Consider the following 57671-nt stretch of genomic DNA (forward strand, 5'->3'; position numbering starts at 1 on the left):
CATCGATCGACCCGTTCCATCCATTGCAACGTTTAGTCGTGTGTTTGCTCAAATCGTCAAGAAAGACCTTGCCGAAAAGCTGTTTTACGATTTGGTCAAACAGTGTCGTGCAGAAGGAATCATTACGGGAACGACCATTGCTATCGACAGTACAGCGATTGATGCATACGAGCGAAAGCAACCGAAATCTCGCTGCCAAGAAACAGGAAACGCCACCTGGGGAGCCAAGTTCGATTCCTTTGGCAATAAAATCACGTGGTTCGGTTACAAAATTCACCTGGCTGTAGACGCAGACAGCGAATTGCCTGTCGCTTTGGAAGTCATCCCTGCTCACGTCAACGATGGAGACATGGCTCCTTCTCTCATGACACAAGTGAACAACCAAGCCAAGGAAGTGTGTAAGAATTACCTTATGGATGGCGGATATGATCATCTCAAGAACTACGAAACCGCTCATCAATACAAGGCACAAGCCATTATTCCTTTAAATCTCCGAAATGAAAAAGAGCCACCTGCGGGCTACACAGCAAACGGTACGCCTCGATGCAGCATGGGATTTGAAATGGTGTACGCAGGTGCTGACGGAAACTATCTCAAATTTCGGTGCCCTCATGTGATGGGAAAAGTAGAGTGTCCACACGGCTCAGCTTGGTGCTCCTCATCCAACTACGGAATGGTAGTAAAAGTGAACGTCAACGATGATCTCCGCAGATTTTCTTTACCACATCGGGACACAAAGAATTGGAAGAAGATGTATAACAAACGGACGAGTGTAGAGCGATGCAATGGCCGTTTAAAGGAAAACCTGACAGCAAATGATCTTCATGTCGGTGGCATTCAAAAAGTGAAAACGTATGTGTATTTCAATGCAATTGTATTATTGGTATCGGCTCTGGCAGGAAAGAAAGCAAAGCCATCTAAAAAAGCGGTATAACACTCTTTTAAAAAAGGAACCAGGAAAATTCTGCCCTTATGCCCATCTCGCTTTTTGGCTTTACCTTGTAAAAGTAGAATTTCCAACCTTACGTATCATTAACTTCATTTTTTTAACGAAAACCTAATTTTGCAAAAGGCTCAAATATGAAACCCAACTCCACTTCCAGGAAAAGATGAAGTCATATGAGTTGGGTTTTTCAACGGTTTCTTCAAAGTGATCCTTGTGAAGCCTTGCTGTTCCTTCTGGCTCGTTTCGTCAACGCTGCGGGCACGCGGGAACAGCTCAGTATGTACGTATAGCGTCGTCAACGGCCACATGAAGGCGCTTCGCACGGAAAAGACGGGGGAATCCGCGCCCTTTTACCTGGGTGTCGTAGGAGCCATTGGCAGTGTCGGCCGTCTGTTGGGTCCTCTGATCATGGGCAGCATGTTTGACCTGGGAGGAGCGGTTCCCGCCATCCTGCTGGCAATCGTGATGTCAGTTGTATCTGTAATCCTTTGTCTCATCCACGCTTCGTTTCTTCGGAAGGAGTCACGTTTAGCGGCTCTCGTCTGATTTTCCCCGACTTAATAGCATACGAGCTACCCTTTGCATAGGGTGGAAGAAAGTGCGCCTTTTTGGGAGGGAGAAGATGTGGCAACGAGTGGCACTACGCGGGTGGCATACAGTGAACCGGAACCCCTGTCCATAGCGGTAAGTCAACTGGTTTATCCTAGTGTGAAAGTCAGTTGGCGGCCAAACGCGATAATCGTGTTCACCGGAACCGACTACCGGCCGGTTCTTCCGGCTGTCTCTCTTGTCCACACCCCCATCAATGCGGCCATTCTCTATTCGGCATCGAAATCGCTCTCACAGGAGATCATGCAAGAGATCTGGCGGCTTCAGCCGACGGGTAGAAATACCCCGGCTCAGGTGTTTGCCGTCGGTCCGTTCGAACCAGAGGCGATAAACCGTCTTCATCAGCTCGGTTTAACCACGCTTTTCTTCGAGAACAAAGACCCTGTTCTGCAGTCCCTGCACATTGCCGAATGGCGGAGACGGGTTCTTCCTCAAGCCAACCGGCAGATGATACTCACCAACACGTTCCTGGTATCCCTCGAAACCATGGAAGAAGCACTGCCGGTTCTGGGTTTCTCCGCTCATATGGGTACCCCCATCCTGTATACCCACAGAAATATGCTGCCGGAATTGACCAGCCGGTTTCTACAGCGGGAGAGCAGTCGCAACGTGAGCATCATCGGCTCTGATCGGACGATTTCCGCCAGCGTGGAGGAAACGTGCAGACGAATCGTCAAAGGAACAGTCGAACGCTTTTCCGGGGACTCACCAAGCGACCTTGCCGTCCTTTTTGCCAGACTGCAGAGCCCGAAGACGGGAATCGGATGGGGAAGAAACCAGCCGATGAAGGGAGACGCCTTTACCTTTTTTCCGGACCAATGGGAATTTGGCATGATTGCTTCTACCCTGTCACATATGGGGAAGCATACGCCGCTTCTGCCTCTGCAGGGGGACAGTCTGCCGCAATCGTACGCCCATTACCTCAACTACCTGCGCCCGCGGGCAAGGGAGCCGAAGCCTCCATTCATGCACGCGTTCCTGCTCGGGGACATGTCGCAAATCTCCTATGCCACGCAAGTGCAAATCGAAGATCAGATCATGTTCAAGGAAAAGTGAACAAAAGATGCGACAGGCAGCCGACCTTGCAAATGGGGCGGCTCTTTATTGTTCGCCTGTTACTTATGAACCAAAACTCCTTCTCTCGAGGGGGGCGCCGGCGCATCGCGACCTGCACAAGTCAAAATAGGTGAAATTGTAGAAAAACACCTCCGTAAAATCGTTCTTTTACGATTCGGAGAGGTGTTTTTCCTTGTCTCTTTCGCTTGTGTACAGGACTAACATTATTGGATGGTTACGTCGTTGAGCATCATGATTCCGGATGGATGCATCCAGAAGCCTTTCACTTTTTTGCTGGAAGCGACCAGATCTTGGTCGTTGCGGATCAACACGATTGGTGCATCCTGCAACTCGATTTCCTGTGCTTTCGCATAGATTTGTTTTCGTTTTTCCGGATCTGATTCCCGGCGGCCTTCATCGATCAGTTTGTCCACTTCCGGATTGCTGTAGAAAGAACGGTTACCCGGGTTTCCTTGCGCTTCCGTGTGGAACAGGAAGTATTGGTTGTAGTCCGCGTCACCTGTCATGTTGGACCAGCCTAGGATGAACATATCATGTTCGCCTTTTGCAGTTCCTTCCAGGTAAGCACCCCATTCGACCACTTTAATTTCCACGTTGATACCAATGCCTTTCAGCTGAGACTGTACAACTTCTGCGAGATTTTGGCGTTCTTTGCTGTCGTTTGTCCAGATCGTCGTGCTGAATCCATTTGCATAACCTGCCTCGGCGAGCAGCTCTTTTGCTTTATTGATGTTGTATTCATAGCCTTTCAAATTCGGGTTGTGACCCCAAACAGCGGGACCCATCGGCGCGGTTGCCTTGGATCCAACGTTGTTGTACACGCCTTTTAGAATGGCATCGGTGTCAATTGCGTAACTGATCGCTTGGCGAACTCGAACGTCGTCGAACGGTTTTTTCTTCAGGTTGAAGCCGATGTAGTCGATTCCGAGTGCATCACTACGGTGCAGCGTTGCATTGGCTGACGATTGCACGCGCTCTACGTCGTTAACGGGAACCGGCTCCGCCAGATGGGCTTCGCCTGCTTCAATCATCGCCATGCGTGTTGTGTCTTCCGGAATCACCTTGAACACAACCTTGTCTACCTTCGCTTTGTCACCCCAGTAGTTTTCGTTTTTCACCAGCGTGATTTCCTGTCCAGGAGTCCATGATTCAAATTTAAACGGTCCGGTTCCAGCAGGATTTTGCCCCAGTTTGTCGCCTTGTTCGTCAATGGCTTTCGGGCTGATAATGCCACCAGCGTAATGGGCCAAGGTGGAGAGAAGCGGAGCGAACGGATACTCCGTGATCAACTGCACGGTATGATCGTCGATAACTTTTACTTCCTTGATCATTTTAAACAACGAAGCACGCGGAGACGCCGTTTTTTTATCAAGGACACGCGCGATGGTTTTTTTGACTGCATCTGCCGTAAATGGTGTACCGTCATGGAACGTGACGTTTTGACGAAGCTTGAATTCCCACGTCAGCTCGTCAACGCGTTTCCACTCAGTCGCGAGAGCTGGCTGAATTTCCATGTTTTTGTCCTGTTTAACCAGGCCTTCAAAAATTTTACCGTGGTATACATTGGCAGACGGGATGTCCGTCCCTTTGTGCGGGTCAAGCTGTGTCGCGTCAGAGAGTTCGGCGATGACGAGCGTTCCGCCAACGGTGGAAGCAGCAGGCGCACTGGTGTTTCCACCGGTTTGCTCAGGCGAAGAAGAACAGCCGACCAGTGCAAGTGAGCACGACAAGGATAAGGCAAGGAGAGACTGGAAGATACGATTCTTTTTCATGATGGTTAAACCCCTTCGTATTTGTGTATGGCTGCATTTTTTCGTCATACTTCTAAGATTTGCAGCTCTTTGGTTGCGGTTGTCAGATTGTCAAACCCGTCTTCGGTAATGACGACGAGATCTTCGATGCGTACGCCGCCAAATCCCTTGATGTAAATTCCCGGTTCTACGGTAATCACCATGCCAGGTTTCAATACCGAATGGTCGGTGCTTCGCATCACCGGTTTTTCGTGTACGGCAAGTCCAATCGAATGGCCGAGACTATGTCCGAAACAGTCCCCGTAACCTGCTTCGCGGATAATGGAGCGCGCAACTTCATCCAGTTCTGAACAGACCTTGTCCGGTCCGATGGCACCGAGGGCAGCTTCCTGAGCTTTCTTGACGATATTGTAGATCTCCACTTGTTTCGGGGAAGCTTGACCGACGATGACCGTTCTGGTGAAGTCGGAGTAGTACCCATTAACACGCGCGCCGATGTCCATTTTAACGAAGTCGCCAATTTGCACGACTCGATCGGTTGCTTGTCCGTGCGGCAGAGACGCTCGCTCGCCTGATGCGATAACGTGATTGGCTTTTATTCCTTCCGCACCGCTCTGCCGCATGAAAAACTCAAGCTCAAGCCCGATTTGTTTTTCAGTCATGCCAGGACGGATATAGCTGAGAATGTGCTCAAAAGCCCTATCGCAAATGGCAACACCTTGACGCAGGTACTCGATTTCCTCTGCGTCCTTGTACATGCGGATCTCATCGAGCAACGGTTCTACATTGGTTAGTGACAAGTGCGGGCTGCTCTCCCGAATGTCAAGGTATTGAGCCACAGGCATTTTCTCCAGTTCAATACCTGCATGTCTCGCCGAGACGTCTGCAAGCAATCGGCAAATCGTACCGACCAATTGTTGTTGATGGTTTACAACCTCGAACAGGGGAGCCTCGCTTACAGCTTGGTCGACATAGCGGAAGTCCGTCAGCAGAACCTGATGTTCCTTCGTAACGACGAGAGCCCCGGCACTGCCGCGAAAACCGGAGAGATAGTAACGATTTTCCGGCGAGACAATGATCGCAGCATCGAGCCCTTCCGCTTCCATTCTCATCCTCAGCAGAGCCAAGCGGTTTTGTCTGCTCATATAATAACTCCTTTCAATAAAAATAAAAAAAATTAAAAATTATGAAACTGTATGCGTCACTACGGTTATTATAGAAAACTTTCGGAAGATTTTGTTTACAGGATCTTTACCTGTTTTTTTAGTATTTTTACTATTCGGTCTTGTTGTCTTTACTTTGTTTCCGTTTCTTATTACGTTTAAGAACAACGAGGCAACAACCTATTCTATGAGGAGAAGGGAGATTCATATGAAGCTGGAAGTTACGGAAGCACGTCATCCTTTACCTGTCAAAACAGCTTCACCACGAGCAAAAAAGTGGTTGTCCTTTTATAGGAAGCTAAAGCGGAATCGCGCAGCCATGGTGGGTGGAGCCATCGTTCTTTTTTATATCGTCATTGCCATACTGGCCCCCATGATTGCTCCCTTCGATCCGTTGGAGATCGATTTAGGGAAAAAACTGATTCCTCCATCGGGCGAGCACTGGATGGGTACGGACGACAAGGGCAGGGACATCATGAGCCGACTGCTGTACGGAACCCGTATTTCATTGACTGTCGGATTTGTATCTGTATGTATTGGAGCAGCCATTGGCATCATTCTAGGGCTTGTCTCAGGTTATTACGGTAAGTGGATTGACACTGTGATCATGCGCATTATTGATGTGCTTTTGGCATTCCCGGGGATTCTGTTGGCACTTGCGATCATCAGCGCACTGGGGCCCAGCCTTGGCAATGTGATGATATCCGTAGGGGTGTTCTCCATTCCAACGTTTGCGCGTATTGTTCGAGGATCTACACTTGCGGCGAAGAAGCTGGAATATGTAGATGCAGTACGCTCGCTTGGAGCAAACGATTTTGTCATTATTTTTCGGCATATTTTGCCAAATATCATGTCGCCGATTATCGTCCAGGGCACGCTTCGAATTGCGACTGCGATTTTGACTGCTGCCGGATTGTCCTTCTTGGGACTGGGAGCACAGCCGCCTACTCCCGAATGGGGCGCCATGCTCAGCAACGGTCGTGACTTTCTCTTTACCGCTCCGCACATCGCCATGTTTCCCGGCATCGCGATTTCCACATTGGTCTTAGGCTTTAACTTGTTTGGCGATGGATTGCGGGATGCGCTTGATCCACGAATGAAAAAATAGGAGGCGAATGAGATGTTGGTTTTTATCATTCGGCGTACCATACAGATGATTCCCGTGCTGCTAGGGGTGACATTGGTCGTCTTTTTGATTATGCAAATGGTACCGGGAGACCCAGCTGTACTGCTTGCCGGTGAAGGGGCGACGGAAGAAAAGATTCAGGAAGTCCGCCACCAGCTTGGTTTGGACAAACCGTTGGCAATCCAATATTTCAACTACGTCAAGGACGTGGTTCAAGGGGATTTCGGCGACTCAATCCGCACCAATCGGCCGGTCATCAACGAAATCATGACACGTCTGCCGATTACGATAGAGCTCGCTTTTGCAAGTATCGTCGTGACGATTGTACTTGGGTTGATCGCTGGGGTTGTCTCAGCTACGAAGCAGTACTCTGTTTCCGACATTACGCTGATGATTGTCGCCCTTCTCGGGGTGTCGTTACCGAATTTTTGGCTTGGCTTGATGCTAATCCTGTACTTCTCGGTGAAATTACACATCTTCCCGGTAGCTGGTTGGGGTACTTTTATGCATGTGGTACTTCCGGCGCTTACGCTGGGGACCGCCGGTGCAGCCATCGTGGCTCGAATGACCCGTTCCACCATGCTTGATGTTGTGCGTCAGGATTACATTCGCACCGCACGAGCAAAAGGCGTCAAGGAGCGAGTAATTGTTTACAAGCATGCACTTAAAAACGCAATGATCCCGGTTGTTACGGTTGTCGGACTGCAGTTTGGCGCTCTGCTGGGAGGGACGGTTCTGACGGAGTCGGTCTTTGCCATCAACGGTTTGGGGCGCCTGATCGTCGACGCGATCCGGATGCGCGACCTGCCGCTTGTTCAGGGTTCAGTACTCGTCGTTTCCATTATCTTCGTGCTGGTTAACCTTGGCGTCGATATCCTCTATCGCCTGCTCAACAAACGCATCGAATTAAATTAGGGAAGGTGAAAATACGTGGGACAGACAAAAGAAAAGGTTCTCGAGGTGCGGCAGCTGCAAACCCACTTCTTCACCGATGAGGGTGTGGTAAAGGCGGTTGACGGCATCGACTTTACAGTTCATAAAGGGGAGACATTGGGAATCGTTGGAGAGTCGGGGTGCGGAAAAAGCATAACCTCCTTGTCCATTCTTCGACTGATTGCCAATCCGCCTGGTAAAATTGTAGGCGGCGAGATTATCTTTAAAGGCCAGGATCTGCTGAAAAAATCGGAAGAAGAGATGCGCAAGATCAGAGGAAACGAAATTTCCATGATTTTCCAAGAACCCATGACCTCTTTAAATCCGGTATATTCCGTCGGGGAGCAAATTGCCGAAGCCTTTCGTCTGCATCAAGGAGCGAACCGCAAGCAGGCATGGGAAAAAGCTGTGGAAATGCTGCGGCTGGTTGGCATCCCCTCTCCGGAAAAAAGGGCCACCCAGGAACCGCATGAATTGAGCGGAGGCATGCGGCAGCGCGTGATGATCGCCATGGCGCTCGCCTGTCACCCTGAGCTGTTGATTGCCGACGAGCCGACCACTGCCCTTGACGTGACGATTCAAGCGCAAATTCTTGAGTTGATGAAAGGATTGCAGAAGCAGCTTGGCATGGCAATCATCATGATTACGCATGATCTTGGAGTTGTAGCCGAGACGTGTGATCGTGTAGCGGTCATGTATGCGGGCAAAATCGTAGAATACACGGACTGTGATCTCCTGTTTGAGGATCCTAAGCATCCGTACACGATCGGTTTGCTAAACTCTCTGCCGCGCTTTGACCAGGACCAGGAGGAGCTGGAAGCGATTCGGGGCAGTGTGCCCAGCCCGTATGACTTGCCGCCGGGTTGCCGGTTTGCACCGCGCTGTCCCTACGCCACGGAGATGTGCAACCAGGCGATTCCGGAACTGACGCAAACCCCCGACGGTGCTCTGGTACGGTGCTTCGCATACACGCCAGGGTGGAATGGAGTCTTGCCTGGGGGGCAATCAAAAAGCTGCGGATCAAAGGGAGGTGACATCGGGTGAAAACGCAAGCTAACGAATCGAAACAGAAAAATGTTCTGTTGGAAGTAACAGGATTGAAGCAGCATTTTCCCATTAAAGGCGGAATTTTCGGGCGTGTTGTTAACCAGGTGAAGGCCGTAGATGACGTCAGCTTCACCATCTATGAAGGGGAAACAGTAAGCATCGTAGGTGAATCGGGCTGCGGCAAATCGACGACAGGTCGGGCGATCCTGCGGCTTGACGAGCCAACCGACGGACAAATCCGATTTCAGGGAAAGGATTTGTTGTCTCTTGGTCCCAACGAAATGCGTAAAATGCGCAAAGACCTGCAAGTGATTTTTCAAGACCCTTTTGCATCGCTTAATCCCCGTCAAACCGTAGGAGAAATTTTGCGCGAAGCACTCTCCATTCAAAAGGTGGTGCCGAAACAAAAGTACCGGGAACGAATCATTGAACTGTTGGAGAACGTTGGCTTGCGTGCCGACAGCATGGATCGTTATCCGCACGAGTTCAGCGGCGGCCAGCGGCAACGTATCGGAATTGCGCGTGCGCTCGCAGTGGAACCCAAGCTGATCATCTGCGACGAGGCTGTCTCTGCTTTGGATGTCTCCATTCAAGCCCAGGTGCTGAACTTGTTAAAGGAACTCCAACGCAAATTCAAGCTCACGTACTTGTTTATCTCCCACGATCTTGGCGTTGTTCGTCATATTTCAGATCGGGTAATTGTGATGTATCTGGGCAAGATCGTTGAAATTGCCGACAAGAAGTCCTTGTTTGACAATCCGCAGCATCCTTATACAAAGGCACTGCTGTCTGCGATTCCGCTGCCGGAAAGGAAGGAAAAGCGCGAACGGATTTTACTGAAAGGCGATGTGCCGTCTCCAATAAACCCGCCCACAGGATGTCGGTTTCACACGCGCTGTCCGTTTGCGGCGGACATATGCAAGGAACGAGAGCCAGAGCTTCAGGCAGTGGATGCAACTCATCAGGCTGCGTGTCATTTTGTGTAAATAACAGAATAGGTGCTTTTCTGGGTCTGTTTACGTTCCCCCTCCTGTGCTAAGCTTTTTGTAAAATGATGAATGTATATCGAGGAACGCCATGATAGGTATGGAAGGATTTACCGTTGTCATTATGTTCTTCATCCTGGCTCCGATTATAGGAGTGATCGCTCTACTGTTCATGTTTGTGTTTGAAAAGAGAATTGATCTTTTGGAGAATAAAGCAACAAAGATTCAACTGGAAAAAGAGCTGCAACAGAGTTTGTTTATCCAGCTAAACCAGCGGATTCAGCCTCACTTTTTATTCAATACCTTAAACGTGATCCTCAGTTTGGCCCGTCTGAAGCGGACGGAGGAACTGGTTAAGGCACTGGAACATCTCTCAGCGGTGTTGAAGTACAAATACAAGACCATCGGTCAGTTGGTTTCGTTGACCGACGAACTTGAGTACACCCACCACTATCTTGAGATCCAGAAACTGCGTTTCGGTTCCCGTCTGACCGTTTCTATTGAATGTGAGAGACAGATGAGCAGCGCTCTTATCCTTCCTTTTATGCTGCAAACGCTGGTAGAAAACTCGTTTAAGCACGGATTGGAGAAAAAGATGGGAGAAGCCATCCTGAACATCAGGCTGTTCGTAAAAGCAGAACACGCTGTACTGCAGGTGGTTGATAACGGGTTGCCGGTTCATTTCTCCATGGGACAGACTGGAGCAGAAGATGGCCATGGATTGGACAACATCCGCCGTCGTTTGCATCTGCTTTTTGAGCGGAGAGCCGGTCTGCAGATTGGGATAAGTGAGCTGGGGGGAACAATCGTTGAGGTTCACTGGCCGCTGATGTATTCATAGGGGAGGGGGACAGACGATGAATGTGTTGCTGGTAGACGACGAGCCGTTGGAGCTGGAGCAGTTGGAGTATCTGATTAAACAGGTCTTCCCTGCGTGGAACATTTATAAGGCGCAAGACAGCAGCCAAGCGATGGCGATTTACCACAACGTAAAGCTTCAGCTGGCCTTTCTTGATATTCACCTGCCTGGAAAATCGGGTCTTGAATTGGCTGCCGATATGAAGGCGAACGGAGGCGAACTGGATATCGTCATCGTTACAGCATTCCAGGAGTTCCACTACGCAAAACAGTCGATTAAACTTGGGGTGATCGAATATATTACCAAGCCGATCATTCAGAGCGAACTGGTTGTTCTCCTAAACCGGTATCAGGCAAAGGGATCATCGACGGGGTATTCCCGGATTATTCACGACGCCATCAACCTGATTAAGGAAAAGTATCACGAAAAAATCAATCTGGCTGATATTGCTTCCGACATTCACGTCAACCCATCCTATTTGAGCCGACGGTTTCATGAGGAGGTAGGGATTGCCTTCTCGGAATATTTGATGAATTACCGAATTGAGATGGCGAAAAAGCTGATCATCAACAATCAGGACTGGAGCATTTCGCAGGTGGCTGAACGTACAGGATTCAACAGCCAGCATTACTTCAGTACGATTTTCCGTAAAATGGTCGGTGCTACTCCGAAAGAATTCCGTGAGAGGGAGAAGCAACGTGCTGTTTAGTAGTCTCCGTCATTATCTTTCGGGATCGGTAAAACTGGGAATCGGGATGGGCATCGTGACGATTCTCGCGCGCTGGCTTACCGGCAATATGCTGATGACATCACCGCAGATACTGGTTAAGTATGGGATTCTCGGTGCAGTCGGGTACAGTTTCATTACCGGTATGGCATTTGTAATCTTTGCTTTTCTGGCCAAGCGCATACGCACAGAATTGATTGACGCGCAAACGATTGGCGATTATCTGCATTACAAACTTCAACCGTTTGGCTATAAGCTGATGGTGGGCATTATGACGTTGACCATCCTAAACAGTTTCTTCCTGCAGGGTGTAGCGGCGGGCATGCTGTTCGAGCAGTTAACGGATATGCCAGTTTGGATTGGATTGTTTCTGTTTTTTGCGGTCTGTGTTTTGTACGCTGGTCTGGGAGGAGCACCGTTACTGAACAGTGTCGCCCTGTTTCAGGTAATCTCCGTGTTTGCAGCTCTAATTTTGCTGTCGGTCTACTTTTTCGTTCGGGAAGGGATCACTCCCATTTACGATGGTATGCGTCTCTATCATCCTTATCTGCTGGTAGTCAACAACCCAGACAGCTGGACGTTTCTCACCGCCGGGGTTTTTATCGGGATCGGACACGTAATCACAGATCGAACCACGTGGCAGCGTCTTTTCGCGCTGGAAGACAAAAAAATCGTTTCCACCCTTGTCCTCTCCGGTCTGATTTGGTCTACCCTTCCGCTGGCTCTGTCTGCTATCGTAATGATCGCCATTTTTTCGGGCAGCTTTCACAACGTCTACTCGTTGCTGTTTGAACTGATTGACCAAATCAACTCACCGCTCCTGCTGCTGTTGTTTTTGATGAGTCTGGTCAGTGCGTACACCGCTTCGTTCGGAGCGGAGCTTCATTCGCTGGTAAGTCTTTTGGTGCGTAACGTACTTCAGCAGGCGAATCCGCAGATGAACGAGAACCAGCTGCTGCAAGCCGCTTACGGATGCGCTGTGGGAATCGGACTGATTGGGTTTATGATAACTGCGATATTCAACCCGTCGCCTTTTACCTTATTTGTTTGTTTTGGAATTCTCTATTCCTCGTTCCTGCTGCCGATGATCATCATGGTGATGAGCCGGCGTAAGGTGGGCAACTTGATTCCTCTAAGCGGATGCATCGCCATGGTTATCGCTTTTTTGAGTATTCCTTCAATCGGCATGCTGAACAGTATCTTTGTTGCGTTTGCCGCTTCGCTGTTACAGACGGTTCTTTACCTTGGGATAAAAAGAGCCTGAAGCGGCTGCTAGGTTCAGCTTGACTGCGCGACCAAATCCATTTCGTGATTGAATCGAAGCGTGTAGAATAATCATGTTTTTAGAGAAGCCATACGTTTCCTTGAAATGAAACATTGATACACCTTATGAATTTATACTTGGGGACATCCGCGATCCTGAGGTGATGTTGGCGGCTACAAGGAAAATTGATGTTGTCGTTCACGCAGCAGCTCTACCTGGCATTCACTTAGCTCATTATAAGCCGGATGACTTTTGGCAATTAAACGTTACGGGAACGCACAACGTGTATCAATCGGCGTTGAAGAATCATGTATGAACTCGCTTTCCAGCTTCGTTTTCGCCTTCGCGGGAGCCGCTGACTCCGAAGCGTTGAAAAACGCCACCCATGAAGCTCGTTCGGCGAGTGTCGCGTAGGTGGGGCTGAGGTGCTCATCCGATGTCATAAAAACTATTTGCCTGGTTCGAAGTTCTCAATGGTTCCGGACTGGAATGTAACTAGCTGTAGGTACGCCAGGTACTTTGTGAAAAAAGAAAAAATATTGAAAAAATAAGTAAAGATAATGCAAATGAAATTTTCAGAATGTTATTTATAATCCAATTATACACGATATATCAAAACAAAAAGGGGGAAACTGTGATGAAAAAAAGTCGAGTTTTGGGAATCATTTTATCTCTATCATGTGTCTTTACAACAGCCTTAACCGGTTGTTCATCTACTCCTCAGGAGACGAAGCCAGGCTCGCAGCAGTCTAATTCTACCGCTACTGCTCCTATAGAAGGAGGTACTTTGGTCATCGCCCGATTGTCGGATGCAACAAAGCTTGATCCCCATTTGGGTGCCGATATTCCTTCCGCAAGTGTCTATCAAAGTAAGATTTACGAGAATCTCGTCAAACAAGATGAAAAGATGGAAATAAAACCGGAATTAGCTACAGAGTGGAAAAAACTTGACGACCTTACCTGGGAATTTAAACTTCGTCAGGGAGTTACCTTTCATGATGGAACCCCGTTCACTGCAGAGGCTGTAAAAAAGACAATTGCCCGCCTGCTGGATAAAAAGACTGGCTCTCCTCGTGCCAATTTGTTCGAGATGGTCGAAGAAGTGAAAGTGATTGATGACTATACGGTACAGTTTAAAACAAAATATCCATACGTTCCCCTGCTTCCTACTTTGGCTCATTATGCAGGCGGAATCATTAGTCCGAAAGCCATTGATGAACTTGGTGAAAAATTGGGACAAAATCCGGTAGGAACAGGTCCATTCAAATTTGAATCATGGGTTCCCGGTCAAGAAATTACGTTGACCAAAAATGACAATTATTGGGGTAATAAGGCAAAAGTAGACAAGGTTGTGTTCAAGATTATTCCTGAGGATACAACCCGAATCGCAATGGTTGAAACAGGCGAAGCTCAGATTGCTGAACCTATTCCTGTCACCGAAATGGAACGTATTCATGCCTCTTCGACTATGAGCCTATATCGAAGTGACGCCTGGGGAACGGACTATATCGGTTTTAATCTAAAAAAGAAACCGTTTGATGATGTACGAGTTCGTCAAGCGATCTCCTACGCGATCGATACTGATGCCATTATCAAAGGAGTATTTAATAATGTCGGGAAAAAAGCAGCCGGGCCGATGGGGTCAGGTGTATGGGGATATAGTGAAAACATCAAGGGATACGAATATGACATTAACAAAGCAAAAGCACTTTTAGCGGAAGCAGGCTATCCCAATGGTTTTAAAACGACGATCTGGACGAATGACAAGAAAGAACGGATGAATCTTGCCGAAGTTGTTCAATCTCAATTAAAGGGGATTGGCATTGACTTAGAGATTAAAGTTGTTGAATGGGGAACCTACCTAGAGGCAACTGGCAAAGGGGAGCATGATATGTTCATCCTCGGTTGGTCTAACGCAACAGGTGACGCAGACTATAACCAATACTTCAACTATCACACCGAAGCTCATGGCAGCGTAGGAAATCGCTTCTTCTACAGCAATCCCGAAGTGGACAAACTGATTGATGCAGGACGTCGGGAAGCCGATGAAACGAAACGTAAAGCCATTTATGAAAAGGCACAAGAAATCGAAATGAGAGATGCTCCAATGGTAATGATCCGCTACTTCGAGAACCTGGCCGTAACGGGGAAGAATGTAAAGGATTTCTGGATCCATCCGTCTGGTAATCTCATGCTTAATGATGTAAGTCTCCAATAGACTCGGTGGTATGAGAAGTAGCATCTGCACGCTATCCATTAAAGCGGTTGGAGTCAACGGCGGCGGAGTAATATATGGATAAACTGAAAAAGGTATGAAAAAGAACCAGCCGACCTCGCAGGTGTGGCTGGTTTTTGTATTTTCGTTTTACTGCTGCCCGAGCAGCTTTTCCAGTTTTTTCTGCTGTTCCCGGGATTTTTTTCGCATTGTCCGCATCTCTTCATCCAATGCCCGCAGCAGGGAGACACACATCAAGACCATGATGAAGGCGAACGGAAAAGCCGCGACGATGGAAGCAGTCTGCAGTCCCTGCAGCCCTCCGCTGAGCAACAGGACGACTGCGATGGACGACTGCAGGATGCCCCAGGTGATTTTCACCTTGGTGGTCGGATCCAGGTCGCCATTGGACGAAAGCATGCCCAGAACAAACGTTGCCGAGTCGGCGGAGGTAATAAAGAAGGTAATGATCAGAACGGTGGAGACGACGGCCAGTATGGTACCGATCGGCAGCTGTTCCAGTGTGATGAACAGCGCGGAAGCCACATCCTTGTCCACTGCCTGCCCGATCGGTACCTGCTGGAAAATCTCCATGTGCAGTGCGGTTCCCCCAAAGACGGAGAACCAGACGAAACTGAGCAAGCTGGGGACGAGCAGAACACCGAAGATAAATTCCTTGATCGTGCGTCCTTTCGATACGCGGGCGATAAACATGCCGACAAAGGGCGCCCAGGCTATCCACCAGGCCCAGTAAAAGAGGGTCCAGTTGGCGATCCAATTGCTGCCGGAAAAAGGCGACAGCCGCATGCTCATTTGGATGATATTTTGCAAGTAGCCGCCCAATGTCGTTGTAAACGTGTCAAAAATAAAGGCAGTCGGACCCAGCAGCAGCACGAACAGCAGAATTCCCAAGGCGAGAAACAGATTGGTATTGCTGAGGATCTTGATGCCGCGATCCAGTCCGGTTGTGGCTGACAGGATGTACAGAATGGTGACGATGGCGATGATGCACACCTGTACGGTAACCGAGCTCGGCAGCTGGAACAAATGGGCCAATCCTCCGTTGATCTGGAGCGTTCCCAAACCGAGAGAAGTCGCAACGCCGAAGACGGTAGCGATGATTGCCAGGATGTCGATTGCTTTTCCGATCGGTCCATTTACCCGCTCCCCCAAAAGCGGATAAAACGTGGACGAGATCAGTCCCTTTGCACCCTTGCGAAACTTGAAATAGGCCAAAGCCAGTGCGATGGCTGCGTAAATGCCCCAGGGATGCAGACCCCAGTGGAAGAAGGAATAGCGCATGGCCATTCGGGCGGCCTCGGGTGTCTGGGCTTCCACTCCTTGGGGCGGAGCGAAGTAGTGAGAGATCGGTTCAGCCACTCCCCAGAATACCAGCCCGATTCCCATCCCCGCACTAAACAGCATGGCAAACCAGGTAAAGGTGGAATACTCCGGTTCATCATCGTCGTCTCCGAGGCGAATTTGTCCGTATTTGCTAAACGCCAGATAAAGGCAGAACAATAAGAAGCCGAAAGCTACAAGCAGATAAAACCAGCCGAACTTGGTGGTCGTAAACGTCAGCACAGCAGATGCGGTCGTGGAAAGATGCTCGGGAAACAGAACTCCCCACAGTACAAAAAGAATGACGAATGCCAGTGATAACAGAAACCTCATCAAACCCCTCCCCATGGAAAAATGATGAAACAAACAAGTTCATACTGTTTGTAAAGTTTTTTCCGTATAAACTTATCATGTATTATACTAAAATAGACTGATTAATACCACCCTGACAGGAGAAGTGACGAATGAACGGCATGGAACGACTGCAAAAAGCAAGGCAACGGGTGATTGAATCCATTGCTAACAATATTGACTTGTATGGCGTTACCCATTCCATCGGGCGCATGTACGGGACGATGTATTTTGAGGAGGAGCCCATGACGCTGGAAGCGCTGGGGGAAGCCCTGGGGATGAGCAAAACCAGCATGAGCGCCGGGGTCAGAGTCTTGACCGATCTGAAAATGGTCGACAAGGTGTGGGTGAAGGGAGTCCGTAAAGATTTGTACCGGGCTGAGGAAGACTGGTACCAGACGTTTATTGACTTTTTTGCGATACGCTGGCGAAAAGCAGTTCAAACCAATGTAGAAATGATCCAAAAGTCGTTGAGCGAGCTGGATGGACTGATTCAGGATGAATCGGTGGAGCAGCGCGTGAAGGAACTGGCACTGAGCGACAAAGAGAAACTGCACAACGCGCTCGCGTACTATCAATGGTTGACGAAGCTGATTGCCAGTCTGGAGTCTTATGAAATTTTTCAGTTTATCCCCAAGCCGGACAAGGAAAAGTGAACGGCAACCGAGTGTTTACGGCGAAAACGTCTCAATAAACCGGCGGGCCGCTTTGGACAGATGGCGTTCCGCTTTCCAAATCACGGCGGAAGAGGAAGAGATGGATGTGCCGGTGATCTCCACGGAGGATATCTCATAGCCGGAGTGGGTTTTCCAGGCCGACCGCGGGACGATGGAGGCGCCGATACCTGCCGCTACCAAATTGACGATCAGCGAGATGTCAGGGCACTGGCAAACGACCTGCGGCGTCACGCCGAGACGGGAAAACTCCTTGATGAGCAGCTCGTAAATCCCCAACCCGGGCGTACTGGGCAGAACCAGCGGGTGATCGGCAATCTCCCGCATATGAATCCGTTCTTTCGAGGAAAGCGGGGAGTGGGGAGGAACGATCATGACGAACGGCTCTTCTTCCAGATGGATGGAGGCGTAGTCGGGAAGCGAATGGGGCAGTCGCACGATCGCCACTTCAATGGTACGCTGCTCCAGAAGCTGACTTAGCTGTTGCGAATCTCCTTTCCAGACCTTGTAGGTGATCAACGGATGCTTCTCCTGAAACCGGCGAAGTTTTTCCGGCAGATGGTATGCTGACAGCGCACTGACGCCGATGGAGAGCGACCCGCGAACCCCTTCTCCGGTTTCTTTCACTTCCGCAATCGCTTCGTCCAGCTGCTGGACGATATTGAGAGCTTGCCTGTAGAGGGCGGCTCCCGCCTCGGTCAGTTCCATCCTCTTTCCCACCCGCTCCATAAGCACGACGCCCAGTTCCTCTTCCATTTGCTTGAGCTGTTGGCTGAGAGGCGGCTGCGCCATCTGTAGCCGTTTGGCCGCTCCCGTGATCTGACCTTCCTCGGCGATCGCAATAAAATAGCGTAGTTGGCGAATGTCCATAAGTCAGTCAGTCTCCTTTTTCCATATGAAAAAGATATCAATTTCAGATTTCATTAATATTTTTCATATCGTTGTGAGTATGATAGCATAATTCCCTGGAATCAACATCTCAGAAGTCACTTTTGACTTGGAAAGAAGGGAATGGACGTGCGTGCGATTTTGCAAAAGATGTTTGACATGCGCACACATCATACAACGATTCAAAAAGAACTGACAGCCGGCTTTATCGGCTTTGTGACGATCGTCTACATCGTGGCGGTGAACGCCTCGATTTTGGAAGATGCGGGGATCCCGTTGGAAGCGGGCATTCTGGCGACAGTGCTGACAAGCTTCGTCGGCGCGCTAATGATGGGCTTTTGGGCAAACACCCCGATCATCCTTGTTCCTGGTATGGGGATCAACGCGTTGTTTACCTATACCCTGGTGCAATCGATGGGTCTTGGATGGCAGGAGGCGTTGGCTGCCGTTTTCGTCTCCGGACTGGCGTTTTCCTTCGTCGCATTTACCCGCGCGGGCGCGCTGCTGTCGGAGGCCATTCCTGCGTCGCTGAAGGAAGCGATCACGGTGGGGATCGGTTTGTTCCTGACCTTTATCGGTCTGCAAAAAGGCGGTCTGATCGTCACCAATCCGTCCACATTCGTGGCATTGGGCGATTTGGCCAGTCCCAAGGTAATCGTGACCATCGCGACGCTTTTGCTGACGCTGGTGCTGTTTATCCGCAACGTACCGGGAAGCTTCCTGATCAGTATCGCGTCCGGGACGGTGCTGGCCTTCATCCTTGGACTGACGGAGCAAGGGGAAGCGGCAGTGTCGCCGCTTTCGTTTGACAGCTATCTTGCGGTACTGGGCAGCATGTCGTTTGAACGCATGCTGTCCCTGCCGTTCTGGTTTGCGGTCTTTTCCCTGACGATGGTCATTGTGTTCGAAAACATCGGGTTGATTCACGGGCACACTGCCATGCTGAAGCGGCCGGACAAATTCCGCCGGGCTTTGCAGGCCAATGCCCTGTCCGCAACGGCGGCCGGACTGTTGGGAACCAGCCCGACCGTGTCCGCTGTGGAAAGTGCCGCCGGTATCGCGGCGGGCGGCCGAACGGGACTAACCAGCCTGACAACAGGGGTGCTGATGCTGTTGTCGCTCAGCTTTTTGCCCGTGGTGAAACTGATTCCCGACAGCGCCATTGCGCCCGTGCTGATTGTCATTGGAGGCCTGATGCTGCAAAACGTGCAGAGCATCAACCTGCGCGATTTTTCCGAGGGGTTCCCCGCCTTTCTCATCATTGCCCTCATCCCGCTCTCATACAGCATTGTCGACGGAATCGCCTTTGGATTCATCGTCTACCCGCTCTTGAAGGTGGCGCTGGGCCGAAGAAAGGAAGTACCCGCCCTGCTGTACATTATTTCCGGACTGTTTCTTCTGAACATGGTACTGCCGGAGTTGGCATAAACGAAGGAAATGCAGAGCCGTCCTTGTGCTTGCACGCACGGGACGGCTTTTTTTTGTCCCGATTGCTACTGTTAGTATAAGTAAGAATTGACAGGGTGGAGGGAATTTGAAGAATGAAGACCTGTTTGCATGAGGATGGTCACTTTATTGAGCTGGGTACTTACCCGGAACCATTGTTACGCCGGTGGTCAAGTAAAAGTCTTCGCTGTGCAGAGTGTCTTCGGCCCGTTAAATACCGTCATGGAAAGCAAATATCCCCTCATTTCGCACATGTAGTAAAGTGTGCTTACGAATACCACGAACCTGAAACGGAAGAACATGTTGAAGGGAAAAAGATCATCAAACAGTGGTTGGAACAGGCACTTCCACAAAATCAAACCTACACCGAATACCATATTAAAGAGTTAAATCAACGTTCTGACGTCATGACTGTTTTCCCTGATGGCACCAGAATTTGTTTCGAGATTCAGTGCTCAGCCATACCGATAGAGGTCTTGCAAAGCAGAATGGAAGGATATCGAAATGAAAACATACACCAAATATGGATTGTTGGAAAATCGGTATTTCAAGCTATAATCCCTGCAAGGTTTACATTACGTACATGGATGTATGAAATTTCCCGCGCTCAACAGGGGAGGCTATACTTCTTGGACCTTACCAGCAAATCCCTTCTCTCCTTTAATGGGGTTAAGATAAAACAGCCATACAAAACGATTTTCACATGTGAATGGGCAAAAAGTACGCCGCTGGTGAAAGTTACAACGTCATCAGAAGGCGAATTGCTGCTTGGAGAAAGTATTACTTTACACTCAACGAAGACATTAGCCAATCAGGATGATAAAGCAATTGAAATCATTTCTGTTGCGACAGGTCATATCATCAACGACATGAAAAACTTTACATCTCCATCCACATATCTAAAACTTCTCAAAAGACGCCAACAGGAATTCGACAAACATCCTATTAAGCACTTTGTAGTATCACGATTAGGAGAAGAAAAATACTTGGATTCACCTCTGTTTAACCAATCAATTACAGGGGATCACGCTTTTTTACTTGACCATCGGTTGTGGCAAAGCCATTTGTTTAGTACAGAAATCCTAAATGCTTATGCACGAAAAGCGAAGTTCAGTATGGGTCAAATCAAACCGACAATTTTTATAAAATACCTGATAACAAAGGATAATCGCTTTCCTGACCGTCCCTTTATGAACATTGTAAACAGATATGTAAATTGGTACTTACTCAAGGCAAAAAGAATGCAACCGATGGATTTTTCTGAAGTATTAACCATACATGAGGTTATTTATGAGTATTTAAGCAGACTCGTTACTTTGGGAATTCTTCGCAATGTCACTCCAAAGCAAGAATCGATTACAACCGGAGGCAGAATGTTTGGACGTTTTGAAATTCTTTTCGATCGCTTTTGGCCGGTTCAATTCGGGGAAACAGAAGCAGACATCCGCCGTTTTTTTGAGTTACATGTGTTGCGTTATCAAAATGGTAAATGGTTCGTGAAGAGAAAAAAAGAAACCGGCTCCGTGTAAGACAGCAAGGGCAGGTTCATTTTGTCCCTGTCATCAAATCACCAGCAGTGACGACTGCTTTTCGGAATAATGGGAACAATAGGGGGTACCGGGCGTTGGATCGCGCCCAAGTGGCAGAAAATGGGCGAATAACCGACTGCTTTTCGCCTATCGGATGAATATCCTGATTAAGGTAAATCCATAGGCAAAGGAGTCGAAAGGGATGAGCTTTCCGTATTTCCTGCCATACGTTCCGTTGCAACCTGTTTCCATGGGTAGATACGACGAACGTTATTACGCGGCAGTGAAACTGATTCTGGAAGGGATCGCCGGTGAGCGAGAAGACGAGCTCTTCTACGACTATTTGATCAGCGTTGCTCCCACTGAACAGGAAAAACAAGTGATCACCGGAATTCGCGATGATGAACGCAAGCACCGCCGGCTGTTCCGTCAGTTGTACCAGCAGTTGACCGGTCAACGTCCCCCGGTGATGGAAGAGGGAGAGCAGTTTGAACGTCCATCCAGCTACCTGGAGGGAATTGAACGCGCCCTGCTGGGCGAACTGAAAGCCTTTGAGAAATACAGAACCATTTACAAGTACCTTCCGCAGCAATATCGTGATACGGTCTTTGAAATCATGACCGACGAATTGAAGCACGCCCACCTGTACAACTGGCTTTATGCCAAAAACAAAGGGTAAGGACGGGGCTGCCAGTCAGTTCATGCTGGCAGTCCCTCGCTTTCTTGTACAAGCCCAAGTGTTTGTGTAAAATACTGGTAAAACGAAATGGAGATGATACCGTGAGTGACCAATTGAAGGAAATTGTCAACAAGCAAATCGCCAACTGGAGTGTGCTGTACATCAAACTGCACAACTACCACTGGTTTGTCAAAGGGCAGCAGTTCTTCACACTGCATACCAAGTTTGAGGAGCTGTACACCGAGGCCGCACTGCATATCGACGAATTGGCGGAGCGCTTGCTTGCCTTGGACGGAAAGCCGGTAGCGACAATGAGAGGATGTCTCGAACAGGCATCGGTTAAAGAGGCGACAGGATCGGAGACAGCCGAACAAATGGTCCAGTCCATCGTGGACGACTTCCGTACGATGATCGCCGAATTGAAGGAGGGAATGGCCTTTGCCGGTGAGGTTGATGATGAAACGACAGGGGATATGCTGTTGGCGATCCATTCCAGTCTAGAGAAGCACGTTTGGATGCTGAAGTCGTTTTTGGGCAAGTAATTTTGCACAAGCATCTTGGCTAACAAAAAAGTACCGGAATCCCGGTACTTTTTGCATTACAGGCGGGTCATGCCCATCGCCGATTCCACTTTGTGCAGCATCGCATTGGCAGCTCGGTTCGCTTTTTCCGCTCCAGCCGTCAGGATGTCGTCCAGCTTCTGCGACTGGAACAGGTCGTTGTAGCGCTCCTGTATCGGCTTCAGCGTCTCGATCACCACTTCGGCCAGTTCCGACTTAAACACTCCGTAGCCTTTGCCGGCATACATTTCTTCGATCTCCTCCAGGGATTTGCCGGAGCAGAGGGAGTAAATGGTCATCAGATTGGAGATGGCCGGCTTTTTCTCTCTGTCGAAACGAACGGCGTTGTCGGAGTCTGTCTGTGCACGCTTGATTTTCTTTGCAACCGTATCCGCGTCGTCCAGCATGGAGATGTACGATCCCTGGTTCGGGTCAGACTTGCTCATTTTCTTTGTGCCGTCCTGCAGGGACATGATGCGGGCTCCTACTTCAGCGACACGAATTTCCGGAATCGTGAAGATTTCGCCGTAACGGTTGTTAAAGCGCTCCGCCAGGTCGCGGGTCAGTTCGATATGCTGCTTCTGATCTTCCCCAACAGGAACGTAGTCGGTTCCGTACAGCAGGATATCGGCGGCCATCAGGGGCGGATAAGCAAGAAGACCAGCCGGGATCGATTCGCCGCGATCCTTTGATTTGTCCTTGTACTGCGTCATTCGTTCCAGCTCGCCGACATATGCCGTGCAGAGCATGATCCAGCCCAGTTTGGCGTGGGCAGGCACCTCTGATTGGATAAACAGCGTCACTTTTTCCGGATCCAGTCCCACTGCCAGGTAAAGGGCAGCCAGACGGCGCACGTTTTCGCGCAGAGTGGCCGGATCTTGCGGTACAGTGATTGCGTGCTGGTCGACGATGCAGTAGTAGCAGTTATACTCGTCCTGCAGGGGGACAAAGTGCTTCATCGCCCCCAGGTAGTTTCCCAGCGTAATGATCCCGCTGGGTTGAATGCCGGAAAAGATCGTTTTCATGGGATGGTGTACTCCTTTCACTTTTTTTCAGAGGGCAAAAAGAAAACGGTCCACTCGTCCTGTTTAGGGACGAATGAACCGTGGTGCCACCCTGTTTATTTCAACCAAGTTGAAATCACTTTAGCCCGTACCTGTTGATACGGTGTCCCTTGTAACGTACGGACCAACGCCAAAGCCTACTGCCTAAGGAAGTTCGAAAAGTCCGGGAAACATGGATGGGGCGTTTTTAGCCGGCCTCCGCCCTGTTTGTCCTCCATCCTACTGGCGATACTACGTCGATCAGCTACTTAGCGCAGCCAGATCCAGGTGCCCGTAGGGTGCTTTTCGAACCCCATTTCAAGCGGGTTCGGTTTGGTGCTCGGAAGCCCATTCAACATCCATTCAACGCTGATTCGCACCACCCATCAGCTCTCTGAGGTCTCCTGTGATGTCTACTCTTCTTCCTCATTGCAACATGCCATTACCATTTTGTTTGCAAATATCTTACTTCCAAACAGCAAAGAAGTCAACTGAGTGAATCCTTCCTGATTCTCTTCAGCCAATCCTTCCCCTTCTAATATTCTCCTATTCCCATAAGTATAATGGTATGATAATAAGTAGTCGTAAATACCTATTTAAAAATAGTCGTATTTACCTGCAAACGGGAACCCGAACCCTGCCAGGTAAGGCAACGCTCTCGCCAGCACAGACACAAGGAGGAAATACAGGTGTTTATCATGACGAGCGACTCAGCTGACATTCATTACACCGTTTTCTCGCCAGCGGAAGACACCACTGAAACGATTCTGTTCATTCATGGATTGGGGCTTGATCTTACAACATGGGAACGAATCGTTCCGTATTTTCAATCACGCTATCGAATCATCCTGTACGACCTGCGCGGTCATGGAAAAAGCGGGAACGGCACGAGGGAACTCAGCTGGGAACTGCTCTGTCAGGATGTGTACCAGCTTGTTACCGATATGAACATCAAGAAACTGCATATGATCGGACATGGGCTCGGGGGGAATCTCTGTCTTCAATTGGCCCTGCGTTACCCGTCCATGGTGCAAAGTACAGTGTTAATCGGAACGGTCTGTTACTACCCGAAGGGACTCATGCAGAAGCACATCTCGGCAAGACGGTACTTGGCAAACGAGAACTCTTTTTGGTCTCTGGCCAACGATCTTGTGCAAAAGATCTGCTATCCGCCTGAAACGTGGAAAAGGGAACTTTTGTTGCAAGCCTATCAAAAAGTGTCACCAGACACCTATTTTTCCTTTCTCGACCTGGCGTCCAGTTTTCTCAACTCCCAGATCATCTCGTTTATCCAGACGCCCGTGCTGCTGTTGGCAGGACAATACGACGCGACATATCCGCCTAATGTACTGATCTTAGGGGCAAGTTTTCTGCCGCGATCACAGTTTTTGGTGGTTCCCTCCGCTTCAAACACGATCCAGTTGGATCAGCCGCAGCTCGCTGCGGAATGGATCGAACAGTTTTTCCGTCAGGTGGAACAGAAACCGGTTCCCGGTTTGGCGGCAAATGATTGGTCAGAGACCCTGAACAGCGAGCTGCAGAGCCAGATCCAGCAAGTGATTTCCCAAGGGTACCAGAGAATGAACACGGTAAGTGAACTGCGTATTGAGCTTCTGCATGCGTTTCGCGTCCTGATTGACGGGGAAGAAGTGCACGGAAGCTGGAACCAGCGGCACGCCAAGGAACTGCTCGCCTATCTTGCCATACACAAGGCGGCCAGCCGGGAACAGTTTTGCAAAATGTTCTGGCCGTATCTGCCGATGGAGAAAGCAAGGAACAATCTCCGGGTCGCTCTCAGTCATTTAAAAAGCCTGCTGTGCCAGAAGACGCAAAGAAGCTGGGAGCAACACCAGTTTCTGCTCGTGGATCGGGAGCTGATCCGCCTGCAGGGGAGGATTTCCTGCGATCTCGTCGACCTGAAAACAGCGCTTGATCAGGCGGCCGATGAACCGGTGGAACGCGTCAAGCTGACTCTTTGCAAAAAGATTTTTGCGGAAATTCCCTACAATCTTCTTCCCGGTTTTGATGGCGAGTGGGTGCTGGACGTCCGTCAGCAATTGAAAGATCGAATCGTTGGTCTGTGCGTCTGGGCTGCAGAGTATTGTGAACGGCAAAGAAATTTTTCCGAGGGGATTGCCTATCTGAACATCGCTCTTCGTTACGATCCCAACCATGCTCAAATGGATGACCGCCTTCTGGAATCGTATCAGAAAAATAAAACGGGGAATATGGCCTAGTTCGCGATCGATCCGGTTGTATTGGAGAAACCCCTCCTCTTTCCCCCTCCCCCACCAATCTGCTATGTTTAATATACATCAGGCAAAGAACCGTACCGAAAGAGGGACCAGGAGTGAAGCTGAAACTAGGAGTACTGGGCGCAGACGATTCGCTGCAAGTGATCCAATCCGTTGTCGACGAGTTTACCGAGATCGAGTGCCTGCCGATCGTGTATTGGCGGGAAGAAGAAATATTCGACCTGCTCCAGCCGTACGCCAACCAGGCGGACATGTGGCTGTTTTCCGGCCAGGTGCCGTACGCAATGGTGAAAGAGTGGGGAGAAATCAAGCAGCCGATGGGGTACGTGCCGCACATCGGGGCCAGCTTGTACAGAACATTGCTGTACCTCTCCCATGAGGAGAAGCTGAACGTCAACGAACTCAGCTTCGACACCTTTCACCCGGATGAGTTCAACCGTTTTCTGGAAGAGGCAGGGATCAGCAGCAAACCGGGTTATCTCAAATATTACCAGGGCGCCATCCACGCGTCGGAACTGGCAGCTTACCACGAGCAGCTGTGGCGATCCGGCCGAACAAAAGGGGCCGTGACCTGCCTGCGCACGGCTCATCTGGAGCTGCAGCGGCTGGGAGTACCCGTCTACCGTGTGCTGCCGACTCGTACCGGTGTACATTCGGCCATCAGCATGCTGCTGCGCACCTATGAGATGCTTCACTTCAAAGACACACAAATCGCGGCGCAAATGATTGAGATTGACTCCTTTAGAGGATTGGACAAGGGGACGTTCTCCACCGACGAGATTCACAACCTGGAGATCAAGACGACAGAAAAGCTGCTGCGCTACGCCAAGCAGCTGCAAGGCTCGCTCAAAATGGCGGGGCCGGGACGATATGTGATTTTTACCACACGCGGGCAACTGCGGGACGTGACGCGCAACTTTACATCCGTTCCCGAGATCGAGGAGTTGTACGGGGTCAAAGGAGACATGGTGACGTGCGGGATCGGCATCGGGAAGACGGCGTACGAAGCGGAAATCCACGCCGGTACCGCGCTGCTGCACGCCAAGGAGTACGGCACCGGAACCTGGATGGCCTTTTTTGACGATAAAACCATCGCCGGACCGTTGGGCAGACAGGAGCAAATCACCTACACCAGCGTCTCCGATCAGCTTCAGCACATCAGCGAGCAGACGTCGCTCAGCGTGATGACGCTGAGCAAGCTGGACTCTATCCTGAAAAAGCGTGGCAAACCGGAGATCAGCGCCCACGAGCTGGCCCAGTACATGCAAATCATGCCGCGCAGCGCCCGCCGGATCTTGATGGAACTGGAATCAAAGGGCATCGCGCAGGTGGTCGGCGAGGAAAATCCCCACCCGCGGGGCCGTCCGCGAAAAGTGTACCGCATTACATTGTAAGACAAGCAGAAGCCGGACAACATGTCCGGCTTTTACCATTTTTCACCAATTATTTTTTTAATTTCGCCTTTTCAAAATTTCATGACTATTATACAATTATGGACATAACCTTAAATCAACCGTTAATACGATTGAGCAGAAAAAAGGGAGGTGCCGTAGTTCGTGATCAACCAGGAGAGACTGTGGGATCGCCTTATGAAGCTTGCCCATATCGGGAAACAGGAGTCTGGAGGCATTACCCGGCTTTCTTTTACGGCAGAAGAGCGCGCGGCAAAAGATTTGGTCAAGTCATTCATGCTGGAGGCAGGATTGACGGTTTGGGAGGACGCGGTTGGCAACCTGATCGGGCGCAAAGAGGGACGCAATCCGGATGCGCCGGTCGTACTCGTCGGTTCCCACATTGATTCCGTCTACAACGGCGGCAACTTCGACGGGCCGCTGGGGGTGTTGGCCGGTGTGGAAGTGCTGCAGACGATGAATGAACAGGGCGTCGTCACGGAGCATCCCATTGAGGTAATCGCGTTTACGGATGAAGAAGGGGCTCGATTCAGTTACGGCATGATCGGCAGCCGCGGGATTGCCGGACGACTGGAGCGAAGCGAGCTGGAGCACAAGGACAAACAAGGCGTCAGTATCGCCGAAGCCATGCGGCAAGCCGGTTTGAATCCCGATGAAATCGGCAGTGCGGTACGGCCCCGTGGCAGCGTAAAAGCCTATGTCGAGCTGCACATCGAGCAGGGCAAGGTGCTGGAAAGCCGCAACCTGTCTGTCGGTGTGGTAAGTGGACTGGCAGGGCCGCTGTGGTTGAAATTCGTACTGGAGGGGGAAGCCGGACACGCCGGCACCACGCCGATGAGCCTGCGGCAAGACCCGTTGGCGGCAGCTGCACAGATCATGCTGGCAATCGAGCGGGAATCAGCCAAAACCGGAACCACAGTGGGAACGGTGGGGCAGATCCAGGTATCTCCCGGCGGCATCAACATCATCCCGGGACGGGTGGAGTTTTCGCTCGATCTGCGCGATGTGAGCGAAGCGGTGCGGGACGAAGTTGAACAGGCGATCCGCGAACAGGCGGAACGGATCTGCCGGGAGCGCGGCGTTGGCCTCTGTATCGAACTGCTGCAGCGGATCGCTCCCGTGCCTTGTTCGGAAGAGATCCAGGCTGCGGCCAAACAGGCGTGTGCCGCGCTCGGCTTTGAGCCATTTACCCTGCCGAGCGGTGCGGGTCACGACTGCATGCAGCTGGTCGATCTCTGCCCCGTGGGCATGATATTCGCCCGCTCCAAGGACGGCATCAGCCACAACCCGGCCGAGTTCAGTTCCAAGGAAGATTGTGCGGACAGTGCCAATGTCCTGTACCAGACCGTCCTGCAGTTGGCCGTGCAACTTTAATCTGATACGAGGAGGAAACAACCATGACAACAACAACACTGAACGATGCGGCAGAACAGGTGAGAGAACAGGTGATTGCCTGGAGACGCCATCTTCATCAGCATCCGGAATTGTCCTTTCATGAGGAAAAAACGGCACAGTTTGTTTACGAGACACTCCTCTCCTTCGGCAATCTGGAAGTGTCCCGTCCGACAAAAACAAGCGTAATGGCGCGTTTGATCGGTTCACAACCGGGCAGGGTGCTGGCCATGCGGGCCGACATGGACGCACTGCCGATCACGGAGGAAAACGACTTCGACTTCGCCTCCAAAAATCCGGGTGTGATGCACGCCTGCGGACATGACGGACATACCTCGATGCTGCTCGGAGCGGCAAAGGTTCTCTCCGGGATGAAAGACCGGATCAAAGGAGAAGTGCGCTTTTTCTTCCAGCACGCGGAAGAGATTTACCCGGGCGGAGCAGAGGAAATGGTGCAGGCAGGGGTCATGGACGGAGTAGATCTGGTGATCGGGGCGCACCTTTGGGCTCCCATGGAATACGGCAAGGTTGGCATCGTCTCCGGGCCCATGATGGCTGCGCCGGATACGTTCTGGATCACGGTGTTCGGCAAAGGGGGGCATGCTGCGCTGCCGCACCAGACCATTGACAGCATCGCCATAGGTGCTCAGGTCGTAACGAATCTGCAGCACATCGTGTCCCGCAATACCGACCCGCTCGACAACCTGGTCGTCTCCGTCACCCAGTTTATCGGGGGCACGACACACAATGTCATTCCGGGATCCGTCAAAATGTGGGGAACGGTTCGCAGCTTTGATCCGAAGCTGCGCGAAGAGGCGCCGAAGCTGATGGAGCGCGTGGTAAAAGGCATTACCGAGGCTCATGGCGCAACCTACGAGTTCAAGTATGAATTCGGCTATCGCCCTGTCATCAACGATGCGGAAGTAACGCGTCTGATGGAAGAGGTGGTCGTGGAGACACTGGGGGCAGAATGGGTGGATCACATGAGGCCGAACATGGGCGGCGAAGATTTCTCCGCGTTCCAGCAAAAGGCACCAGGCTGCTTCTTCTACATCGGTGCGGGCAACAAGGAAAAGGGAATCGTTTACCCGCATCACCATGCGCGGTTCACCATTGACGAGGACGCGTTGGAAGTCGGCGTCAAAATGTTCGTAAACGCCGCACGAAAGGTCGTTATGTAAAAAAAGTCAGAGGAGAAAAAAAGGGGGCTTGACCGTGAAGCTGATCCATCTGCTGGCGCTTTTGCCATTCATCGGTATTCTCGGCTGCATTTCGTTTGTGAACAAGGTAACTCCGTATGTGTTTGGAATGCCGTTTATTCTTTTCTGGATCGTGATGTGGGTCATCCTGACATCTGCCATCATGGCCATCGTCTACAAGCTTGATCCTGCAAACAAGGAGAGTGAGCTCTAATGAACGCAGCATTGCTGGTCATTTTCGGATTTCTGGCCCTGTCGCTCTTCCTTGGGATTCAGGCGCGCAAAGGGAAAGACATGAACCTGGAGCAGTGGACCGTAGGCGGGCGCGGCTTCGGCACCATCTTTGTTTTCCTGCTCATGGCGGGTGAAATTTACACCACGTTCACCTTCCTCGGCGGCAGCGGCTGGGCGTACAGCAAAGGCGGCCCAACCTTCTACATCATCGGCTACGGCTGCCTGGCCTACATCATGTCCTACTGGCTGCTCCCGGCCGTTTGGAAATACGCCAAAGAGCACAAGCTGATGTCGCAATCCGACTTTTTTGTCAGCAAGTACAAAAGCCCGTATCTGGGCGTACTGGTTTCGCTTGTCGGGGTAGTTGCCTTGATTCCCTACCTGGTGCTGCAGCTGAAAGGGCTGGGCATCATCGTATCGGAGGCTTCTTACGGCAGCATCTCCTCTACCGTCGCGATCTGGATCGGGGTAATCTCCGTTACCGTTTACGTGATGATTTCTGGCATTCACGGATCCGCTTGGACCGCTGTCGTGAAAGACATCATGATTCTCGCTGTGGTTGTCTTCCTGGGGCTGTATCTTCCGTTCCATTACTACGGCGGCATTCAGCCGATGTTTGAAGCGATTGAAGCGTCAAAACAGGGATTTCTCGCCTTGCCGGAAAAAGGGCAAAGCCCATCCTGGTTTGTCTCCACGGTTCTTCTGACGGCGCTCGGCTTCTACATGTGGCCGCATACGTTCGGGTCGGTCTATTCTGCCCAAAATGCCAAGGTATTCAGGAAAAATGCAATCATCATGCCGTTGTATCAATTGGTGCTGCTGTTTGTCTTCTTCGTCGGCTTTGCAGCAATCCTGCAGGTGCCCGGTTTGAAAGGAGCGGAGGGCGATCTCTCCTTGCTGCGTCTTTCCATACAGACGTTTGATCCGTGGTTCGTCGGCGTAATCGGGGCAGCCGGCTTGCTGACCGCGATTGTTCCCGGTTCGATGATTCTCATGTCCGCAGCTACCCTGCTGGCGAAGAATGTATACAAAGTGTTCGTACCGTCCGCGACGGATGCGCAAATCTCCAACCTGGCGAAATACCTCGTGCCGGTCGTCGCCCTGATCTCGCTCTACTTCACCTTCACCGGCGGAGATGCGATCGTAACGCTGCTGTTGATGGGTTATAGCCTGGTGACCCAGCTGTTCCCGTCGTTGTTCTTCAGCCTGTGGAACCGCAACTTCGTGACGAAGCAGGGAGCGGCCGCCGGTATCATTGCCGGTGTGGCAACCGTAGCCTATATCACGATCAGCAAGAGCACCATCGGCACCCTGTTCCCATCCCTGCCGCAAGCCGTTCAGGACTTGAACGTCGGCATTATTGCTCTGATCATCAACGTGGTGGTCATGAGCGTCGTAAGTCTGGCTACCAAAGGGAGTATCTCGGTCGACAACAAAAAGTCTCAAGTAGCATAAAACAATCAGCAAGCCGCAGGGAGATTCCATTCCTGCGGCTTGCTTTTGGATCGATCCCTTTAGAAAGGAGCAACTTCCTTAGTCGTCACAATCACATCCGACGATGACGAGAAGAATGAACAATACAAGAATCAGGGTAAAGCCGTTGAACCCATTGCAACCGCTTTTGAAAAGACTGCTCATGGCTGAATACCTCCTTGTGTTTTTAGTTAGGCAGCAATACAGGATATGTGAGCGATGTCTTTTTGGTCTTAGGCGAATGTCCCGTATTTCGGGAGAATCCTGGTGATCGGGATTCTCTCTTTTTATTTGTCTTCATATTCCTTTATGATTTTTTTACCAAGCGCCAGGCCATATTTTCATATAATAGAAAATAGTCAAAGTTTTTTTATCAGAGAATTGAGATTCGGGGGAACGATCAAACATGCAGCCAATCGCAGAAACCAAAAGGGTGAGGCGGATCTATGGCAAAGGGGATGCTGCTGTGCACGCCTTGCGGGATGTGACGATGCAGATACCCAGGGGACGTCTGCTGGTGCTGAAAGGGCGCTCCGGTTCTGGTAAAACGACGCTGTTAAACCTGCTCGGCGGGTTGGATCGGCCGACAGAGGGCGAGATTTTCTTTGAAGGCAACGAGATCGGACGTCTGTCTGACGGACAGAGGACCGAGCTTCGTCGGCGAAATATGGGTTTCATTTTTCAATCGTTCGGCCTGCTGCCGCTAATGTCTGCGGCTGAGAACGTCGAATTCGGCCTCAGGCTGGCCGGCGTCCCGAAGGAACAATGGAAGCAGCGAATTCAGGAATCGCTGGAGCTGGTCGGGTTGACAAAACGGGCTTCCCACCGGCCGTTTGAAATGTCGGGAGGCGAACAGCAGCGGTGTGCCATCGCCCGTGCCATTGCTCATCGTCCAAGCCTCGTTTTGGCGGACGAACCCACCGCGGAACTGGACAGCCGAATGGGCCTGACCATAAGCCGAATGTTTCGGGACATGGTACGGCAGGAGGGAATGACGATTGTCATGACGACACACGATCCGGCAATCATGGAGGTGGCAGACGATGTATACGCGCTGGAAGACGGAGAAATCAGCCGATATGAAGAAGAAACCAACTAAAACGAGGCATATTGCCGCTGTGTTGGCGACCGGCGTGCTGCTTGCCGGCTGCTCACTCTTTCCAAACGAAGAGGCCGTGCTTGCACCGCCGCTTGTGGAGCCCGCTGTGGTCAACTACGAGGTGGCCAAGGTGGAGAGAGCGACGCTGGTAAAAAGCGTGAAAGGCAGCAGCACGTTCACGGCTACGGAAAAGAAAGAACTCTACTTTAAGGATCCGAAAGGGCGGCTCAAGTCCTTTTTGGTTAAAAGCGGGGATGCCGTGAAAAAGGGACAGGTGCTGGCAGAACTGGACGCTGGCGATTTGGAGCACGAAATCAAGGTGGCCAAATACGAGTTGGACAAGGCCAAACTGGAGCTGATGGCCGTTCAGCAGGACAACCGGTACGAAGTGGAAGCGGTCAGACTGGATGTCCAGAAGGCGGAGATGAACGCCAAGGTCATGGGGACCAAGCTGGCAGTCATGGAGTTGGAAAAGGCGAAGCTGAAGCTGCAGGAATTACAGGACACGAAGCAGCAGGAGTATCAGATCCAAAAGGCCAAACTAAACATCCGCGCAAAAGAACTGGAGCTGGCTCATTTGCAAAAAGCGTGGGAAGAGACCCGGCTGGTCTCGCCGATCGACGGCATCGTGATGTTTGTCAGCAATGAACAGGTAGGGGACGAAATTGACCCGTACCAGTCGCTGGTCACGGTGGGTGATCCGCATAAGCTGCTAATCCTGTATACGGCGGCCAACGGGGACGCCATCAAGGATGTGGACATCGGCATGAAGGCAACCATCACCCTGAAGGACAAGACAAAGGGGGAAGGAAGGGTGGTGCAAACACCGCGCAATGTGCCGTCAGGCCTCCCGGAAGATCTGGCTGACTTGTATCAGCGCAGCTTGTTGATCTTGCCGAATCAGCTGCCCGAGACGGCAGAGATCGGATCGCCTGCAGACATTGAGGTCGTGATCCAGAAACGGGAGAACACGCTGTTGATCCCTCGCCGGGCCCTGCGCGATTTCTCCGGCCGCCAGTTTGTCCAGGTGCTGGATGGCAAAAGCAAGAAGGAAGTGGACGTAGAGGTAGGCGTTCAAACGTCAACAGCCGTGGAAATCCTCAGCGGACTGCAAGAAGGCCAGCTGGTGATTCTGGACTAGGGGGATGTGGGGACCATGGCAATGTTGTACATGATTGTGCGCAAGATGTGGAACAACCGTTGGCTGGTGACAAGCCTGCTCCTCGGTCTGGTCATTGCCGTTTCGCTGGTATCCAGCATACCCGCCTTCACGTCCGGCGTACTGCAGCGGGTGCTGGTCAAAGATCTGGAGGAATACCAAAAGCGCGTCAAACAATTCCCCGGGGGACTGATTGTCTCTCTTGATTTCAACAAGGTTAAACCGGACAGTTTGGCGATCATCGAGCAAATGGAGCAGTTCGTGCAGGAGGAGATCATCGATCGGCTGGATGTGCCGATCTATCAAAAGGTAACGCTCCTGCAGACGGTTCCTTTTGAGGATGCTCAGAACAGCGGCAGTGCCTCCCTTCGTGCACTTGGAGGCATTGAGGAGCATATCACGGTCTTAGACGGCAGACTGCCCAGCCGTCAACCGATCGACGGCGTATTCGAAGCGCTGGTGACCGAAGGGGCGCTGAAAAAGCGCAGCATGGTGCTGAATACGGTGTTCGAATTGACCACAAAGGAAGCAGGCGGAATGCGCATTCGGGTAAAACCGGTCGGCGTGTTTACGGAAAAACAGGGGAACGATCCGTACTGGTTCACACCCGCAGCAGAGTACAACAACAGCTTTCTGATCGATGAACGGCTTTTTCGCGAGGCGTTCATGCAGCAGCACAGCTTGCTTTCCTCCGCCCGTCTCTACACGGCCTTTCAGTACCACGCCATGAAGGTGACGGACAAGGACAAGCTGCTATCCGTGGAGCCCTCACTGGAACAGGAACTGGAGCGCATCGGGCTGCAATCGTCGGAGTACAGCATCCGTTTTCCCGTTACCAGCATCGTCAACAAATACGATGAGAAGCGGGAGCAGTTCCAGACCATACTGTGGTCGCTCTATGTTCCTGTGTTCGTTATGCTGGCGCTCTACCTGATCATGGTGGCAGGCCTGATTATTGAACGGCAGCGGACGGAAATCGCGGTGCTGGGCAGCCGTGGAGCTTCTCGCAGGCAGATCTTTTTCATTTACCTGGTGGAAATGCTCATACTGGGCGGCACGGCTTTTCTCATCGGCCCGTTTTTAGGGGCGATGGTGAGCCGGCTTCTTGGCGTGTCAAACGGCTTTCTCGAATTTGTAAACCGCACGGGTCTGCCGGTGGAGATGTCCAGGGAGGTATTTATCTACGCCTTTTGGACGGTTTTGGCTTGTAACTGCCTTGTTCTCACCGCCGTTTTCTTTGCCACTCGGCAAAATATCGTCAGCCACAAACAGCAGGCAGCGCGAATGGCTGGAACAGCGGTCTGGCACAAGCTCTATCTGGATATCCTGCTGCTGCTCGTCTCCTGGTACGGCTGGTACTCCTACCGCAAGACCGTGGAAGACATGAAGGTCGTGAAAGAGCATGCGGGCCTGCTGCAGATAGACATGCTGCTGTTTTTTGTTCCCGTTCTCTTCACGCTGGGCTTTGGTTTGCTCTGTCTGCGGTTGTATCCGTGGCTGATCCGGGCAATCTTTTGGGGAGGCAAACGATTTTGGTCGACGCCGATGTTCGTCACGCTGGTTCAGGTGGGACGTTCTGCCCGACAGTACCAATTTCTCATGATGTTTGTCGCCATGACTGTCGCGGTTGGCATGTACAGCGCCAGCACGGCACGAACGATCAACCAGAATGCGGAGGAGCGGCTGCGCTACGAAAATGGCGCAGATGTACGCATGAAGGTTGAATGGCAAAACGACCAGCCTGTCATGCTGCTGCACCGCGGTGCCAAGAGCGGTGGAGAAGGAGAGCGGCTGGAGGAGCCGAAAAAACCGCCAGTCAAGTACGTGGAACCGGATTTTCAGCTGTTTGCCCGACTTCCCGGCGTTGAGCATGCGGCCAAGGTGTTTGTCAAAGATACGGCCGAATCGATCCGTAACGGCAAAACCTTGTCCAATGTGAAACTGATGGCGGTTGAACCAAAGGAGTTCGCGCTTACCGCCTGGTTTAAACCGGGACTGTTGCCCCACCACTTTTATGAGTACGCGAACCTGTTGGCAAAAGAGCCCGGGGCGGTTCTCATCTCCCGCAGCGTCGCGGAACAGTTGAAGGTGTCACCGGGCCAAACCATTGAACTGGGGTGGAAGGATGCCCGTCCGGCGGAGTTTGTCGTGTACGCAGTCCTGGACTACTGGCCGGGATGGAATCCTCATCCGGTTACGGACCAGTACGGTCGGACGGAAGAGCAGATGCTGGTGGTGGCCAATCTGCCGTTCGTGCAGGACAGGATGCGTGTGGAACCGTACGAGGTGTGGATGAAGCTGAAGCCGGGTGCGACTGCGGAGGCGCTATACAGCGGAATCAAACAGGCCAACTTGCGGGTCACAGACGTTTCCAACGTGTCGCAAAAGCTGATCGAACTGAAAACGAGCGCTTTTTACCTCGGGCTGAACGGCTCGCTTACCTTGGGCTTCTTGCTGTCGATGCTCATCACTTTTACGGGTTACCTGATGTACTGGGTGCTGACGCTGGGTTCGCGCAAGCTGCAGTACGGCGTCTTTCGGGCAATGGGCCTGTCGTTTCCGCAGTTGGTGCGGATCCTCGCCTGGGAGCAGGCGCTTACGTTTGGCGCTGCCTTTCTGCTCGGCATTGCCGGCGGCAAGCTGTGCAACACCCTGTTTTTGCCGGCGCTGGGGATCTACCTGGAGGCGGGCGATCAGGTACCGCCGTTTGCGATTGTCTCCCGCACCGCTGATGAGCTGGTGATCTACGGGTTTGTCGGCGTGACGCTTGCGGTGGGCATCGCGATTCTGGCTGCGCTTTTGTCGCGTTTGCAGATTCATCAGGCCGTAAAGCTGGGGGAGGATTGACCGGGATGATCGTCTGTGAAAATCTGGTGAAAATTTACAAGGCAGCCGATTTGGAAGTAGTTGCTTTGCAGGGATTGGATCTGAAGGTGGAGTCCGGGGAACTGATGGGGATCATCGGGAACAGCGGCAGCGGCAAATCCACGCTGCTGAACATGCTGGGCGGACTGGATCGACCATCCGCGGGCAAGCTGTTTGTGGACGGCAAGGACCTGTTTCGCCTGTCCACCGCCGAACTGGTGGAGTACAAGCTGCGAACGGTCGGCTTTGTCTGGCAAAACAACGCACGCAATCTGATTCCGTACCTCACGGCTCTGCAAAACGTGGAGCTGCCGATGCTGCTCGGCGGCAAGCGCAAGCGGGAGCGCGCCAAGGAACTGTTGGAGATGGTGGGGCTGGGTCATCGCATGAAGAATCAATTGAACCAGCTGTCAGGGGGCGAGCAGCAGCGTGTCGCCATCGCCATTGCGCTGGCCAATCAACCGAAGCTGCTGCTGGCGGACGAGCCAACGGGAAGTGTGGATACCAAAACGGCGGCCATGATCTTGGACATTTTTCAGGAACTGAACCGCACATTGGGATTGACCGTCGTCATCGTGACCCATGACATGCAGTTGGCCCGCAAAGTGGACCGGGTCATCGCCATTCGCGACGGAAAGACTTCCAGCGAGCTGCTGCGGCGAAAGGCCGAACACACGGAGGAACTGGAAACGGGTGAGGAGCCGCAGGAACACGAAGAGCTGGCCGTACTGGACCAGGCCGGACGGCTGCAGATTCCCCGCGAATACCTGCAGGCGATCGGAGCGGACGGCAAGCTGCGGATCGAACTGGAGGACGGACTTATTTTGCTTTTGCCGCCGCATCCGCGCACCTGATCCGTCAGTGGATGGAAAAAAGCCGGTGCCAAAAGGATTTCTTGCGCTGTTCGTCCTTCAGTTTGGCCAGCTGCACCTTGGTTTCGAGGATGTCGTTCATCGCCTTGGTCAAACGGCGATCCCGTTCCTTTAAATTGATGCTGATGTATTTTTCCTGTTTTTCCAGCCTCTCCATCAGGGCCAGGTGAAAGGAGTCCTGCTTCTGGATGTGCTGGGCAAGCGCGGTTACCTTTTCTTCCAACAGATCGTAACGGGGCGCGGCAGCAGTACGCGGGGCTAGTGCCGCTGCTGTAGCCAGCCGCGTTTCTGTCTGCACCCGAGTACCTGTGCGCTTGATGATGAGGGCAGCCGCTTCTTCCAGAGGCATCATCTGCTGCTTGGTCAGTTTCTGGAACGTTCTCAGGGCGGAGGCGTCTGCCTGACGAAATTCCCGGCGGTTTTGGGCGTCGCGCTGGAACCGGTATCCGTGCTGTTCCAGCAGCATGCACCATTTGCGAAGCGTGCTTCCGCCGATACCCAGCGACTCTGCCAGTTCGCGGCTGGAGTAGGTTTTTTCCCTGGCAACCAACTCAATCACCATGTTTTCCCTCATCACCGTTCCCCCTTTGCAATACGTTCCAGGCTGTGGAATCATTCTCTTATAGCCTTTCTGTAAGGGCAGGGAAACTCCTGTCTGTAACCGTGCGACATTTTCTAGCACCAATCGTCGTCATTAGGAGGTTTCTGACATGAAAAACCTGTTGCTGGGAGCAAGCGCCTGTAACAATTGGACGTGTGCGCCTTGCAGCCAGGAGAATCGCTCGGGCTGGCAATTTGTTCCTGAATCTTCCATCCGTGTGGTATAATCTATTTTGTACCGAACGTAATTGAAACCGATAGAAAGCGAGGTAGATCCCATGCTGGAGATTCAGTATCACGGTCATTCCTGCGTACAGATCACAAGTGAAGGACATTCCCTCATCATTGACCCGTTTCTTTCCGGGAATCCGCAAGCAACTACCCGAGTGGCCGACATTCAGGTACAGTACATACTGCTGACGCACGGACATCAGGATCACATCCTGGATGCCGTGGAGCTGGCCAAACAAAACGACGCCACAATCGTGGCGACCTGGGAGCTGGCCAACTACCTCAGCTGGCAGGGAGCGAAGGTGATGGCGCTCAATCTGGGCGGCTCGGCTGCTTTTCCATTCGGCCGGGTAAAGATGACACAAGCGTTCCACAGCTCCGGCGTGATCTTGGATGATCAACAGCAAATCGTATACATGGGGATGCCCGGCGGTTTTCTCGTCACCATCGGCGGCAAGACCCTCTACCACGCGGGAGATACCGGCTTGTTTGGCGATATGAAGCTGATCGGAGACCTCAATCCGATTGACGTTGCGTTTCTGCCGATCGGCGACGTCTTCACCATGGGGCCAGACGACGCGGTTACGGCAGCCGAATGGGTGAAACCAAAGCTTGTCGTGCCGATTCACTACAATACGTTCCCCCCGATTCAACAGGACGGGGATGCATTTGTCGCCCGGCTCGCCTCCAAGCACATCGAAGGGAAAGCCATGAAACCCGGCGAGGTCATCCGCCTGTAACGAACAGGAAAAGAAAACACAGCTGACCCGAGAAGGAATCGGCTGTGTTTTTTGTGTCTTTACAGTCCCTCCACAAGGCGGGCGGCCCGCTTTGCCGCTTGGCTGAGCACGTCCTCGACAGAGAGGGTCAACAGCTGGCGGTTTCGCATTACCGTCTGTCCGTTGATGATGACGGTATCGACGTCAGCGCCGGTTGCACTGTAGGCGAGGAGTGAATACAGGTTGTGGGCAGGCTGCAGGTGGGGCTTGTTCAGATCGAGCAGAATGACGTCCGCCTTTTTCCCTGCCACAAGCGTTCCCACCTCATGGTCGATGCCGAGCAGCTTTGCGCTTTCGATTGTTGCCATCCGCAGGGCATGCTCTGCCGGCAGCCGGGTAGGATCTCCGTAGTCCAGCTTTTGCAGCCAGGTAGCCGCCTTGATCTCGGCAAACATGTCCAGCGTGGTGGCGCTGCCCGCGCCGTCCGTGCCCAGCCCGACGGCGATGCCCTGCTGATGGAAGTCAGTCACTGGCGAGATTCCGCAGCCCAGTTTCAGGTTGCTGACAGGATTGTGGGCCACGCCGCCCCTCATCCCCCGCAGGTAACCGATATCTTTCCGCGTCAGGTGGACGCTGTGGGCCAGGAGTACGTGGTTGTGTTCAAACAGTCCGAGATGGTAGAGGTATTCGGTCGGCGTCTGGTTGTATTTGTCGCGGATTTTCACTACCTCTTCCTTTGTTTCCGCCAGGTGAATGTGGATCGGCACCCTGCGCTGACGAGCCAGGGCGATCACCTCTGACAGCGGTTCCGGCGGGCAGGTGTAGGGCGCATGCGGTCCAAACATCGTGGTGATCCGGCCGTCACCCGAACCGCTCCATTTGTCCACCAGATCGATTGCTTCCTGCATCCGCTTCCCCCCGTCGTCCTCGAAAAAGACCAAACCTCGCGTCAGCGAAGCGCGCATGCCGCTGTCCAAAACCGCCTGGCCCACGGCATCCATGTGGATGTACATGTCGGCAAACGAGGTGGTTCCGGACTGAATCATCTCTGTGATGGCCAGCAGCGCTCCCCAGTAGACGTCTTCTTCGTTCATTCTCGATTCGGCGGGGAGCATTTTTTTCTCCAGCCAGTCCATCAGCTTCAGGTCGTCGGAAAAACCGCGCAAAAGCGACATCGGCGTGTGGTTGTGGGCGTTGATCAATCCGGGCATGGCCGCCATGTGACGGGCGTCGATCACTTCGTCTGCCGGACTGTCGATGACGGGTGCGACGGCCTCAATCCTTTCTCCCCGGATCAGCAGGTCGCCGACGAACGGCTCCTGCCCTGTGCACATTGTCAAGATTCTCGCACCTTTTATTAATCGAGTCTTCATGCATATCCTCCTCTTCAGGCTGTGAGAAGAAGTGTAAGCCTTGACGCAGCGGCAAGGTCAACTGAAATATTATTTAATAATTTGCAATTGACGAAAGAAATAATGCTTCCTAAAATAGAAGGTAAGAATTGGAATGAAAGCGGTGTCAACAATGCTAAATGGAGGTCTCGTCAGCTTACAGGCAATTCTGGACGAGTTGAAGCCGTCTGAGCGGAAAGTAGCCGATTATATCCTGGCCCACCCCCAAGACGTGGTAAAACTGTCGGTACAAAAACTGGCCGAGCTGAGCGGAGTGTCGGAAGCGACCATCATCCGCCTGGCCAGGTCGCTGAACATGAAAGGGTATCAGGAGCTGAAGCTGCGAATCGCCGGCGATTTGAACAAGCAGACGGCGACAGGAAGCTATCAGGAAATCATGATGGAGGGCTCTATTGAATCCATCATGCAGGCGGTCAGCTGGAACAACATCCAGTCCATTCAGGATACGCTGTCGGTGCTGTCCAGAGAAGAGGTGGAGCGTGCGGCTGAGGCGATGTCCCGGGCAAGAAAGATCGATGTTTACGGTGTCGGGGCATCGGCCGTCATCGCTTCTGACGTGAAGCAGAAATTTTCCCGCATCAATTTGTGGTGCGACGCCTACAGCGATTTCCATGCCCAGCTTACCTCCGCCGTCAGCCTGACGGATCAGGATGTAGCATTCGGCATTTCCTACTCGGGGCAGACCGAGGACGTCATTCAATCGCTGACCGAAGCCAAGCAGCAGGGGGCAACGATCATTACCCTGACCAAGTTCGGCTCCTCTCCGGTCGCCGATCTGGCGGATATCCGCCTCCACACCAGTTCCGTGGAAAAGAGCATTCGCAGCGGGGCAATGGCTTCGCGTATCGCGCAGCTGAACGTCATCGACATCTTGTTTATTACCATCATCAGCAGAAGACAGGCGGACGTTATCCCTGTCCTGGAGAAGACGCGTCTGGCCGTCAGCCGGACGAAGCGCTCCACGGACAAGTGACACTATCATGACTCAACTGTTTGAGTCTGGTATAGAGAAGGGGGATGAGTAACCAATGAAAATGTTCAAGCGGAATCGGTTGGCGGCCGTGCTGCTTTTCGCATCGGTAGCGCTGACGGCATGCGGCGGAGGCAAATCGTCGAACCCGGGTGAGGGTCAGGGACAGCAGGGGGGTAACACGAAGGATCAGGTCGTACTGCAGATGCACAGCTGGCGCGTGGAAGACACGGAAGGCTACGCCAAGGTGATCAAGGCATTCGAAGCGGAAAATCCCGGCATCAAAATCGAGTTTAAGCCGTTCAAGGCAACCGAGTACAACACGATTCTGAATACGGCGCTGCAGAGCGACAGCGGACCGGACATCATGCAGCTGCGTCCGTACGCTACCGGCATGGCATTGGCTGAAGCGGGACATCTGGAACCGCTGGACAGCGTGTCCGGAATCAGCAGCTTCTCCAAGGACGTTCTGGCGGCAGCTACGGCAAAGGACGGAAAAGTATACGGCGTCCCCCTCTCGCTCAACTCTACCCAGATTTACTACAACAAAAAAATCTTTGAGCAAAACGGATTGCAGGAGCCGAAGAGCTGGGATGAGCTGATCGCCACCGCAAAAACGCTGAAAGAGAAGGGCATCACACCGTTTGCGTTCGGATCGAAAGAAGGCTGGCTGTTGTCGCTTAGCCACGGTGTTATTGCACCGGGGACCTACAACGGAAACGCCTGGGTAGAAAAGCTGTTGAAGGGTGAAACCAGCTTCGACAGTCCTGAATTCAAGAAGTCGCTTGCGCGTATGAACGAATTGACGCCGTATTTCCCGAACAATTTCACCGGATTGGAATTGAACGATCTGCGCGCGATGTTTGCCACGGAAAAAGCGGCGATGTTCATCAACGGATCGTTTGAACTGGAAGGCATCAAAAAGCTGAATCCGGATCTCGCGCTTGATTTCTTCCCGATGCCGACAGACGAAGGCAAACAAGTGCTGACGACCTGGGTGGACGGTTCCTACGGCGTAAACGCCAAGTCAAAACACAAGGCGGAAGCCCTCAAATTCATGGAATTCATGGCTTCTGCGAAGTTTGGTGAGCTGTTTGCCAACGAGTTCAAACGCATCAGCGCCGTCCCCAATGTCTCCGCAAGCGATCCGCTGGTGAACAAAATGGCGCAGCTTTCAGGCTCCAGTTCCACCCCGTACCTGATGGTCGTAAACTTCAACGAAGGCAAGCCGACCACCAAGCAAACGCTGGAAAACGCGCTGCAAGGGATGTACCTCGGACAGCTGACTCCAGAGCAGGTGGCCCAGGAGGTACAGAAATCTGCGGAAAGCTGGTTCGCTCCGTTTAAAAAATAATCACAGAAAAAGGGAGTAAGACACCAAAACTGTTTTACTCCCTTCCTATTCAACTGAGAAAGGGGGTGAGCCGCCTTGGACACGATCAAGACGGAAAAAGCAAATAAAAACGGCCCTTCGCGATGGCTCATCCACCTATTCCCCCTGCCGGCGCTGATCATCTACGCGCTCTTTGTGATGTATCCGATTTTCTCGGCGTTTACCTACAGTCTGTACGATTGGCAGGGAATCGCCCGAGGGAGCTTTGTCGGGCTCAAGAACTTTGTCACGCTGTTTCAGACGGAGCCGTTCAACAAAATGTTCTGGAACGCCTTCGGACATAATGTCAAATACTTCCTGGTTGAACTTGTCGTACAAAACGGCATCGCCTTTGCCCTTGCCTATATCATCTATCGGAAAATCAAGGGCTCTGAGCTATTGAAGACGGCATATTTTTTTCCGCGTCTGCTGTCGGTCATCATCGTCGGGTTTTTGTGGAAGCTGATTCTTAATCCCAACTTCGGCGCGCTCAACACGCTGTTAACGAAGCTTGGTCTAAAGGAGTGGGCGAAGCCGTGGCTGGGTGACCCGGATACGGCTCTGTTGTCCATCATATTGGTCAACTGCTGGTTTGGAATCGGGTTTGCCGTGCTGATTTTCCTTGCCGGGCTGCAGTCCATTCCCGAAGAGGTAATCGAGGCGGCGCGCTTGGACGGGGCCAGCGGGCTTACACTTTTGCTGAGGATCATCATGCCGATGTGCATGCCGGCGATCACGATCATGACCGTGCTCACGTTTATTCAGGCGTTTGAGGCATTTGAACTGGTCTACGCCATGCAGGGTTCCATGGGGGAACCGTATTACTCGACGGACACCATGGCGGTGTATTTCTATCGGCTCGCATTCGGCGGTGCGGGAGCAGACTCTGTCTCCATCGGCCTGGGATCGGCACTGGCGGTTGTATTGTTTGCGATTGTCGCTTCCGTTTCTGCGGTATCCCTGTACCTGATGAGAAAGAAAGAAGTGCAGCACTAGAGAAGATGGGGGGGTCAGAGTGAAAACGAGCGTCAAAACGCGTTCCTTGCAATATCTCTTTGCCTATTTGTTCATGCTGGTTGCCGTCTACCCGGTCTTTCTCATGATCATGTCGTCCTTGAAAACAAACGCGGAGATCCTGTCCAATCCCTTGGCTCTGCCGGGCTCGCTCAGCCTCGCCCCGTACCGGAAGCTGTGGGAGGCGGTACCCATCACCGATTTCCTGGTGAACAGCATGCTGGTCAGCGCGGGATCCGTTGTGTTGATTTTGCTGGTATCGTCGATGGCTGCTTTTTACATCGCCCGCTTTTCCTTCAGGTGGAACGGACTGCTCTATTTCTTTTTCCTGCTGGGGCTGATGATCCCGATCAAGCTGGGGATTGTCCCGCTCTTTCTCTTGATGAAAGAGCTGGGTCTGCTCAACTCTCTCTGGTCGCTGATCATGGTCTATACGGCCAGCGGCATTCCCATCTCCGTCTTTATCCTGACCGGGTTCTTCCGGACGCTGCCGGTGGAGTTGGAAGAAGCAGCTCGCATCGATGGCTGCAACAACTTTCAGGTGTTTTGGCGGGTGCTGCTGCCGCTGATTCGTCCGGCGCTGGGTACGGTGATGATCATCAACTTTATCCAGGCCTGGAATGACTTTTTCTTCCCGCTGATCTTCATTCAGGAAGAATCGCTGAAGACGATACCGGTGGGCATGCTGTCGCTGTTTGGAGAGTATGAAGCGGATTGGAGCATGCTTTTTGCGGGACTGACCCTCTCTGCTTTGCCGATGATCGTCGTCTTTCTGCTGGCGTCCAAACAATTTATGGAAGGGCTGACGGCCGGTGCGGTCAAATAAACGCTTTTTCATCGGCATTGACGGAGGCGGCACCAAAACAACGGCTGCCCTATGCTGCAACCAGGGACAGATTCTGGCTCACGCGGTGGCAGATGCGTCCAATGTCCTCTCCCGTCCCTGGGACGAGGTGGAACAAACGCTGCGCCGGCTGATCGAGCAGGTCATTCGTCAGGCGGGAGCCGTCCGGGATGAGATTGATGCGATCCTGTTTGGGCTCGCGGGAGCGGATCGCCCTCAGGTAAAACGACTGATCCTGACCGCGTTTGAATACGACTTTCTGGACAAACTGCACGTGGACAATGACGCCATTCCGGCACTGTTCTCCGGTACATGGGGCGCTCCAGGGGTCGTGCTGATTGCCGGCACCGGTTCCATTGCCTACGGACTCTCCGGCAGTGGCAGGCGCTATCGCGTCGGCGGCTGGGGCTATCTGGTGGGTGACGAGGGCAGCGGCTTTGATTTGGGAAGACAGGCAGTCAGCGCGGTCATGCGGGAGTTTGACGGCAGAGGGAAGCGGACGATGCTGACGGAGCTGCTGCTTTCCCATTACGCCATCGACAGCGCGGAAGAAGTGATACATCGTTTGTACGGTGCCGCCAATCCGCGAAAGGAGCTGGCCGAAGCAAGCGTTCTCGTCGAAACGGCGGCAAAACGGGGGGACGAAGTGGCGCTCTCGCTCGTGGATCGGGCAGCGGAAGCATTGGTGGAACTGGCCAATACCTGTCGGGCTAAGACGAAGGAACCGCTGCCTGTCGTATTGGCGGGAGGGCTGCTCGCTTCCGATACGCTGCTGCGTCAACAGGTTAGGGCCGCTTCTCTGTTCGACACCGTGATCCCCGTCGTTCCTCCCGTGGTCGGTTGTTTGGTGCTTGCGCTTGAGCGGTCCGGGATTGCGGTATCGGATTTGATTCGGGCGAACTTGACGCAGAGCTGGAAGAGAAGAGGGTGAAACCGTGGGGGAAAATTTGCATGAACTGACAACGGAAATGCGCAACGAGGCGAGCGGACGCTTGGACCAGATGTCCAGCCTGGAAATCGTGACGCTGATGAACGAGGAAGATAAAAAAGTGGCTCATGCGGTGGAAAAGGTGCTTCCAGAGGTGGCGAGAGCCGTCAACCTGATTGCCGGCGCGCTGGAAAAGGGCGGACGGCTCTTTTACTTCGGCGCGGGGACCAGCGGAAGACTGGGCGTTCTCGACGCAGCCGAATGCCCGCCCACTTATGGCACAGACCCGAAGCTCGTTCAGGGGGTGATCGCCGGCGGAGCAGCTGCTTTGCTTCAGGCCATTGAAGGAGCGGAAGACTCTTCCCGGCTGGGCAGGGAAGACGTTGGGCGGTATGGCGTGCAGGCAGGGGACGTGGTCGTGGGCATCTCCGCGAGCGGAAGAACTCCGTACGTTTCAGGCGCGTTGCAGGAAGCAAAAACGCAAAAGGCGGCGACCATTTCCCTAACCTGCAACCCCGCCTCAAAAATGAGCGAAATCGTGGACGTGGCCATCAATGTCGTAGTGGGGCCGGAAGTAGTCACAGGTTCCACCCGCCTGAAAGCGGGGACTGCTACGAAAATGGTGCTCAACATGCTGACGACGGCCAGCATGGTTCATTTGGGAAAGGTGTATCGGAACCTGATGGTAAACGTTCAGGCCACCAACGAAAAGCTGAAGGAACGGGCCAGGCACATCGTCAAGGAAGTGACCGGCGTCTCCCATGCAGAAGCGGAGCAGTTGCTTACGGCAGCAGGGGGAGACGTGAGCGTTGCCATCGTGATGCAAAAAACAGGCTTGTCAGCGGAAAAGGCGGCTGATTTGCTGATCAGCGTGGGCGGTAACGTGCGCAGCGCCATTGAGCGGTCGTAGCTCTACAGGAAAACAGCAGCCCAGGCTGGATTGAGCCCGGCTGCTGTTTATTTTCGGGTGGCCGGGTGGTGACAGGCACCGATCCCACGAGCACTTCTTCCCGTGCAGGTTCTAACGGCTTCTTATGTTGATCTTTACAGACGCTTTCCCCTCATGTTTCTCCTCGGGATTCTGCTGCCTTGTAAACAGGGCGGAGAACGCACCGTGTAATCCCATCGCCCCGTATTCCGCCCGGTACTCATCGATTGTAGCGGAGCGGGCGATTTGTCCGTTCATCAGGAAAACAGCCCGGTCTGCTACCGCTTCGGCAACTTGCAAGTGATGGGTGGAGAAGATGACTGATCGTCCCTTCATTTTTATCTCTTTCACCAGGTCTACAAACGCCTCCATCCAGTAAGGATCCAGCCCGTTGGTCGGCTCGTCCAGTACAACCAGCGCCGGATCAGCCAAAATGGCTTGAGCAAACAGCAGTCGCTGCTGCATTCCCTTGGAAAAGACGGAGACTCGCTTGTTCCGAGCTTCCTCCAGTCCAACTGCACGCAACGCCATATCTGCTTCCGACGCCGTTCGACCGCGCAAAGAGGCATAAAATCGAATGGTCTCGCTGGCGGTCAGTCCGGCAGAAAAATTGAAATGGTCCGGCATATAACCGATCTGACTGAGGTATTCGACACGACGCCGCTTCCAGTCTAGGCCGTTTAGCTCTATTGTCCCTGATGAGGGTTGGGTAATCCCCACGATCATTCGCAGGATCGTGCTTTTACCGGCCCCGTTTCCGCCACAAAGGGCGACTACCTGTCCCGGTTCAATCCGTAAGTCAAACGGATGCACAATCGTTCTTCCTTTTATCACCTTTCCTACCTGTATCATTTCCAGTCCGGCTTTAGTCACGGTATCGCCTTCTTTCCCAGGAAAAAATCGCGAGCGCCATCGAACCGACGATCCAAATTGTGCAAAGGTTGATAAACCAAATGATTCCCATAGGGCTGTCAATCCAGTTGATCCACTGGTAGTATTCCGGCCCAAAGATTGAGCCTCCTCCCAATTTGACAACGGAAAAGAGACGCACAAACTCCGCCGGATTCAAGCACGTCAAGATCTGAATTGCCGGTTTTATCCATGTGTACGGAAGAAAACTCAACACAGAAATCAGCAAGGAAGGCCAGGCAAGAATAAAGAAAAACCAGATGCTGACACCAACTGTTAGCGCCTGCCACCGGTTGCCGCTAAGTGCCCCGACAATCAGAGCGATGCCAAGAAACAGCAAGACGATACAGACAGAGAAGAATAGAAAAAACAGCAGAGCGGAGACGGTAAAGCTTTTCCCGATCAGCACACCGATCAGGCCGGAAAAACCATATCCGAAACAGACGATTGAAACAAGCACCACAGCCAGTCCGATATACTTTCCCCACATAAACGCCCCCGATGTAAGCGAGTAGGTGGACAAGAGTTGCCAGCTCCCCTCTTCTTTTTCTGCCGTAACGGAAAAAGAGCCGAGCAGCATCGTCATCAATGGAAGCAGATACAGGATCAAATTGAGCATGCTCCCGGTTGTGTACGTGTATCCCTCCATGTAAGACTGGGATTGGATGATCAACAAGGCCAGAGTGAACAAAGAAAAAAGGGCCATAAATGAATACGCCCATGGGTTGCGAAACCCGATTTTGACCTCGCGTTTTGCGATTTTATCTACGTGCATGCCCGCCACTTCCTCCACTATTTGTGCGTGCTTTGCTGCTCAGAGCTTTTGTGTCCGCCATCGTGCCCCTGTTTATGCATCTTCATACTGCTTTCAAAGCTATGGCTGTCCAACTCCTGGGAAGTCATGATCACGCCGGCATGTTGTTCTTTTACAAACGATTCTGCAGTTGATTTGTCTTTGAACGAGTAAATTCCGTAGCCCATTGGTGTCTTAAAGCTTTTGTCATAGGCATAAGCGCCATTTTCCGCTTTTACCCACTCCTGTGAGTAATAATCACGAACAAACTGAACATCCACCTGTTCTTTGCCGTTTTCCTTCAACCAGCGATACATGCACCCGATATCATCAAATTTCAACGTTTTTCCGTCTTTTAGCACGATTTCCGTCGCATGATGGTCATTGGCAATGTGCATGTGACATACTTCACATTTATCAACGCCCTCCGCTATGTCAACCGGCTGTGCCTCTTGCTTGCCGCATCCCGCCATCAGTACGGAAATGGTCATCAGCGCTACGAACACCATCCACAGTTTTTTCATTTCCTTCTCACCCCTACATACATGTTTAAACAGGTTCCCAAGATCAACAGCGTACTGAGTCCGAGTAGCTCTACATGCTGGACCGGCTCTGGGCTCTCCATTTGCGCCAATGCCGGTCTCATCAACGGGGCCTCGTCCCTGATCGTCGTCCCCGAACCGGTAGTAAACAACCCTTCCAAAAAAACAAATCCGGGGGCTTGAAAGAACAGTTGATACGGCGGTACTGCTTCGGTCAAGGCCAGGAAGAACGGATTCATTTCGTACGGGAGATTGCTTTGACCGTCTTCATCCAGATCGATGCCCTGCATGTTATCCCAGTAGTTGCCGTCCAGCTTGTTGTTCTTGCTGTCTTGGGCTTGGGCTTGAATGACGTTGGAAACAAAATCGTTTTTCGTCACGACATTTTCCGACGATTCTCTTACCTGCATGCCGATAAAGTTCTGTTTGATTTGGTTCCCCAGAAAGCGGTTGCCGCTGGATTTTTCCACATACATGCCAACGCGATTTCCCTCGATCCTGTTGCTTACGATCTGCGAGTCCGTGACATCAAACAGGAGGATTCCCTGGGAGTTGGGATTATCGCTCTGTTTGACAAAACGGTTGTCGCGCACCACAGCTTTCGTCGTTTCCATCAGCATGGCTCCCGTCACGTTTTGGCTCCCCGTATTGTGCAGTAACCACATGTTTTCCACACCCATAAAGTGATAGCCGTAGCGGGATCTTTCCACGCGATTGTTTTCGATATAGTTAAAATTACTATTCTCCAAATAAATTCCGTCAAACATGTTGTCAACGCTGCTGGACACAATCCGGTTCCGATGGGACTGGTCCAAATCAATGCCGTTTCCTTTTTTGACCGGATCCACCAGACGTTTTGCCGCGTCTTTCCCTGTCGGGTTTGCCTGATCGCCGTGATTGTGCCCTCCGCTATAGTAGGGTTGCTCACTGTCTTCCACTTTTCCCACCACACGCAGCTCCCGCAAGGTATTGTCGTGCGCATCCCGCAGCTGGATTCCTGTCCCCATCGTTTCAATCGTAATGCGCTCCAAGACATTATGGCTCCCCTTGACGACCAGAGACGCATTGGATCCGTTCAAACGGGTGTCCACGATATGAATGCCCCGAACCGTGACGCGATCGGAGAGGATGGTCATGACGCTCTCACTGCCGGTACTGATGATCTCAACTGTACCCTGCGCTTGTAAAACGACGGGATGCTCAACCCGAATCGGTCCTTCATATTTTCCTGCTGGGATGGTTATGGTTTCGCCTGGCTTTGCCTGATCAACCATAGCCTGCAAGGATATTGGAGCAGCGGTAGCAATCCCGAGTCCGGAAAGCGTCCAAACGGCGATCGCTGTCACCAACAGAAGGCGGTGAATGCTGCGGTTGTTCCCTTTCCTGAACAGGTTTTCTCCCCCCTTGTTTTTAGCCTTGATACCTACACTCACAGAATATCAATTCTCGGTCCGTTTGAAATGACTCGACCGGGCTAGTAAATTTGACGAAATCAGTAACGTTTCCTGTTTTGACAACTCCATGCGTGGGGGAGCCGAGGATGATCACGAGCAAAAATTTGGAAACGCCTGATTGAAATTGGAAAGATAGGATGTATAATAGGAACTACAATAAAATATTTTGTCAAACGAAAATTCTTCGAAAAGGCAAACCCGTTGAAAGATGGGGACGCAAAGCCACGGGTCTAAGGTGTTCGCTAAGATGGCCGGGTTACCGAAAGGTTTTTTCACTGTTTGAAAAGACCGATGGCTATTTCCGTGTAAGGAGTAGCCATTTTCTGCGTCCGGAAGAAGGGTAGGGAAACTATGAGTGACGTGCTTGCAAGAAGAACATTCGGGCTTCGAAAGCAGTTTTTCAGAGAGCATCAAGGGATTGAGCAACTATACCATTCGCTTTTTGAGCATAACCCTGACGCAGTGTACGCATTGGACCTGGACGGCCGCTTTCTCGGCGGAAACGCCATGTGTGAGAAGCTGACCGGCTATTTGCTGGAGGAATTGCGGTCCATGTCCTTTGTGCAGTTTATTGAGCCGAACATGCTGGAAGCCACACTCTATCATTTCCGGCAGGCGGCGGAAGGAAACCTGCAAGAATACGAGACAACCATCGTCCATAAGCAGGGTCACTCCATTGAGGTCTACATAAAGAATTTCCCGATTGTCGCCGACGGCCAGATTGCAGGCGTTTACGCCATTACCCGAGATATCACGCACGATATCCAGAAAAAGGAGAAGCTGCGGGAAAGCGAAGAACGGTATCGCCTGATTGCCGAACATTCTTCCGACATGATCACCAAGTTCTCACCCGAAGGGATTTGTCTGTACGCTTCACCGGCATGCTATCCCCTCTTGGGATATGTGCCCGACGATCTGTTGGGTCACTCCTTGTTTGAATTTATTCATCCCGACGATGTACAGGCACTCAGCGATCTGCACCAGATGCTGCTTGCCGATGGGCGAATCTTTACTGTCACCAACCGGATCAAGTCCAAGGCAGGCGAGTTCAAGTGGGTGGAAACAACCTGCAAGGGTGTACACGACGAGCGAACCGGCAGAATCAGGGAATTTATTGGCATTTCGCGAGATATTCACGAGCGGAAAAACGCCGAGGAAGAACTGAGGAAAAGAGAGAAGCGCTACCGCCGCCTGGTTGAACACTCACCCGAGACCGTCATGATCTGCCGTGATGGCCTGATTGTCTACATCAATAAGGCGGGAATGAAGCTCTTGGGCGCCGGTTCCAAGGAAGAACTGGTTGGACGCCCGTTGTTTTCATTCATTCAGAATGACTACCATGATACGATAATGGAACAGTTGCAAAAAGTAACGCTAGACGAGGAAGTGGAACTGATTGAGCAGAAGTTCATTCGCCTCGACGGCAAAATCATAGACGTGGAAGTGAAAGGCATAGCGACCATCTACAAGGATCAGCCGGCGGTGCACGTCATCGTTCGAGACATTACCGAACGCAAGCGGACCCAGGAACTTCTGCAGAACTCCGAGAAACTTACGCTGGTCGGACAATTGGCCGCGGGAATCGCTCATGAAATACGCAACCCGTTAACCTCGTTGAAAGGCTTTTTGCAGCTGATGCAGACGGACGGCAGAGAGAAGCAGGAGTACTTTTCCATCATGTCGTCAGAACTAACCCGTATCGAACTGATTGTCAGCGAACTGCTGGTGCTGGCAAAACCTCATTCCACCTCGTTCAAGGAGAGGGATTTGGCCAACCTGTTGAGGCATGTGGTGACTCTGCTTGATACGGAAGCGATCTTGAAAAAAGTGCAGATTCAACTGATACTGGAAACGGAAATCCCCCCAATTTGCTGCGACGAAAACCAGTTGAAACAGGCATTTATCAACTTTCTGAAAAACAGCATAGAAGCGATGCCAAATGGCGGCGACATTGTCATTGGCGTGCGGCGCCACGGTGATCAGGTCGTCATCCGCTTTGAAGACAGCGGAGTGGGGATCCCCGAGGAGCTGATTCCCAAACTGGGCGAGCCGTTCTATACCACCAAGGAAAAAGGGACAGGGCTTGGTCTTATGATCAGCTACCGGATCATTCAAAATCACCGGGGGCATGTACGGATGATGAGCAAGCAGGGAGAGGGCACCGTGGTGGAAGTGACGATCCCTGCCAATTGACAGATTGGCATCAGGATTTATCTGGATAGAGGTGCGCATTGATGACAGATTATGCAGACAAAAACACCGTTCTCGCGGCGGGTTTTGCTCAGATCCCGAAAGGAACGACGCTTTACGAGGTGTCCACGATGGTGGGCTGCGTGTTGATTATCGACGTTGAAAACGAAGAGATTTGCGATGCCTCATTTACCTTTGTGATGGATAAAACGAGTGATTATCTGGCCGGATTGCTCCGCGGGAAAAGCATTGCCGACGGTTTGGGAGACATTCCCCAGGTCATACAGGAGCGCTTTCTGGCCCCGGGGCAGGGAGCGGTTCTGCAGGCCATTCGGGCAGCAGTGGATCGTTATCACGAGATGAGAAAACAAGCATAAAGAGAGCAGGGGCGGAGGGTTGTGAATGCGCGAAGAAGCTTCCATCATGGAATCATTTTCGAATGAACTGCTGGTTCGGTATCGGTCCATGCTGAACCGAATTGAAACGCTGGAGCATGCCGAGATCAACCGGTTGGCGCAGGATATCGCAGCGGAGTTGCCTCAACAGGAGACAAGGTTGCACCATCTGCTTCTGAACGAAATTGTCAAACTAAACGAAAAAGTAAAACAGATGCTCTGGATTTCCGAACATTTGAAAATTTTGCACGATCTCGGGCAGACGTTTACCAAAACCTTTGAGGAAGAGCAGATTATCTGGAAAGCATTTGAGCTGGTTTCCCGCGTGATGCGGACGGATGCCTTTTTCATCGCGTTTTACGATGAGAATGATGCGCAGATCCGCATCCCGATCGGCATTGACAACGGAGTCAAGTACGGACCTGTTACGCTGCAATTCGGAGACGGCTTTGTCTCCAAGGTCATCCAAACCAGGGAAACCATCCATATTCGCACCCACGACGAGTCCGACCCGTTTACTTATGTTCGCTGGGGGGATGCAAACAACGACACCAACACATGCATTTTTGTCCCGATGCTGCTTAAAGACCAGGTGAAAGGCGTTATTTCCGCCCAATCCTATCAGGAGTTCGCCTATAAACAGGAGCACGAGGAACTGTTGAAAATCATCGGCTTTCAGGTGGCCAGCGCCATTGAAACGGCCCGGCTCTACGACAAGGTTTATCAAATGTCGATCAAGGACGAGCTGACCAAAATCAAAAACTACCGCGCCTTTCATCAGGACTTGGAGCGGTTTCTGGCGGTACCCGGCCAGGAAGTTACGCTGATCATGCTGGACTCGGACAATTTAAAAGAGGTCAACGACCAGTTCGGTCATCATATGGGAGACGCATTAATTCAGAAAGTGGCGGAAGCGATGGTAGCGTGCATGGAACGAACGGACTCGGCATACCGCTATGCAGGAGACGAGTTTATGATTCTGTCAGTCCGTTCCTCGCTCGTCGACGCCGAGCAGAAAGTCAGGCGGATCATGGACTATCTGGGAGAGCATCCGCTGCAGTTCGAGCATCAGTTGATTCCCGTTTCCGTCAGCGCCGGAGTGGCCCGCTTTCCCGAGCATGCCGACGGGGCCGACGACTTGAAGCGGGCTGCCGATGAGGCTTTGTATCAATCCAAGAAAAAGGGAAAAAACTGCATCACGCTGTATCAGTCAGCTATTTAATAAAAGTGCCCATGAACAAGCAGCTTCATGGGCACTTTGCTGTTTACTCGCTATTTCCTCCGATACGAGTATGCAAAAGTAAGCAGCGGAGAAAGCCAGAGAAAAATGGCGTAAGGGATATAACCAGCAGCAGGGACTTGCAGGGTGGAGGCGAAAAACGCGCCGCTCACCCCCCATGGAACCAGCGGATTGACCAGGGTTCCGCAATCTTCCAGCGTCCTTGAGAGCAGTTTGTTTGCCATTCCTCTGCGCTCGAACTCTTCCCGAAACATCTGGCCGGGCAAGAGGATGGAGAGGTATTGCTCACCGGTCAAGGCATTTACCAGAATCGAGGAAGAGCCGGCCAGCCGGACGACCTGTCCGTTGCTTTTTATGCTTCTCAGAAGGGTGTAAAACAGAGAGTGAAAAACGCCGCAGTGCTGCAGGAGACCCCCAAGCGCCAGAGCGATCAGGATCAGCGAGAGCGACCAGGTCATCGACTGAAGACCTCCGCGGTTGACGATGGAAGCAACCGTCTGATTGACAAACGATTCGTCAAATCCATGCTGCATGACCTGTAACCAGCGAGCGGGAGAAGTCTCCTGCTGTATGAAAACAGCTGTCAACAAACCCGTCAGAATGCCCAGCGTCAATGTCGGAAGCAGCGGTTTTCGTTTCAGAGAACAGTAGAGGACTGTCAATGGAGAGAGCAAGGTCACCCAATGCAGGGTAAAATGCGCAGACAGCTCCTCTTTCACGGCTGCGATGGCGGCTAGGTCTGCTGCCGGAGATGAGTCTTTCCATCCGAAAAAGAGCAAGGTAATTCCCAAAGCAGGCAGGGTCGTTCGGGTCATGTAGCGTACGTGTGCGGTCAGGTCGGCCCCCGCTACAGCCGAAGCAAAGTTGGTCGTGTCGGAGAGCGGCGACATTTTGTCACCGAAACAGGCCCCGCAGATCACTGCTCCAGCCGTTATCAACGGATCCAATCCCATGGCGGCGGCAATACCCGTGAGCGCCACCCCGACCGTGCTCACCGTGGTAAACGAACTGCCGGTCAGGGAAGAGACCACGATTGTCAAGAGCAGCGTGCTCAGAGCGAAATGATTGGGTGAAAGGAGATCAATGCCGTAAGCAAGGATGGTTGGTACTGTCCCGCTCATCATCCACACGCCGATGAGGATTCCGATCAAGGAGAGAATCATCATCGGAACAACCGCTGACTGAATGCCGCCGACAATCCCTTCCTCCATCTTCTTCCAATTTATTCCCGACCATCTCAATAACGTGGCGGAAATGACGACTGCCAGCAAGAGCGGAATGTGAGGTTCCGCTTTCCATATGAACATGGCTGGCAGGATCAAAGCAAATACTGCCCCCAGAATGATCAGGCTCTGTTGAAAGGTTGGTTGTCGATCCATAGCTGTAGCCCCTTCTTGCATTCTTTTGCTTTTTCGCTTTTAAGCTTTTGTGCTTTTGTGCGTTTAAGTGAGATAGGGGTACTGTATCCGGAATCAAATGATTCGTCAATCGATCCGGATGAATTCGGAATAGGAAAAATATACGGTCTAGCGGAAGAATTCCCTCACTACTGAGCAAAAGCAGCCGCTGCAGCGGATTGTCCGAAGCTGCGTTTTTCAGATTGAAATTATTATAAAAAGATATTGACTTTTATTTTTTATTACGTATAATGAAAACTGTTCCTAGTTGATAATTATTTTAATCTAATAGCAAGAATAAATAAGGGGGGAAGCAATCATGTACGACGTCATCATCGTTGGGGCGGGACCCGCCGGAACCTCTGCGGCCATCTACACTGCCCGCGGCCAGTTGAAGACACTGGTGATCGACAAGGCACCCGGTTCCGGAGCTCTCGCCTTGACCCACAAAATCGCCAACTATCCCGGCGTCGAAGGGGAGCTGACCGGAAAGGAACTGCTGGAAAAGATGCGCCGTCAGGCGGAGGGATTCGGCGCTGAGTTTATCCAGACGACGATCACCGCCGTCGATGTGGAGGGCGAAGTGAAAAGCGTCTACACGGCTCACGGCACCTTTGAATCAAAGGCGGTCATCATCGCTACCGGTTCCAAGGGCAGAAACCGGCTGCTTCCCGGAGAAGAGCGGCTTCTCGGACGCGGGGTAAGCACGTGCGCGACGTGTGACGGCGCTTTTTACGAGGGCAAAACAGTGGCCGTTATCGGCGACTCCGAAGAAGCGTTGGAGGAAGTGATGGCCCTGACCAAGTTCGCGGCCCGCATTCACTTCATCATCCCCCGTGCGGAACTGCAGGGAGTGGAGGAAATGCCGGAGCTTCCCCATACGGATCTGCTCTGGCGCACCCGACCCGTGGAAATTCTCGGGGAAAACAAGGTAGAGGGCATTCTCGTCCGTCGGGCAGATGGAAAAGAAGAACGGCTGGACGTGGATGGTGTGTTCGTCTTTCTTTCCGGCAGCAAACCGGGTACCGACTTCCTCGAAGATCAGGTACCGCTTGATGAAGAGGGTTTTATGGTATTGGACGCCTGCATGCAATCTCCCGTCCCCGGTGTGTTCGGAGCGGGTGAAGTGCGAAAAACTCCTGTCAAGCAGGCGGTGGTGGCTGCCGCAGACGGAGCGATCGCTGCAATGGCGGTAGACAAATACATCAACAAGCGGGCAAGAATCGTCCCGCAATACAAATAAAAAGGGGAGAACCAACATGGCAAAAGCAATCGTCTATTCCAGCACAAACTGCGGTTTTTGCAAGCAGCTGAAATCCTATCTGGAGGAACAAAACATCGCGTACGAAGAACGCAACATCGACGAGAACGAAGCCTACCGCGAGGAGCTGAGCCGTCTCGGGATGATGTCGGTGCCGCTGACGTTGATCGGCGGCAAGCAAATCCTCGGGTTTAATCCCAACCGCATCAAAAAAGCACTGGCCAGCCTGGAAGCTGCAGCAGAGTAAACACACACCCTGTGTGGATAAAGGAACATAAAAAGGAGAGGAACCACATGACAGCAAACACAGCAAATCGAGTAACCCTGCAGGTAGGGAAACCGGCGCCCGACTTCGATATGGCTACGACGAAAAACCTGGAGACGCTGGAGGAGCGTGCCCGCCTTGCAGACTACAAGGGCAAATGGCTCATCTTGTTCTTCTGGCCGTTTGACTTTACCTTCGTCTGCCCGACGGAAGTGACCGCCTTCAGCGATCATCTGGATGAATTCGCGGAATTGGATTGCGAAGTGCTGGGCGTATCTGTAGACAGCGTCCACACCCACCGTGCCTGGATTACCACGCCTCGCGAGCAAAACGGTATCGGAGAGGTGAAATTTCCGCTCGCCAGCGACATTACCAAACAGGTGGCACGCGATTACGGTGTACTCGATGAAGAATCCGGTGCCGCGCACCGCGGTCTGTTCATCATCGATCCCGATGGCATCCTGCGTTACCAGGTCGTGACCGATATGAACGTGGGCCGCAGTGTGGACGAGACGCTGCGCATCCTGCAGGCGCTTCAGGCAGGAGGTCTGTGTCCGGCAAACTGGAAGCCAGGCATGAAAACTCTGTAAGCTCCCGATAACCAACAGCCCGCTGCCGAAATGGCAGTGGGCTTTTTGCATCCATCTGTTGTACAATGAGGCCAGATTGTCATGGAAGAAGGGGAGAGCATCATGCGGAATGTGCCAAATCGATACAGGGGATTGCCGCCACGAACGCCGGAAATGCTGTTCAATATCGTGCGGAAGTTTTACCGCGGCGCTGTCAGCCATTATGAGCTGATCCAAGATAAAAAGGCGGAGGTCCGCCGAGCGTGGGAGAATTACCGTACAACCGGAGAATCAGAACGGGTAGAGCAGGCCTTGACGACTCTTTTCCTGGAGTTCCACTTTTACGTAACCTGCTGGCTGCAAATCGATTTGGCTCTCTATCGTCTGATGCGATTGGAAGGGACGAAACAGCTGACCGAGGTGATGGAGCCGTACCGGGATGTTTTGGAAAAGCATTTGTCCGT

Annotated in this window: 54 protein-coding genes, 1 riboswitch and 1 other annotated feature (1 of these 56 running past the window's edge); of the genes, 41 read left to right on the top strand and 13 right to left on the bottom strand. The window is 52.1% G+C overall.

All coding sequences use genetic code 11. The annotated features are described in order from the left end of the window. From ACE99V_RS01710 to ACE99V_RS01720, 3 genes are all read left to right on the top strand, one after another. Positions 1-934: transposase (locus tag ACE99V_RS01710; RefSeq protein ID WP_420998002.1), on the top strand; the 934-nt coding region annotated here is incomplete at its 5' end. Positions 935-1159: 225 nt separating this feature from the next. Next, on the top strand, positions 1160-1492 hold the full coding sequence (locus tag ACE99V_RS01715) for a hypothetical protein (RefSeq protein ID WP_400489414.1): 333 nt from the start codon (positions 1160-1162) through the stop codon (positions 1490-1492). A 78-nt stretch (positions 1493-1570) separates the two neighbouring features. Further along, positions 1571-2611: a hypothetical protein gene (locus tag ACE99V_RS01720; protein WP_400489415.1), complete on the top strand. Its 1041-nt coding sequence runs from the start codon at positions 1571-1573 to the stop codon at positions 2609-2611. A gap of 224 nt (positions 2612-2835) precedes the next feature. Here ACE99V_RS01720 and ACE99V_RS01725 read toward each other — a convergent pair whose 3' ends face one another. Continuing rightward, complete coding sequence (locus ACE99V_RS01725; RefSeq protein WP_400489416.1) at positions 2836-4404, bottom strand: glutathione ABC transporter substrate-binding protein; 1569 nt, start codon at positions 4402-4404, stop codon at positions 2836-2838. Between the two features lie 44 nt (positions 4405-4448). Beyond that, positions 4449-5528, bottom strand: a complete 1080-nt coding sequence (locus ACE99V_RS01730) for a M24 family metallopeptidase (protein ID WP_400489417.1) — start codon at positions 5526-5528, stop codon at positions 4449-4451. A gap of 226 nt (positions 5529-5754) precedes the next feature. Here ACE99V_RS01730 and nikC point away from each other — a divergent pair, with 226 nt between their 5' ends. From nikC to ACE99V_RS01775, 9 genes are all read left to right on the top strand, one after another. Beyond that, a complete protein-coding gene (nikC, locus tag ACE99V_RS01735; RefSeq protein ID WP_400489418.1) occupies positions 5755-6654 on the top strand; it encodes a nickel transporter permease in 900 nt (299 codons plus the stop codon). A 12-nt stretch (positions 6655-6666) separates the two neighbouring features. Then, positions 6667-7587, top strand: coding sequence for a nickel ABC transporter permease (nikB, locus tag ACE99V_RS01740; RefSeq protein WP_400489419.1), 921 nt, complete (start codon positions 6667-6669; stop codon positions 7585-7587). A 15-nt stretch (positions 7588-7602) separates the two neighbouring features. Next, entirely contained in the window at positions 7603-8649 is a 1047-nt protein-coding gene (locus ACE99V_RS01745) for an ABC transporter ATP-binding protein (RefSeq protein ID WP_400489420.1), read from the top strand. Beyond that, positions 8646-9638: an ABC transporter ATP-binding protein gene (locus ACE99V_RS01750; RefSeq protein WP_400489421.1), complete on the top strand. Its 993-nt coding sequence runs from the start codon at positions 8646-8648 to the stop codon at positions 9636-9638. The genes ACE99V_RS01745 and ACE99V_RS01750 overlap by 4 nt, the downstream gene beginning before the upstream one ends. A 91-nt stretch (positions 9639-9729) precedes the next feature. Beyond that, positions 9730-10479 carry a sensor histidine kinase gene (locus ACE99V_RS01755; RefSeq protein ID WP_400489422.1) on the top strand — a complete coding sequence of 250 codons (750 nt, stop codon included), beginning with the start codon at positions 9730-9732 and terminating at the stop codon, positions 10477-10479. Between the two features lie 16 nt (positions 10480-10495). Beyond that, on the top strand, positions 10496-11206 hold the full coding sequence (locus ACE99V_RS01760; RefSeq protein WP_400489423.1) for a response regulator transcription factor: 711 nt from the start codon (positions 10496-10498) through the stop codon (positions 11204-11206). Beyond that, a complete protein-coding gene (locus ACE99V_RS01765; RefSeq protein WP_400489424.1) occupies positions 11196-12488 on the top strand; it encodes an SLC5/6 family protein in 1293 nt (430 codons plus the stop codon). The genes ACE99V_RS01760 and ACE99V_RS01765 overlap by 11 nt, the downstream gene beginning before the upstream one ends. A 133-nt stretch (positions 12489-12621) precedes the next feature. Next, positions 12622-12804 (top strand): polysaccharide biosynthesis protein, encoded by a 183-nt coding sequence (locus ACE99V_RS01770; protein ID WP_400489528.1) that lies wholly within the window; start codon positions 12622-12624, stop codon positions 12802-12804. Between the two features lie 321 nt (positions 12805-13125). Continuing rightward, a complete protein-coding gene (locus ACE99V_RS01775) occupies positions 13126-14706 on the top strand; it encodes a glutathione ABC transporter substrate-binding protein (protein WP_400489425.1) in 1581 nt (526 codons plus the stop codon). Positions 14707-14853: 147 nt separating this feature from the next. Here ACE99V_RS01775 and ACE99V_RS01780 read toward each other — a convergent pair whose 3' ends face one another. Beyond that, positions 14854-16377, bottom strand: a complete 1524-nt coding sequence (locus ACE99V_RS01780) for a glycine betaine uptake BCCT transporter (protein WP_400489426.1) — start codon at positions 16375-16377, stop codon at positions 14854-14856. A 131-nt stretch (positions 16378-16508) separates the two neighbouring features. Between ACE99V_RS01780 and ACE99V_RS01785 the strand changes: the two genes are divergently transcribed. Further along, positions 16509-17051, top strand: coding sequence for a GbsR/MarR family transcriptional regulator (locus tag ACE99V_RS01785; protein ID WP_400489427.1), 543 nt, complete (start codon positions 16509-16511; stop codon positions 17049-17051). 15 nt (positions 17052-17066) lie between these two features. Here ACE99V_RS01785 and ACE99V_RS01790 read toward each other — a convergent pair whose 3' ends face one another. Next, on the bottom strand, positions 17067-17939 hold the full coding sequence (locus ACE99V_RS01790) for a LysR family transcriptional regulator (protein ID WP_400489428.1): 873 nt from the start codon (positions 17937-17939) through the stop codon (positions 17067-17069). Between the two features lie 147 nt (positions 17940-18086). On the opposite strand from ACE99V_RS01790, the gene ACE99V_RS01795 reads away from it, so the two are divergent. From ACE99V_RS01795 to ACE99V_RS01810, 4 genes are all read left to right on the top strand, one after another. Next, positions 18087-19385 (top strand): NCS2 family permease, encoded by a 1299-nt coding sequence (locus ACE99V_RS01795; RefSeq protein WP_400489429.1) that lies wholly within the window; start codon positions 18087-18089, stop codon positions 19383-19385. Positions 19386-19498: 113 nt separating this feature from the next. Continuing rightward, entirely contained in the window at positions 19499-20932 is a 1434-nt protein-coding gene (locus tag ACE99V_RS01800) for a competence protein CoiA (RefSeq protein ID WP_400489430.1), read from the top strand. A gap of 202 nt (positions 20933-21134) precedes the next feature. Next, positions 21135-21611 (top strand): ferritin family protein, encoded by a 477-nt coding sequence (locus ACE99V_RS01805; protein ID WP_400489431.1) that lies wholly within the window; start codon positions 21135-21137, stop codon positions 21609-21611. 101 nt (positions 21612-21712) lie between these two features. After that, a complete protein-coding gene (locus tag ACE99V_RS01810) occupies positions 21713-22153 on the top strand; it encodes a Dps family protein (protein ID WP_400489432.1) in 441 nt (146 codons plus the stop codon). Between the two features lie 56 nt (positions 22154-22209). Here the strand turns inward: ACE99V_RS01810 and trpS are convergent, their stop codons facing one another. Then, complete coding sequence (gene trpS, locus ACE99V_RS01815) at positions 22210-23196, bottom strand: tryptophan--tRNA ligase (protein WP_400489433.1); 987 nt, start codon at positions 23194-23196, stop codon at positions 22210-22212. Positions 23197-23258: 62 nt separating this feature from the next. Then, positions 23259-23653 (bottom strand) — a binding site (T-box leader). A gap of 259 nt (positions 23654-23912) precedes the next feature. Here trpS and ACE99V_RS01820 point away from each other — a divergent pair. The 6 genes from ACE99V_RS01820 (at position 23913) to ACE99V_RS01845 (ending at position 31161) form a co-directional block, all read left to right on the top strand. Beyond that, the gene (locus ACE99V_RS01820; RefSeq protein WP_400489529.1) at positions 23913-25451 is read left to right on the top strand and encodes an alpha/beta hydrolase; all 1539 of its coding nucleotides are present in this window, start codon (positions 23913-23915) and stop codon (positions 25449-25451) included. 113 nt (positions 25452-25564) lie between these two features. Then, positions 25565-26863, top strand: a complete 1299-nt coding sequence (locus tag ACE99V_RS01825) for a helix-turn-helix domain-containing protein (protein ID WP_400489434.1) — start codon at positions 25565-25567, stop codon at positions 26861-26863. A 162-nt stretch (positions 26864-27025) separates the two neighbouring features. After that, on the top strand, positions 27026-28255 hold the full coding sequence (locus ACE99V_RS01830; protein ID WP_400489435.1) for a Zn-dependent hydrolase: 1230 nt from the start codon (positions 27026-27028) through the stop codon (positions 28253-28255). Positions 28256-28278: 23 nt separating this feature from the next. Continuing rightward, entirely contained in the window at positions 28279-29454 is a 1176-nt protein-coding gene (locus ACE99V_RS01835; RefSeq protein ID WP_400489436.1) for a M20 family metallopeptidase, read from the top strand. A gap of 34 nt (positions 29455-29488) precedes the next feature. After that, positions 29489-29686, top strand: coding sequence for a DUF3311 domain-containing protein (locus ACE99V_RS01840; RefSeq protein WP_400489437.1), 198 nt, complete (start codon positions 29489-29491; stop codon positions 29684-29686). Beyond that, positions 29686-31161, top strand: a complete 1476-nt coding sequence (locus ACE99V_RS01845; protein WP_400489438.1) for a sodium:solute symporter family protein — start codon at positions 29686-29688, stop codon at positions 31159-31161. The genes ACE99V_RS01840 and ACE99V_RS01845 overlap by 1 nt, the downstream gene beginning before the upstream one ends. Before the next feature lie 78 nt (positions 31162-31239). On the opposite strand, the gene ACE99V_RS01850 is transcribed toward ACE99V_RS01845, so the two are convergent. Further along, positions 31240-31344, bottom strand: coding sequence for a YjcZ family sporulation protein (locus tag ACE99V_RS01850; RefSeq protein WP_400489439.1), 105 nt, complete (start codon positions 31342-31344; stop codon positions 31240-31242). Positions 31345-31585: 241 nt separating this feature from the next. Here ACE99V_RS01850 and ACE99V_RS01855 point away from each other — a divergent pair, with 241 nt between their 5' ends. Genes ACE99V_RS01855 through ACE99V_RS01870 form a run of 4 tightly spaced genes read left to right on the top strand, consistent with a single transcriptional unit; the run spans position 31586 to position 37156 of the window. After that, positions 31586-32278: an ABC transporter ATP-binding protein gene (locus tag ACE99V_RS01855; RefSeq protein ID WP_400489440.1), complete on the top strand. Its 693-nt coding sequence runs from the start codon at positions 31586-31588 to the stop codon at positions 32276-32278. Next, positions 32223-33419 carry an efflux RND transporter periplasmic adaptor subunit gene (locus tag ACE99V_RS01860; RefSeq protein WP_400489441.1) on the top strand — a complete coding sequence of 399 codons (1197 nt, stop codon included), beginning with the start codon at positions 32223-32225 and terminating at the stop codon, positions 33417-33419. Before ACE99V_RS01855 ends, ACE99V_RS01860 begins: the two co-directional genes overlap by 56 nt. 15 nt (positions 33420-33434) lie before the next feature. Further along, on the top strand, positions 33435-36284 hold the full coding sequence (locus tag ACE99V_RS01865; protein ID WP_400489442.1) for an ABC transporter permease: 2850 nt from the start codon (positions 33435-33437) through the stop codon (positions 36282-36284). 5 nt (positions 36285-36289) lie between these two features. Continuing rightward, positions 36290-37156, top strand: a complete 867-nt coding sequence (locus tag ACE99V_RS01870; protein ID WP_400489443.1) for an ABC transporter ATP-binding protein — start codon at positions 36290-36292, stop codon at positions 37154-37156. A gap of 4 nt (positions 37157-37160) precedes the next feature. Here ACE99V_RS01870 and ACE99V_RS01875 read toward each other — a convergent pair whose 3' ends face one another. Then, on the bottom strand, positions 37161-37748 hold the full coding sequence (locus ACE99V_RS01875; protein ID WP_400489444.1) for a DUF3967 domain-containing protein: 588 nt from the start codon (positions 37746-37748) through the stop codon (positions 37161-37163). 304 nt (positions 37749-38052) lie between these two features. Here ACE99V_RS01875 and ACE99V_RS01880 point away from each other — a divergent pair, with 304 nt between their 5' ends. Next, positions 38053-38745, top strand: coding sequence for a metal-dependent hydrolase (locus tag ACE99V_RS01880; RefSeq protein ID WP_400489445.1), 693 nt, complete (start codon positions 38053-38055; stop codon positions 38743-38745). A gap of 59 nt (positions 38746-38804) precedes the next feature. Here the strand turns inward: ACE99V_RS01880 and ACE99V_RS01885 are convergent, their stop codons facing one another. Further along, positions 38805-40097: an amidohydrolase gene (locus ACE99V_RS01885; protein ID WP_400489446.1), complete on the bottom strand. Its 1293-nt coding sequence runs from the start codon at positions 40095-40097 to the stop codon at positions 38805-38807. A 151-nt stretch (positions 40098-40248) separates the two neighbouring features. Here ACE99V_RS01885 and ACE99V_RS01890 point away from each other — a divergent pair, with 151 nt between their 5' ends. The 6 genes from ACE99V_RS01890 to murQ all read left to right on the top strand — a co-directional run bounded on the left by ACE99V_RS01890 (position 40249) and on the right by murQ (position 46174). Then, the gene (locus ACE99V_RS01890; RefSeq protein ID WP_491624835.1) at positions 40249-41109 is read left to right on the top strand and encodes a MurR/RpiR family transcriptional regulator; all 861 of its coding nucleotides are present in this window, start codon (positions 40249-40251) and stop codon (positions 41107-41109) included. Between the two features lie 55 nt (positions 41110-41164). Next, positions 41165-42460 carry an ABC transporter substrate-binding protein gene (locus tag ACE99V_RS01895; RefSeq protein WP_400489447.1) on the top strand — a complete coding sequence of 432 codons (1296 nt, stop codon included), beginning with the start codon at positions 41165-41167 and terminating at the stop codon, positions 42458-42460. A 177-nt stretch (positions 42461-42637) separates the two neighbouring features. Beyond that, positions 42638-43474, top strand: coding sequence for a carbohydrate ABC transporter permease (locus tag ACE99V_RS01900; RefSeq protein ID WP_400489532.1), 837 nt, complete (start codon positions 42638-42640; stop codon positions 43472-43474). Positions 43475-43547: 73 nt separating this feature from the next. Then, the gene (locus ACE99V_RS01905; protein WP_400489533.1) at positions 43548-44318 is read left to right on the top strand and encodes a carbohydrate ABC transporter permease; all 771 of its coding nucleotides are present in this window, start codon (positions 43548-43550) and stop codon (positions 44316-44318) included. After that, entirely contained in the window at positions 44305-45267 is a 963-nt protein-coding gene (locus ACE99V_RS01910; RefSeq protein ID WP_400489448.1) for an N-acetylglucosamine kinase, read from the top strand. Before ACE99V_RS01905 ends, ACE99V_RS01910 begins: the two co-directional genes overlap by 14 nt. A gap of 4 nt (positions 45268-45271) precedes the next feature. Continuing rightward, positions 45272-46174, top strand: a complete 903-nt coding sequence (gene murQ / locus ACE99V_RS01915; RefSeq protein ID WP_400489449.1) for an N-acetylmuramic acid 6-phosphate etherase — start codon at positions 45272-45274, stop codon at positions 46172-46174. Positions 46175-46285: 111 nt separating this feature from the next. Here the strand turns inward: murQ and ACE99V_RS01920 are convergent, their stop codons facing one another. Genes ACE99V_RS01920 through ACE99V_RS01935 form a run of 4 tightly spaced genes read right to left on the bottom strand, consistent with a single transcriptional unit; the run spans position 46286 to position 49869 of the window. After that, positions 46286-47044 (bottom strand): ABC transporter ATP-binding protein, encoded by a 759-nt coding sequence (locus ACE99V_RS01920; RefSeq protein ID WP_400489534.1) that lies wholly within the window; start codon positions 47042-47044, stop codon positions 46286-46288. Between the two features lie 13 nt (positions 47045-47057). Further along, positions 47058-47876 carry an ABC transporter permease gene (locus ACE99V_RS01925; protein ID WP_400489450.1) on the bottom strand — a complete coding sequence of 273 codons (819 nt, stop codon included), beginning with the start codon at positions 47874-47876 and terminating at the stop codon, positions 47058-47060. 17 nt (positions 47877-47893) lie between these two features. Continuing rightward, positions 47894-48418, bottom strand: a complete 525-nt coding sequence (locus ACE99V_RS01930; protein ID WP_400489451.1) for a nitrous oxide reductase accessory protein NosL — start codon at positions 48416-48418, stop codon at positions 47894-47896. Beyond that, positions 48415-49869: a right-handed parallel beta-helix repeat-containing protein gene (locus tag ACE99V_RS01935; protein WP_400489452.1), complete on the bottom strand. Its 1455-nt coding sequence runs from the start codon at positions 49867-49869 to the stop codon at positions 48415-48417. The genes ACE99V_RS01930 and ACE99V_RS01935 overlap by 4 nt, the downstream gene beginning before the upstream one ends. A 202-nt stretch (positions 49870-50071) precedes the next feature. Beyond that, a riboswitch (cyclic di-GMP riboswitch) is annotated at positions 50072-50154 on the top strand. Positions 50155-50241: 87 nt separating this feature from the next. Here ACE99V_RS01935 and ACE99V_RS01940 point away from each other — a divergent pair. Genes ACE99V_RS01940 through ACE99V_RS01950 form a run of 3 tightly spaced genes read left to right on the top strand, consistent with a single transcriptional unit; the run spans position 50242 to position 53697 of the window. After that, complete coding sequence (locus ACE99V_RS01940) at positions 50242-52083, top strand: PAS domain S-box protein (RefSeq protein ID WP_400489453.1); 1842 nt, start codon at positions 50242-50244, stop codon at positions 52081-52083. Between the two features lie 41 nt (positions 52084-52124). Then, positions 52125-52457: a DUF3870 domain-containing protein gene (locus ACE99V_RS01945; RefSeq protein WP_400489454.1), complete on the top strand. Its 333-nt coding sequence runs from the start codon at positions 52125-52127 to the stop codon at positions 52455-52457. Positions 52458-52482: 25 nt separating this feature from the next. Then, positions 52483-53697, top strand: coding sequence for a sensor domain-containing diguanylate cyclase (locus ACE99V_RS01950; protein WP_400489455.1), 1215 nt, complete (start codon positions 52483-52485; stop codon positions 53695-53697). Between the two features lie 50 nt (positions 53698-53747). Here ACE99V_RS01950 and nhaC read toward each other — a convergent pair whose 3' ends face one another. Further along, positions 53748-55094: a Na+/H+ antiporter NhaC gene (gene nhaC, locus ACE99V_RS01955; RefSeq protein WP_400489456.1), complete on the bottom strand. Its 1347-nt coding sequence runs from the start codon at positions 55092-55094 to the stop codon at positions 53748-53750. Positions 55095-55431: 337 nt separating this feature from the next. On the opposite strand from nhaC, the gene ACE99V_RS01960 reads away from it, so the two are divergent. From ACE99V_RS01960 to ACE99V_RS01975, 4 genes are all read left to right on the top strand, one after another. Next, on the top strand, positions 55432-56355 hold the full coding sequence (locus ACE99V_RS01960; RefSeq protein ID WP_400489457.1) for an NAD(P)/FAD-dependent oxidoreductase: 924 nt from the start codon (positions 55432-55434) through the stop codon (positions 56353-56355). Positions 56356-56371: 16 nt separating this feature from the next. Further along, entirely contained in the window at positions 56372-56620 is a 249-nt protein-coding gene (locus ACE99V_RS01965) for a glutaredoxin family protein (protein WP_400489458.1), read from the top strand. A gap of 47 nt (positions 56621-56667) precedes the next feature. Next, the gene (locus ACE99V_RS01970; RefSeq protein WP_400489459.1) at positions 56668-57228 is read left to right on the top strand and encodes a peroxiredoxin; all 561 of its coding nucleotides are present in this window, start codon (positions 56668-56670) and stop codon (positions 57226-57228) included. Positions 57229-57330: 102 nt separating this feature from the next. After that, positions 57331-57671: the 5' portion of a hypothetical protein gene (locus ACE99V_RS01975; protein WP_400489460.1), read on the top strand. Its footprint extends 193 nt past the window's final position; 341 of the gene's 534 nt are visible here — the first part of the coding sequence; it begins with the start codon at positions 57331-57333; its stop codon lies beyond the right edge, outside the window.

Source organism: Brevibacillus soli (assembly GCF_044759095.2).
In the GTDB taxonomy this organism is placed as follows: domain Bacteria; phylum Bacillota; class Bacilli; order Brevibacillales; family Brevibacillaceae; genus JBIYSM02.

What these genes read in the sequence shown, in the direction of transcription:
- ACE99V_RS01805 (WP_400489431.1), top strand. Translation starts at nt 21,135, where the DNA reads ATGAGCTTTCCGTATTTCCTGCCATACGTTCCGTTGCAACCTGTTTCC.
- ACE99V_RS01880 (WP_400489445.1), top strand. Translation starts at nt 38,053, where the DNA reads ATGCTGGAGATTCAGTATCACGGTCATTCCTGCGTACAGATCACAAGT.
- trpS (WP_400489433.1), bottom strand. Translation starts at nt 23,196, where the DNA reads ATGAAAACGATCTTTTCCGGCATTCAACCCAGCGGGATCATTACGCTG.
- ACE99V_RS01850 (WP_400489439.1), bottom strand. Translation starts at nt 31,344, where the DNA reads ATGAGCAGTCTTTTCAAAAGCGGTTGCAATGGGTTCAACGGCTTTACC.
- ACE99V_RS01895 (WP_400489447.1), top strand. Translation starts at nt 41,165, where the DNA reads ATGAAAATGTTCAAGCGGAATCGGTTGGCGGCCGTGCTGCTTTTCGCA.
- ACE99V_RS01820 (WP_400489529.1), top strand. Translation starts at nt 23,913, where the DNA reads ATGACGAGCGACTCAGCTGACATTCATTACACCGTTTTCTCGCCAGCG.
- ACE99V_RS01855 (WP_400489440.1), top strand. Translation starts at nt 31,586, where the DNA reads ATGCAGCCAATCGCAGAAACCAAAAGGGTGAGGCGGATCTATGGCAAA.
- ACE99V_RS01960 (WP_400489457.1), top strand. Translation starts at nt 55,432, where the DNA reads ATGTACGACGTCATCATCGTTGGGGCGGGACCCGCCGGAACCTCTGCG.
- ACE99V_RS01775 (WP_400489425.1), top strand. Translation starts at nt 13,126, where the DNA reads ATGAAAAAAAGTCGAGTTTTGGGAATCATTTTATCTCTATCATGTGTC.
- ACE99V_RS01725 (WP_400489416.1), bottom strand. Translation starts at nt 4,404, where the DNA reads ATGAAAAAGAATCGTATCTTCCAGTCTCTCCTTGCCTTATCCTTGTCG.
- ACE99V_RS01920 (WP_400489534.1), bottom strand. Translation starts at nt 47,044, where the DNA reads ATGATACAGGTAGGAAAGGTGATAAAAGGAAGAACGATTGTGCATCCG.
- ACE99V_RS01945 (WP_400489454.1), top strand. Translation starts at nt 52,125, where the DNA reads ATGACAGATTATGCAGACAAAAACACCGTTCTCGCGGCGGGTTTTGCT.
- ACE99V_RS01835 (WP_400489436.1), top strand. Translation starts at nt 28,279, where the DNA reads ATGACAACAACAACACTGAACGATGCGGCAGAACAGGTGAGAGAACAG.
- nhaC (WP_400489456.1), bottom strand. Translation starts at nt 55,094, where the DNA reads ATGGATCGACAACCAACCTTTCAACAGAGCCTGATCATTCTGGGGGCA.
- ACE99V_RS01755 (WP_400489422.1), top strand. Translation starts at nt 9,730, where the DNA reads ATGATAGGTATGGAAGGATTTACCGTTGTCATTATGTTCTTCATCCTG.
- ACE99V_RS01875 (WP_400489444.1), bottom strand. Translation starts at nt 37,748, where the DNA reads ATGAGGGAAAACATGGTGATTGAGTTGGTTGCCAGGGAAAAAACCTAC.
- ACE99V_RS01790 (WP_400489428.1), bottom strand. Translation starts at nt 17,939, where the DNA reads ATGGACATTCGCCAACTACGCTATTTTATTGCGATCGCCGAGGAAGGT.
- ACE99V_RS01845 (WP_400489438.1), top strand. Translation starts at nt 29,686, where the DNA reads ATGAACGCAGCATTGCTGGTCATTTTCGGATTTCTGGCCCTGTCGCTC.
- ACE99V_RS01860 (WP_400489441.1), top strand. Translation starts at nt 32,223, where the DNA reads ATGTATACGCGCTGGAAGACGGAGAAATCAGCCGATATGAAGAAGAAA.
- ACE99V_RS01865 (WP_400489442.1), top strand. Translation starts at nt 33,435, where the DNA reads ATGGCAATGTTGTACATGATTGTGCGCAAGATGTGGAACAACCGTTGG.
- ACE99V_RS01925 (WP_400489450.1), bottom strand. Translation starts at nt 47,876, where the DNA reads ATGCACGTAGATAAAATCGCAAAACGCGAGGTCAAAATCGGGTTTCGC.
- ACE99V_RS01870 (WP_400489443.1), top strand. Translation starts at nt 36,290, where the DNA reads ATGATCGTCTGTGAAAATCTGGTGAAAATTTACAAGGCAGCCGATTTG.
- nikB (WP_400489419.1), top strand. Translation starts at nt 6,667, where the DNA reads ATGTTGGTTTTTATCATTCGGCGTACCATACAGATGATTCCCGTGCTG.
- ACE99V_RS01905 (WP_400489533.1), top strand. Translation starts at nt 43,548, where the DNA reads ATGCTGGTTGCCGTCTACCCGGTCTTTCTCATGATCATGTCGTCCTTG.
- ACE99V_RS01970 (WP_400489459.1), top strand. Translation starts at nt 56,668, where the DNA reads ATGACAGCAAACACAGCAAATCGAGTAACCCTGCAGGTAGGGAAACCG.
- ACE99V_RS01885 (WP_400489446.1), bottom strand. Translation starts at nt 40,097, where the DNA reads ATGAAGACTCGATTAATAAAAGGTGCGAGAATCTTGACAATGTGCACA.
- ACE99V_RS01760 (WP_400489423.1), top strand. Translation starts at nt 10,496, where the DNA reads ATGAATGTGTTGCTGGTAGACGACGAGCCGTTGGAGCTGGAGCAGTTG.
- nikC (WP_400489418.1), top strand. Translation starts at nt 5,755, where the DNA reads ATGAAGCTGGAAGTTACGGAAGCACGTCATCCTTTACCTGTCAAAACA.
- ACE99V_RS01890 (WP_491624835.1), top strand. Translation starts at nt 40,249, where the DNA reads ATGCTAAATGGAGGTCTCGTCAGCTTACAGGCAATTCTGGACGAGTTG.
- ACE99V_RS01950 (WP_400489455.1), top strand. Translation starts at nt 52,483, where the DNA reads ATGCGCGAAGAAGCTTCCATCATGGAATCATTTTCGAATGAACTGCTG.
- ACE99V_RS01900 (WP_400489532.1), top strand. Translation starts at nt 42,638, where the DNA reads ATGTATCCGATTTTCTCGGCGTTTACCTACAGTCTGTACGATTGGCAG.
- ACE99V_RS01785 (WP_400489427.1), top strand. Translation starts at nt 16,509, where the DNA reads ATGAACGGCATGGAACGACTGCAAAAAGCAAGGCAACGGGTGATTGAA.
- ACE99V_RS01965 (WP_400489458.1), top strand. Translation starts at nt 56,372, where the DNA reads ATGGCAAAAGCAATCGTCTATTCCAGCACAAACTGCGGTTTTTGCAAG.
- ACE99V_RS01800 (WP_400489430.1), top strand. Translation starts at nt 19,499, where the DNA reads ATGAAGACCTGTTTGCATGAGGATGGTCACTTTATTGAGCTGGGTACT.
- ACE99V_RS01940 (WP_400489453.1), top strand. Translation starts at nt 50,242, where the DNA reads ATGAGTGACGTGCTTGCAAGAAGAACATTCGGGCTTCGAAAGCAGTTT.
- ACE99V_RS01930 (WP_400489451.1), bottom strand. Translation starts at nt 48,418, where the DNA reads ATGAAAAAACTGTGGATGGTGTTCGTAGCGCTGATGACCATTTCCGTA.
- ACE99V_RS01730 (WP_400489417.1), bottom strand. Translation starts at nt 5,528, where the DNA reads ATGAGCAGACAAAACCGCTTGGCTCTGCTGAGGATGAGAATGGAAGCG.
- ACE99V_RS01780 (WP_400489426.1), bottom strand. Translation starts at nt 16,377, where the DNA reads ATGAGGTTTCTGTTATCACTGGCATTCGTCATTCTTTTTGTACTGTGG.